Genomic DNA, 57,671 nt, shown 5'->3' on the forward strand with positions numbered 1-57,671 from the left:
ACTGGGAGTTCGTGGACGAGCTGAAGAAGATCTGACGCGAAAGGATGTGCGCCGGGCGCCTCTGCGAGCGCTCGGTGCGTGCGTCCTCGGCGTGCGGAGCGATCTTCTTCGCGACGGGCGAGGCGCCTGATCCTCAGCGCGCCTCGCGCGCCGCGCCGGCGCGGATCAGCGCGTCGATCTCGTCGTCCGAGAAGCCCGCGTCGCGCAGGACGGCGCGCGTGTGCTCTCCGGCGCGGGGCGCCGGCGCGAACGCGACGCCTGCCGGCGTGACGGGCGTCCTGAGCTGAGGGATCGGGCCGCGCGGCGAGGCGATCTCGAACAGGAGATCGCGCGACGCGAGGTGGGGATCGGCCGGAGCGCTCCGCGGATCGAGCACCGGCTCGAGGCAGCAGTCGCGCTCGGCGGCGAACGCCTCCCACTCGGCGCGCGTCCTTCCCCCGAAGACCGCGGCGACCTTGCGCTTGAGCCCGGCCTGGTGCGGGCCGGGGACGAGCGCGCTCAGGTCGGGCTCGATCCCGGCGCCGTCGCAGAACGCGACCCAGAACTTCGGCTCCAGCGCGGCGAGGGCCATCGCGTGCCCGTCCTTCGAAAGGTAGGTGTTGTACGGCGCGAGCCCGCCGGTGAGCGGCTCGTCGCCCGCTCCGCGCGCCCCCGCCGCTGCCCCTTCCCCGTCGCGCGCGGGGTCGCCGCCCGCGAGCGCCGCGGCGAGCGTGGGAAGCGCGAAGCCGAGCGCGCCGTCGGTCATGGCGATGTCCAGCACCGCGCCTCGCCCGGTCCGCTCGCGCTCGCGCAGCGCCGCGAGGATCGCGATCGCGCACCACATCCCGCCGCTCACGTCGGCGACCTGGAAGCCAGGCACCTGCGGTGGGCCCTCGGCGGGCCCCTGCGCGCCGAGGACTCCCGCGCGGGCGAGGTAGTTCAGATCGTGCCCCGCGCGCGTGGCGAGGCTGCCCGTCTGACCGTAGCCGGTCAGCGCGCAGACGATGAGCCGCGGGTTGTCCGCGCAGAGCGCCGCGTGGCCGATCCCGAGCCGATCGAGCACCCCCGGGCGGAACTGCTCGAGGAGCACATCGTACGTCGCGACGAGCCGGCGGAAGGCGTCGCGCCCCTCGGGCTTCTTCAGATCGAGCAGGGCGCTGCGCTTGCCGCGGTTCACGAGCTGGAACGCCGCGGATTCACCGGCGATCTGCGGGGGGAGCTGCCGGAGGCGATCGCCGCCGGCGACGTCCTCGATCTTGTCCACCGTCGCGCCGAGATCCGCGAGCACGAGGGTCGCGAAGGGGCCCGGCAAGAGCCTCGAGAGATCGAGGATGCGCGTATCGGTGAGCGGGCGCATGGCGGCCTCCCTGTCGTTCTCGTGGTGCGCGGGAGAGGGGTCGAGGAGGAGCACCGAAGGACGCCGGTTGCGTCCGAGCCCACGGCGTGAGGCGGGCACCTCGAGGTCGGGGAGGTGAATGCAGGGGCTGCGACTCACCAGCAGCCCGTCGCCGGCGCCGGGCGCGACGCCGGAAGGGGACGGCGGGGCCCCGCCGACGCCGGGATCAGCCCGCGTTGAGCTGGAACAGCTTCGGGAGCTTCATCGCGAGCATCTGGTTGCCCGCGACCTTCAGCTTGCCCGCGAAGAAGAGCGGCATCGAGTTGGCCTGCGGGTTCTCGTGCAGCTTCTGGAAATCCTCGGTGCTGAGCGAGATCGTGACGTCCGCGCTGCCCGGGCTGCCCGAAGCGATCTTGGGCCCGGTGTCGGACAGGTCGATCAGCCATTCGCCGCCACCCTCGCCCGTCACGTTGATCTGGTACTTCCCGCCGATCTGCTTGGCCGCGTCGGAATTCTTCGCCAGGGCAGCAGGTAGCTCCTCGTTGAACAGTCTCTGGATATCGACGGCCATGGATCGCCTCCGGATCTCGTAGGGGACGTGGTGACTCAACCTCTGGGTACCAGCGCGGTTTACCCGTGCCCGCGCGCGGGCGTCAAGCGAAGCCCGACGCTGGAGCGCGCGCGCATCGTACCGCCAGGGACGTCTATCGCTACCGCCTTGTCGCGCCGTCAGGACGGACCTGGTAAGCGTTTTCATGCACGCGCGCGCGGCGCTTGCGCGGCGGGTCGGGGCGCCTTGTCCAGCGCGGATCGGATCGGGACCATCAGCAGGCGATCGATGGCGACGCGCTCATCGGAGGGCGGCGGGCTCTCCGGGATGCCCTGCATCAGCCGGAGGTCGCGGAGCGCGCCGCGATCGAGCGGGCCGAGCGACTTCCCCAGCCCGTCGAGCGCGGGCGTCATCGCAGGGAGCAGGCAGACGAGGAAGATCTCGCTCGTGCCCTGACGCACCCACGTCCCCTGGTACACGGCGACCGCCTGCCCGAGCGCCTCCTGGAAGACGAACGCGCGCCACTCGAGCGGCGCGGTCAGATCGAAGACGCGCCCGCCGGCGCGGAGCTCCCCGCTGTCGAGGATGAGCGTCGCGCCGCGCGCGTCGGTCAGCAGAAAGCGATCGAGGCACCCCGGCGAGCGCAGCGTGAGCTCCTCGATGAGCGCGGCGAGTACCGGCGGGCCGAGCGAGATCGGCTCGCCGTCCGGGCCGATCGCCTCGAGCCCGACCTCGTCGGAGCCCACGACGGACGCGCGGTCGAGCAGCGCGGCGAAGGTGCGGCGCGCGGGGCCATCGAAGCTGGCCCCGACGCAGGACATCCCGGCGCTGGAGCTGAGCAGGGCGACGATGCGATCGCGGCGCGGCGTCGCGAGGAGCGTCACGCCGAACCGCTCGCGGGTCGTGAGCAGCATGTGCTCCCCGACGCCGCCCTTGCCCCGGAGCTGCAGCTGATCGCCGTCGAGGCTCAGCCCGCGTCGGCTCGCCTGCGCGGCCGGCAGGAGGGGCCGCCGCCCCCGCGCGAGCAGCGCCACCGCCGCCGCGACGAGGGCGACCGGCAAGAGCGCGCGGAGCATCACGCTGCGCGCGGTCGCGACCACCACGAGCGCGGCCACGAGGAGCGGGATCGACCAGAGCCGTCGAGCGCCCGTCCCCCGCGCCGGCGCCGGGTCGGGAGCGGTCGCGTCGAACCATCGCGTCTCCGGGGAAGGCATCACGACGTCGTCGCTCGCCGGCTCGCCCGGGCGCTGCACGGCCGGCCAGCCTGTCGCAGGCGGAGGCTCGTGCGCGCGTGCCTCGATCGGTGGGAGCGTGGCGACGGACCCAAGAGGGTCCTTCTGGCCCTTCGCCTCGCGTCCCATCGCACCTCCACCCCAGCCGAAAGTTCGGCGTAGAATAGCATTGAGCGGGGCCGGAGCGAGAGGAGACTTTGGGGCGACGCGCTGCGTAGGCAGCGCGCTGACCGGGAACGTCCGGGCGCGCCGGGCTTTGGATGTCGTCGCGCCACGCTCAGCGGCGCGTCGCGATGTGTCGCGCCGCGCTCAGCGGCGCGTCGCGATGTGTCGCGCCACGCTCAGCGGCGCGTCGCGATGTGTCGCGCCACGCTCAGCGGCGCGTCGCGATGTGTCGCGCCGCGCTCAGCGGCGCGACAATGCGCCAGACCGCGCGCCGTGGCCGACGGCGGGCGGCGGCGAGCGACGCGTCATTCCGCGGGAGTCGCGGTGGGGACGCAGCGCTCCGCCGAGGCTCGGCGACGGAGCCCGCGTCGCGGCGACCGGCCTGGAACTCAGGGCACAAAAGGAGATTCCCGTGAAAGGGGAGGCTCGTCCTGATGCCCGCGACGGCGTGCCCGGCGACGGCGCGCCGTATGCGCGCGATGACATCGCGCGCGTACGGACGCCGGTCGTCCACTCGGTGATGGGGTGGGCCACCTGGAGCCTCGTGTTCATCCTCGAGGCCTGGCGCGGGATCGGGCCAGCGAGAGTCTTTCCCCAGGCCGAGCAAAAGGGTAGGTCTGCCCTGTGCAGCGCCGCGATATCACGCCCGAGCTCTCGTTTGCGGCCCTTCCCGCAGCCGAGCCGCGCGAGCTCACGAGCCCGCCGACCTCGCGCCGCCCGAGGGGCGCCGAGCCGGAGGTGGTCTCGGTCGCGGAGCTGGATCGCCGGCTGAAGCGGATCCTCGAGGGGTCGACGGCGGACGTTCGCGTCGAGGGCGAGATCTCGGGCCTGCGCGTCGTGGGCAGCGGTCACGCCTACTTCACGCTCAAGGACGAGAACGAAGAGGCGGCGATCGACTGCGTGATGTACCGGACCGCCGCGCCGCGCGCGCGCAAGCTGCTCGCCGACGGCGCCCGCGTCGTGCTCACGGGCCGCGCCACGGTCTACGTGCCGCGCGGCCGGCTCCAGTTCTGCGCGGATGACGCGCGCCTCGCCGGCCGCGGCGCGCTGCTCGAGGCGCTCTTCCGCCTCAAGGAGAAGCTCGCCGACGAGGGGCTCTTCGCGCCGGAGCGCAAGCGCAAGCTGCCGGTCGATCCTCAGATCATCGGCGTCGTCACGAGCGGCGACGGCGCGGCGATCCACGACATCGTGACCGTCGCGTTCCGCCGCGGCGCCGCCCGGCTGATCCTCGCGCGCACGCCGGTGCAGGGCGCCGGCGCGGGGCAGCGGATCGTGCGCGCGATCGCGCTGCTCGAGGAGTTTCCGGGCATCGAGGTGATCATCGTGGGGCGCGGGGGCGGCTCCGCCGACGACCTCAGCGCGTTCAACGAGGAGATCGTCGTCCGGAAGGTCGCGGCCGCGCGCGTGCCGATCGTGAGCGCGGTCGGGCACGAGATCGACGTCGCGCTGACCGACCTCGCCGCCGACGCGCGCGCCGCCACCCCCTCGCAGGCGGCGGAGATGCTCGTCGCGGACGCGGCCGCGCGCCGCGCGGCGCTGGAGCACCTCGAGGCCCGCATGCGCCGCGCGATGGCCCACCGGCTCCGGGCCGCGCGGGCCGACCTCGACCGGCAGCGCGCCCGGCTCGGCTCGCCCGCGCAGATCCTGGCGGAGCCGCAGCAGCGGATCGACGACGCCATGGCGAGGCTCCGGCGCCGGATGGAGCGCATCGTCGTCGAGGACCGCGCCGGGCTCCAGCGCCTCGAGCGGCGGCTCGCCGCGCGCCACCCGCGCGCGGTGCTCGCCGGCGCCCGCGGGGCGCTCAGGCCGCTGTCGGTGCGCCTCGCCGCGGCCACCCGCCGCCACGTCGCCCTCCTGCGGGAGGGCTTCGCGAGCGACGTCGCCCGGCTCGAGGCGATGTCGCCGCTCCGCGTGCTCGCGCGGGGCTACGCCATCGCGACGGACGCGTCGGGGCGCGCGGTCCGCGATCACCGCGAGGTCGCCCCGGGCGATCCGATCGCGGTGCGCGTGCACCACGGCGCGCTGCTCGCGCGGGTCGTGGCCACGGCAGGGCCGGACGAGCCGCTCGTCGAGCGCAGCGCGCCCGCGGCGCCCGCGCCAGCCGCCGCCGCGGCCGCGGCGCCCGCCCCGCCGGCGCGCCAGAGCGGCGGACCGCGCGCTCCGGCGACCGGCCGCGCGACGAGGCGCGGCAGGGCGCAGCCCGGCGCGCCCGCGTGCGAGCAGCTCGGGCTCGGCTTCGCGGCCGACGAGCGCGCCCCGACCTTCGGTCGCGCGGGCGCCTCCGGCCAGGTCTCGGCGGGGCAGGGCGGAGCAGAGGCCGGCCCGGAGGAAAGGCATCATGTCGAACCCTGAGCGGCGAATGTTCGGTCTGGTCGGGCACCCGGTGGGCCACTCGGTCTCGCCGGCCATGCACTCGGCCGCGTTTCGGGCCCACCACCTGCCCCACATCTACAGCGCGTTCGACGTGCCCACCGGCGCGGAGCTCGCGCGCTTCGTCAGCGACATCCGGAGCGGCCTCATCGCGGGCGCGAACGTCACCATCCCGCACAAGCGCGCGATCATGTCGATGGTCGACGACGTGGACTCGAGCGCGGCCGACGTCGGCGTCGCCAACGTCCTCTGCGCGACCGAACCGCGGCGCGTGGCGGCGCACAACACCGACGTGATCGCGCTCCGCGACGAGCTCTCGCTGCTCCTGCGATCCGACCCGCCCCAGGGGGACGATCCGGAAGGGCGGCACGGCGCCATCGCGAGCCCGCGGCAGCGCGCGCTGATCATCGGGGCGGGCGGCGCGGCGTTCGCGGCGATCGCCGCCTGCAAGCTGCTCGGCTACCACCTCATCAGCGTGACCACCCGGTCGTGGACCAGCACCGAGGCGATGCTGGAGTCGCCCGCGGGGCAGCGCGCGTCCGAGCTCGGCGCGCTCACGGCCCCCTGGCCGATCTCGACCGAGCGGCCGATCAGCAGCAAGTCCTCGGTGGCGCTGCGGCTCAACTGGAGCGAGTTCGCCGTCGCCGCCGACCTGATCATCCAGGCCACGAGCGCCGGGATGCTCGGCGGGCCGCCGGGCGAGGAGGTCACCAGCATCATCCCGTGGGACTCGCTCTCGCCGAGCGTGTGCCTCTACGACGTCGTCTACAACCCGCCGGTGACGCCGTTCCTCCGCACGGCGCGCGAGCGCGGGCTCCGCGCGTCCGATGGGCTCGGGATGCTGGTCGGCCAGGCGGCGCAGTCCTTCACGCTCTGGACCGGCCTCCCGGCGCCGGTCGAGGTGATGCGCGCCGCCGCCGAGGACTCGCTCAGGAAGGCCACCGGCGGTCGATGAGCTCTGACGGATCCCGGAGGCACGCTCCGCCTCACGACGCGCTCTCGTCCACGCCCGCGACGTCGCGCGCCCAGGGCGCCGCGCTGGAGCACGCCTCGCCCTGGCCTCACGTCGAGGTGCGCGGCCAGCTCTCGATCGCGCGAAAGGAGTGGCTGCACACGAACGGCGCGGGGGCCTACGCGAGCTCGACGATCGCCTGCATGCACACCCGTCGCTACCACGGGCTGCTCGTCGCGGCGCTCGACCCGCCGCGGCGCCGGCACGTGATGCTCTCGCACGTCGACGCCAGCGTCCGCCCGATCCGGCAGCAGGGCGCGCCGGCCGAGCGCCGGGCGTCGTGGCCGCGGTGGGACCTCGCCAAGCACCAGTTCCCGGGCATCGACCCCGAGATCAGCTCGTTCTACCTCGAGCGCTTCGATCAGGATCCTCTCCCGCGCTGGGCGTACGCCCTGCCGGGCGGCGAGCTCGAGGTGACGCTCGGCCTCGTGCGCGGCGAGAACGCGGCCGTCCTGCGCTATGCCTGGAGCGGGGCGGAGCCGGTGATGCTGACGCTGCGCCCGCTCCTCGCCGCCCGCCATATGCACCAGCTGCTCCGCGAGAACGGCGGCATCTCCCAGAAGGTCGAGCTCCGCGCCGGCGCGCCGCGCGGCGAGCCCGGCTCGGGGCGAGACCGCCCGTCGCTCGGCGAGGTCCGGGTGCAGCCGAACCGCGCGCTGCCGCGGATCTGCTTCCGGTACCAGGGCACGTTCGTCGGCTCGCAGGACTGGTGGCGCCGCTTCGAGTACCTCGGCGAGCAGGAGCGAGGCCTCGACTTCCTCGAGGATCTCTGGACGCCGGGCCACTTCGAGACGGTGATCGGCGCCGAGCCCGTCCACCTGCTCGTGGCGGTGGGCGCGCTGCCCGAGGACGAGCCGGAGGACCTGCTCGCGGCGGCGAGCGCGGCGATCCGCGCCGAGGACCCCGGGCCCCGGCGGCCGCTCCTGGAGCGGCGGCTCACCATCGCGGCAGAGACGTTCCGCGCCGACGCGGCGCCGCGGCCCGGCGTCGTCGCGGGCTACCCCTGGTTCGAGGTGTGGGGCCGCGACGCGCTCATCGCCCTGCCCGGCCTCTACCTCGTGCCGCGCAAGACCGAGGGGGCGATCCGCGTCCTCCGCGCGCTGATCGACGCCATGCAGGACGGCCTCGTGCCGAACCGGCTCCCCGACGCCGGCGAGCCCGCGGAGTTCCACACCGCGGACGCGACGCTCTGGCTGTTCGAGGCGGCCCGCCTGCTCGCCGACGCGATCGGCGACACGCACCCGTTCGTCTCGGGCGAGCTGCTCGGCGCGCTGCGCGACGCCTTCGAGGCCGCCCTGCGCGGGACCCGCAACGCGATCCACATCACGGCCGACGGCCTCTTCGCCGCGGGCCGCGGCGGCGAGGGCGCGATGGACGGGCTCACGTGGATGGATGCGCGCGTCGCGGGCCGCGCGGTCACGCCGCGCGCGGGCTGCCCGGTCGAGCTCACGGCGCTGTGGGCGAAGGGCTCGGAGACGCTCGCGCGCCTCGCGCGGGCCGCCGGCGACGAGCGCCTCGCGGAGCGGGCGGAGGCGGCCGCGCGCGCGGCGCGCCGGGGCTTCGCCGGCCGCTTCTGGTGCGAGGCGACAAGCTACCCCTACGACGTCATCTCGGAGCACGCGGACGGCGAGGGCGCGTTCCGCGACGCCTCGATCCGCCCCAACGCGGTGATCGCCGTGGCGGTGGATCCCGCCTGCTTCACGCCGGAGCAGGCCGCGTTGCTGCTCGAGCGGGCCCGTCTGGAGCTCTTGACCCCCGCCGGCGTGCGCTCGCTCTCGCCGGCCGACCCGGCCTACGCGCCCCGGTACCAGGGGGTCCCGGAGGCGCGCGACAACGCCTACCACCAGGGCACGGTCTGGCCATTTTTGCTCGGGTTCTACGCGCGCGCGGCCCGGCACTCCTCCGCGCTCGGCGAGCACGTCATCCCGCTGCTCCAAAGGCTGGTCATCTCCGCGGCCGCCAACGAGATCGCGATCGGCCAGGTGCCCGAGGTCGCGTCCGGGGAGCCGCCGCACCTCCCCGGCGGCTGCTTCGCTCAGGCCTTCAGCGTGGCGGAGCTCCTGCGCGCGCTCGCCTGGGATCTGCCCGGTCAGGACCCGGGCGCGCCGCGCTGAACGCCTGGCCCGCGCCGCGCGCCCTCAGCCCTCGCGCTCGAGCGTCGACGCCTCGCGGATCGCCTTGCCGCCCTGCGCGGTGAAGCGCAGCAGCTTGCCCGGATCCTCGGCCTCCATCGCGAAGGCCTCGATCTCCTCGAACAGCGCCTCGATCTTTCGCGGACCGCACGTCGGCAGGAAGCCACGGAGCACGCGCGGGTCGTAGAAGCGGAAGTACTGCTGCTTGCCCGTGCCGCTCTCGACCAGGAGGAACCGGCGGAGGTGCTTCCGCACGTCGCCGAACGCGCGGTGGCTCGTCAGGAAGACGCCCCAGCTGTCGCCCCAGCCGCTGTCGACAAGCGCGTCGAGCAGGGTGGACCCGTGCGGGAGGCGCACGAGCGTGGGGCCGACGTCCGCGAGGATCTCGCCCTGGAAGCCGGTATAGAGCGAGGCGGTCTGCTCGCCCGCGTTGCCGAGGAGCAGCCGGATGCGCGGGTCCCGGGCGGCGTCGACCACCGCGAAGAGCGGCGAGCGCTCCTGCCGGAGCCGCGCCCGCGCCGACGCGGTGAACGGCGCGCCCGTCGCGACGAGCTCGGTCCTCCGCGCCCGGCGCGAGGGCGGGGCGGGCCGGGTCGGCGCGCAGCGGCGGTTCGGCTCGCGGCGCACCACCTCGAACAGGGTCGCCCCCGCGCGGATCTCGTCGCCGTGCCGGAGCGACACCTCGCGCGCGCGCTCGCGGTTGACCTGCGTCCCGTTGCGGCTCCCCAGGTCGCGGAGCAGGTAGCTGCCGTCGATCTGCTCGACCGAGAAATGCAGGGCGGAGAGCTCACCGTCGCTCGTGATCGAGAGATCCGATTCGGGCGCGCGGCCGACGAGCAGCGGACGGTTGCCGGGGATGTGCGCGCTCTGTCCGGCCATGGGGCCCGAGACGACCTGGAGAACGAATCCTGCTTCCTGGTCTTCGCTCATGGTCGTCTCCATCGCACAAGGCGCCGATCCGGCCGGCGAGTAAGCCTAGAACACCGATCGGCGGGAAATCCACACGAAGCCGGGAACCACGTGGGAGACGATCGGGAGACTATCAATCTTTTCCTGCCTTCCAGGTGACCGGCCCCGACGCGCAGACCGCGCGGATCCCACGTCAACCTGCGTGTTGCCGCCCGAGACAGCGATGGCAGGTGATGTGGTTTCGAACGGTCCGGTCACATCGCCCGGCCAGGTCGGTCGAGCGCGGCGCTCGCGTCAGCCATGGCGGCTGCGCAGCGGATCGAGGCGGAGCCAGCGCGCCACGAACGCCCGGTCCTCGGGGGCGAGCACGCCGGTGACCCGCGCGGCCACGAGGTAGAGCCCCGCGTAGAGCGGGGCCCCGAGCGCGAGGCAGAGCGCGGGGCGCGTGTCGACCGCGCCCGTGAGCAGGAGCGCGGTGAGCGGCGCAGCGGCGACGATCGCGGTGGCCGCGACGCGCCCGTAGTGGCCCCACGGGAAGACGCCGCGCAGGCCGACGCCGGAGAAGCGCGCGATGTAAGCCACCGTCGAGCTGATCACGAGCACCTGGGTCAAGACGGCCGAGAGCGGCGCGCCGACCATGCCGATCGTGGGCAGGAGGACCAGGTTCGCCACGGCGTTGAACACCATCGACAGCACCTGGATCCGCAGGATCATCGACGTCTTCCCGAACGCCATCAGCATGATCGCGTACGCCGTCACGCGCAGCGGCAGGAGCGCGGAGTAGATGCGAAACGGGACGGCGGCGCCGGCGTAGGCGTCGCCGTAGACGGTGCGCATGAGCGGCTCGGCGAAGAGGAGGAGGAACGCCGCGACCGGGAGCATGATCAGCGTCGTCTTGCGGATGCCCGAGTGCCACAGGTCGATCGCCGCCCTCGCGCCCTCCCCCGGCGTCCGCCCGCTCTCGACGCGGGCGACGAGGTCGGGGAGCATCGTCGAGGCGACGGAGTAGGCGAGGATACTGACGAGCGGGAGCTCCTGCGCGCCGACGGCGAACTCGGCGTACAGCCCCGCGCTGAAGAAGATGCCGATGACGACCTTGTCGAGCTTCTGGTTGAAGAGGCCGGCGAAGCGCGTCACCGAGAGCGGGAGCGCGTAGGCGAGCTGCGCCTTGACGCCGCCCGGGAACGGAGCCGCGGCGACGTCCTGGAACAGCCGCGCGTAGAGCCGGTACGAGAGCCAGAGCCGGAGGGCCTGGGTCGCGCACTGGGCGGCCACGATCCAGGTGATCGAGCACCCGAGCGCGGCGGGGCCGATCGCCCCCGCGGCGTTCGACAGCGTGACGACCAGCGCGACGCCCGCGGACTTGCGGTGGTTGTTCGTCGCGATGAAGAGCGGGCCGAAGACGCTCGCCGGGTACGCGATCATGCTCATGAGGCCGATGAGCAGGAGGAGCTGCATGACGCCCTCGCGGCCGTCGAGGAAGACGCTGGGGACGAGGGCGAAGGCCGAGAAGGCGAGCGCGGAGAGAGCCCCGAGGCCGAGCAGGAGGAGCATGCTCTGCCGCACAAGCCCGCGGAGCTCGGCGCGGGTCAGCTTGGGCGCAAAATAGAGGAACGACTCCGGAAGATAGAGCTGCGCGAGATCGCGCCCCGTCATGAACAGCATCGTCGCGAACGCGAGCACGCCGTACTCGGCCTTGCCGAGCAGGCGCACCACGACGACGCCCTGCACGAGGACGATGAGGGTGTTCACGAACTGCCCTCCGACGATCATCCCGATCCGATCGGCGAGCGACGTCCCCTGCGCCTCGGCGGGCGCCGGCGCCTCCCGGGCGGCCTGCGGCGAGCGCGAGGGCGCGCCTGGCGCGACCTGGGTTGGCTGCTCGTCCCGCATGGCGGCTCGGTAGCACATCCTTGCCTGCGCGGCGGCCGCCGTGGCATGCGAGTCGCGATGCCTGATCATCTTTCGCAGGACCTGGAGGACAGCGGCTTCCAGCAGGATCTCGAGGCGATCAACCGGTACTACACCGAGCGCTTTTTGCCGGCGAACCCGTGGGCGAGCCTGCTCAATGCGTACCCGTACCTCGTCGCGCGCCAGCGGCAGCGCCGCATGCGCGAGGCGCTCGTCGCGTGCGGTGTGCGCACGCACGAGGCGCTGCGCGAGATGTCGGTGCTCGACGTGGGCTGCGGGTCGGGCTCCAATCTGGCGTGGTTGGTCGAGCTCGGCGCGAACTCCTCGCGCCTCACCGGCATCGATCTCGTCGCGCAGCGCACCGACATCGCGCGCTCGCGCTTCGCCGGCATCCGCTTCATGGCGGGCGATTTCCTGAAGGCCGATGTCGGCGGGCCGTTCGACATGGTGATGATGCTCGCCGTGCTGTCGTCGGTCACCAACGCTGAGCTCAAGCGGCGCCTCGTGGACAAGGCGCTCGCCCAGCTCAAGCCGGGCGGCGTCTTCTTCCTCTACGACGTGATCTCGCGGCGCCACGTCCCCGGCACCGCCGAGTACCAGCGCCTCACGTTCGCGGAGATCGAGGGGTACGTCGCCCCGCGCAAGGTGCGCTACTTCCGCAAGGATCTCCTGAGCCGCGGCGTCGCGGAGCGGCTCCTGCCGCGCGTGGGCGTGACCGTGACCGAGCTCGTCCAGGCGACCCGGCTGTTCAACATCGACGGGACCTTCGCCTACATGCGCGGTTGATCCCTGGCTCGATGGATGAGGCAAAATGCCCCGCCAGAACGCCCCACCGGGGTGGCGAGCGAGCGGATCCTGAGCCGGTTCGTGCTCGTGCGCGCGGCGCTCGTAGCGGTTCTGCGTGGCGGGCGCCACGTCGAGGCGGGCGCCACGTCGAGGCGGGCGCCACGGCGGGGCGGTGAGCCGGGGCGGGGCGCTTCGACAGAGGCGCCACCGCGGTGGGACCGTGTGTTATCACGCGCGCGGTCCCGATATGCCGCAGCGCCGCTTCCTCCTGATCAGCTACTTCTACCCGCCGCACGGCGGCGCGGGCGTGCAGCGCGCCCTGCATCTCAGCCGGATCGCGCCCTCCCTCGGCTGGGAGCCGGTGGTGCTCGCGTCCGGCCAGCGCGGCAGGACCGCGGTCGACCGCTCCCTCCTCTCCAAGGTCCCGCGTGGGGTCCGCGTCGAGCGCACGCGCGCCGCGGTCGGCTTCGGGACGCTCTTCGGCGCCCTGCCGGTCGACGCGTACCTCGGCTGGCTCCCCTTCGCCCTGCGGCGGCTCTCCACGATCCTCCGCGAGGAGCGGTTCGATCTCGTGTTCAGCACGTCGGCTCCCTTCACGGCCCACCTCCTCGGGGACCACGCGCGGCGCGCGCTCGGCGTCCCTTGGGTGGCCGATTTCAGGGACCCGTGGACCGACAACAATTTCCTGCCGCTCTACCGCGGCGAGGGCCCGATCGCCCGGATGCGCCAGCGCGTGGATCGGCGCATCGAGGAGCGCATCTTCGCGGGCGCCGACGCGGTGCTGGTCACGGCGGACCCGTTCCGCTCGCTGCTCGTCGAGCGGCGCGGCCTCCCTGAGCGCAAGGTGCGCCTCGTGCGGAATGGCTTCGACGCGGAGGACTTCGCCGAGCCCTATGCGCCCCGGCCGGACGGGGGCGATCGCTTCCGGCTCCTGTTCGCGGGCAACATGTACGGTGACTACAACCTCGCGTCGGTGTTCCGCGCGGCGGAGCGGCTCCTGTCGCGGCGCGCCTTGCCGGGCTTCGAACTCTCCATCGTGAGCCCCGCGGGCGCGTGGGCAGAGCGGGAGGCCACGAAGTACCCGCACCTCCGGCCGCACCTCCGGGTCGAGAAGCCGGTGCCGCACGACCAGATCGTGGCCCGCTACCGGGACGCCGACGCGCTCGTGCTGTGCGCGCTGGATCCGCTCTCGACGCCCGGCAAGCTCTACGAGTACATCGCCGCCGGCCCGCCGGTGCTCGCCTTCGTGGTGCCCGGGACCGACGCGGCGCTCGTGCTGTCGCGGACGGGGGCAGGGGAGGCGGTCCCCACGGACGACGTCGAGCTAGGGGCGCTGGCGCTCGAGCGCGTCTACGATCGCTTCCGCCGGGGGGAGCTGCCCGCCCGGCGCGAGGGCGAGATCGCGAAGCTCACACGGCAGGCGCAGGTCGCCGAGATCGTCGCGCTGTTCGAGCGCCTCGCCAGCGATCGGGGCGGGGCGCGGGCGCGCTGAGCGCAGCACGCGGGCGCGCTGAGCGCTACGCGTGCTGGCCCGAGGCCGCCGCGGCGGTGGCGATGGCGGCGCGGTAAAGCGCCTCGAACTGATCGACGCACCGCTGCCAGTCCGCATGCTCCACCGCCCACGCGCGCCCGCGCTCCGCGAGGCGCGGCCGGAGCTCGGGCTCGTCGAGCAGCCGGTCGAGCGCCGCGACGAGCGCCGCGTGCTCGGAGGCTGGGACAAGGAGCGCGCGATCGCGACTGAGCACGCCCTCGTAGGCCGGCAGGGCGCTCGCGACGATCGGCACGCCGAGCGCCGCGAGCTCGCAGAACGTGGACGGCACGCCGTCGACCTCCAGCAGCGAGACCGCAGCGTCGGCCATCACGTAGAGGCCAGGGAGCTCGCTGTACAGGCACGGCTCCGCGAACCTCACGCTGGCCTCGACGTCGAGCTCGCGCACAATCGACGTCAGCTCCCGCACGTACGGGAGCTCCTCGCGTCGGCCGTGCAGCTTGATCACGAGGACGCCCTCCCTTGCCCACCGGCTCGCGGCGAAGGCGCGGAGGATGCGATCGACGTGGTAGTGCGGCTTCGTCTGCCGCGGGCTCAGGAGGACGCGCTTGCCGGGCTCGATCCCGAGCTCGCGCCGGAAGCGCGCCGCCCCGTCGAGCGACCGTTGCCGCTCGAACGTCGCGAGGTCCACGCCCCAGAGCACGATCTCGCAAGGGACGCCGCGGGCGCGCTCGCCCATGCGCGCCCGCGCCCTCACCAGCAGCGGCACGCTGTCGGCGCTGACGGCCGAGGCGTGGGACAGCACGTGGTCGACCCTGCGGACCGTCCGCCGCGACTTGTGGATCACCTCGGGGTTGATGTCGGAGCCCCACGCCGTGGCGACGATCGGCGGGCCCCCGCGCATCCTCGACCAGAGGTCGTGCCACGGGCGCAGGAAGTTCAGGTGCACCACGTCGACGCCGAGCTCGCGCACGCGCCGTCGCGCCCAGAGGCACCGGAGCGCCTGGGGGATCAGGGAGGAGACGAGCCTCAGCTCCTCGCAGCGCTGCCCGTACTCGCGCCGTATCACGTCCGCGATCCCGGGCGCGTCGCAGAGGATGACCCGGTGGCCCCGGGCGGCGAGCGCGGCGCCGAGGCGGGCCTGCTGCGGGGCCCTCGGATCACCGTGGAGGAGCACGGTCAGACGCACGGGGCGCGTGTACAGGACGACCCCGCCCGCGTAAAGCGTCGCGCCGGTGTCACGCCACAACGCGCTGGGTGTCAGGCGCGGATCACGGCGTGCTCGCCGGCGCCCGCTGCGCGTCTTGCGCAGGCACCGCGCGCCGGTGTCCCGGAGTGGGGCGAAATTCCCCACCGGGGTGAAAAGGTTCCCTCGATTCCAGGGGGCGAGCTGACCGGAATGCTGAACAGCCCGGTGACGCCCTGGCATGGGACGTGCCGAGAACGCCGCAGCCACGTGCAAACCGCGTGGTACGAAGCTGCCATAGCCCGTGAGCGCGGCGCGCACAGCGCAGCTGCACACCGCAGGAGATGACTCCATGTCCCAACCCGTCCTCCCACCATCGGCCGCGATCGCCTGGCACAACCTGTCTGCCAGCGATGCGCTCTCCAAGAGCGAGAGCGCCGAGGCGGGCCTCGCAGACGGCGAGGCCGCCCGGCGGCTCGAGGCGGTCGGGCCGAACGTGATCCAGCGCGCCAAGGGCGACGGCGCGCTCAAGCTGCTCTTCCGTCAGATCAACGACCCGCTCATCTACGTGCTGCTCGCGTCGGCGGCCCTGGCGATGGCCATGGGCGAGGCGATCGACGGCGCGGTCGTGCTGGCGGTCGTGGTGCTCAACACCGCGATCGGCTTCGTGCAGGAGTTCCGCGCGGGCAAGGCGATCGAGGCGCTCGTCGACATGGTGCCCCAGACGGCCACGGTCGTGCGCGGCGGCCAGCGGAGCGCGATCCCGGCGGCGAACGTGGTCCCCGGCGATGTGGTGGTGATCGAGGCCGGCGACAAGGTCCCCGCCGACGCGCGGCTGCTCTCGGTGAAGAACCTCCGCGTGGACGAGTCGGCGCTCACCGGCGAGTCGGTGCCCTCCGACAAGCACGTCGCGGTGGTCCCCGAGGACGCCGGCGTCGGCGACCGCAAGAACCTCACCTTCGGCGGCACGCTCGTGACGAGCGGCACGGCCACGGCGGTGGTCATCGCCACCGGCGCCGCGACCGAGCTCGGCCGCATCTCGTCGATGCTCCACGAGGCGACCGAGATCGAGACGCCGCTCACGCGCTCGATGGCCAAGGTGGGCCGCGTGCTGACGATCGCCATCGTGGCGGTCGCGCTCATCATCGTCGGGGTCGCGCTGCTCCGGGGCTACCCGCCGGTCGACGCGATGCTCGCGGGCATCTCGCTCGCGGTCGCGGCGATCCCGGAGGGGCTGCCCGCGATCATCACCATCTCGCTCGCCATCGGCGTGCAGCGGATGGCGCGGCGCCGGGCGGTGATCCGGAAGCTGCCCGCGGTCGAGACGCTGGGCAGCACGGGCGTCATCTGCTCCGACAAGACCGGGACGCTGACCCGGAACGAGATGACGGTCCGCGCCCTGTGGACGCCTCCGACCGGAGCCGCCGGGGGCGAGGCCGAGGAGACGCTCGAGGTGACCGGCGTCGGTTACGCGCCCGTCGGCGAGCTCCACCGCGGCGGCGCGCCGGCCGGCGAGGTGCCCGAGGCGGTGCGCGCGCTGCTCCGGGCGGGGATGCTCTGCAACGACGCGCGCATGAAGCGCGAGGGCGACGCCGGGGGCATCGAGGGCGACCCGACCGAGGGGGCGCTCGTCGTCGCGGCGCAGAAGCTCGGCGTCGACGCCGACGGGACGCGGCGGGAGTACCCCCGCATCGACGCCGTCCCGTTCTCTTCCGAGCTGCAGCTCATGGCGACGCTCAACGAGGCGCCCGGCGGAGGCCGGGTGATCTTCATGAAGGGGGCGCCCGAGGCGGTGCTCGGCCGCGTCGCGATCGGCGAGGCGGAGCGCGCGCACGTCATGGCGCAGGTCGAGCGGATGGCGGCGCAGGGCATGCGGGTGCTCGCCGTCGCGTCGCGGCCCGCGGACGGCGGCGCGGCGTCGCTCGACGAGGCGCACCTCGCGGAGGGGTTCGCGCTCCTCGGCCTCGAGGGGATGATCGACCCGCCGCGGCCGGAGGCGATCGACGCGATCAAGGCGTGCCACGAGGCCGGGATCACCGTGAAGATGATCACGGGCGATCACGTGGCGACCGCGAGGGCGATCGGCGAGCAGCTCGGGATCGTGGGCGAAGGCGGGCGGGCGATCAACGGCACCGAGCTCGCGCGGTTCTCGGACGACGAGCTGCGCGCGGCGGTGGCGTCGACGAACGTGTTCGCGCGCGTGGCGCCGGAGCACAAGCTCCGCCTGGTGAGGGCGCTGCAGGCCCAGGGGAAGGTCGTCGCCATGACGGGCGACGGCGTGAACGACGCGCCGGCGCTGAAGCAGGCGAACATCGGCGTGGCGATGGGGATCACGGGGACGGCGGTCTCGAAGGAGTCCGCCGACGTCGTGCTGACGGACGACAACTTCGCGAGCATCCAGGCGGCGGTCGAGGAGGGGCGCCGCGTCTACGACAACCTGGTCAAGGCGCTCGCGTTCGTGCTGCCGACGAACCTGGGCGAGGCGCTGATCCTGCTCGTGGCGGTGATGACCTTCCCGGTCATCGGCGGCGCGCCGCTCATGCCGATCACGGCCGTCCAGATCCTGTGGGTCAACCTGGTGGCCACGGTGGCGCTCTCCCTGCCGCTCGCGTTCGAGGCGATGGAGAAGGACGTCATGAGCCGTCCGCCGCGGGATCCCAGCGAGCCGATCCTGAGCCGGTTCGTCCTCGTGCGCACGGCGATCGTCGCGGTGCTCATGACGGTGGGCGCGATCGGGCTCTTCTTCTACGAATACTTCACGGAGGTGCGCGACGGCGTCGTCTCGGAGGTCGCTTACCGCGAGGCCCAGACCGCGGCCGTCACGACGGTCGTGCTGTTCCAGATCTTCTACGTGATCAACTGCCGGTCGCTGCGCGACTCGCTCCTGAAGATCGGGCTCTTCTCGAACCCGTGGATCTACGTCGGGATCGGCGCGCTCCTCGCGCTGCAGCTCTGCTTCGTCTACGCGCCGTTCATGCACACGCTGTTCGGCTCGGCGCCGCTCCCGCTCGACACGTGGGTCAGGTCGACGCTGGTGGCGATGACGATCCTGCCGGTGATGAGCGCCGAGCGGTGGTGGCGCCTCCGCCGGGCGCGGCGCGCGGCGGAGCGCGAGCGCGAGCGCCGGACCCCGACGTCCGACGTGCGCGGCGTGGCGGCCGCGGTGGCGAACCGCGGCGCCTAGCGGCGGGCGGGAGCGGCGGGAGCGCCGGCTGCACGAGGTGCGGCCGGCGCCGCTGCGCCGCGCGCGCTGCGCGGCGAAGATCCTCGCGCCATCGTGGCTGCGCGCGGGGAGGACCTGGGCGCCGCCCGCTCAGTCGACGGGGAACGCGGTCCAGCCCTCGAAGTCCGGACAGGTCTCGCCGCAGGCGCCGACGAAGCTCGCGGTGGCATCGAAGAACGGGTCGCCCTCCGGGGGCCGCGCGGCGCCCTGCAGCCCCGGCGATCCCGGCTCGAGCGACAGGTCGAGATCGAGCCACCAGCGCGACCGGATGCCGAGGGCGGACGAGCGCTCCTGCCGGTTCCACCGCGCGGGATCCACGGACATGATCCACGCCTCCTCATCGTAATCGCCGGCGCCGGGATCTGGGTTCAGGTCGTCGAAATTGGCCTCGTTGGCGAGGATGGAATGGGTCATGTCGAGCGCGCGCGGCGCGATGTTCGCGGCGGTCGCCCGATCGCGGACCTGGACGCCCGCCTTCTCGAAATCGGCCACGAGCACGTTGTGCAGCTGTCCGCGCGTCCCTCCGCCGAGCTCGATGCCGGCGCCGTCGGAGCCGGCGTCGAGGTTGCCGAGGAGGGTGACGTTGTACAGCGTGGGGCTCGACACGAGCTCCGGGTCGTCGCCCGGATCGTCCCCCTCGATCCCGCTCCCGTGAAAGTCGAAGCTCGTCCTGAGCCCGGCGAGGAACTGTCCTTTGCCGCGCCAACCGTATTCCCAGTCAAAGCTGTCGTCGTCGCCGCCGACCACGAGGATGTGCTTCATCTCCACGGTGCCGCCGACCACGTACACACCGTCGTCCGTGACGTGAATCACCTCGATGTGATGGATCGACGTGCGGCGTCCGACCCCGATGAGCTCGAGCCCGGCCATGTCCTCGCCCTCGCGGACGTCCTCGCCGGCGAACTCGATCCGCAGGAAGCTCAGCTGGCCGCTGTCGTCGTCGTCGTCCTCTCCTCCGCAGAGCAGACCGAGGGAGCGGGGCGACGAGCCGACCATCTTCGTGCCGTCCGGCGCGTTGATGCGGGCCTTGCCGCAGAGCACGAGGCCGCCCCAGTCGCCGGGGCGCCGCGGCGAGCGCGCGCTCGTGAGCACGATCGGCGCCTCGCGGGTGCCGTTCGCCAGGATCCGCGCGCCGGGCTTGATGGCGAGGAGGCTGCCCTCGTCGGCCAGGACGGTCGTTCCCGGCTCGATGGTGAGGGTCGCGCCGGCCTCCACCACGACGGGCGCGCGCAGCCGGGGAGGGCGGCTGGACGTCCAGGTGGTGTCCGACGTGATGCGGCCCGCGACGTCGAGCACGCCCTGGCCGCCGCTGCCGCCCTGGCCGCCGCTGCCGCCCTGGCCGCCGCTGCCGTCCTGGCCGCCGCTGCCGCCCTGGCCCCCGCTGCCGTCCTGGCCGCCGCTGCCGCCCTGGCCCCCGCTGCCGCTGGAGGGCCTTGGTTCTCCGGGCCTGATGCCGAAGACCACGTCGCATCCCGCTGCGCCGAGGAGCGCCGCGGCCATCACGAGCAGGCGCGCAGGGCCGGCCGTGCGCATCAGAATCGTCCTCCGAGCGAGAAGCCGAGCGGCCCCAGGCCGACCTGGATCGCCGGGCGCGTGCCGGCGCCCGCGTCGGGCGACGGGGCGGTGAACCAGAGGACCCCGCCCGCCGCCAGCCCGGCCGCGCCCACGAGGAAGACGACGGTGCCGGCGCGCGCCAGATCCATGGCGTCGTCGCGGATCTTGATCCCGTCGTCGTCGCAGAGGTCGCCGTCGCAGTGCGCTCCCGCGTCCTGGAAGCGCGCCCGTGCCCCGAACCCCAGGCCGACCGACGCCCCGATGCCGACCACGCCGGCGCCGGCCGCGACGAGCGCGGCGAGCCGCTGCGCGGGCATGCCGGCCGCGTCCGGAGGCGCGGGGCGCGCAGGCGGCGCTGTCTGCGCGGCCGGGGCATCCCGGGGAGCGGCCGCGGGCGGCGCGCCCTGCGGCGGCGGGGCCGCGTCGAGGGGCGGCACGGTGAGGGTCACGGTGCCGCCGGCCGGGTCGATCGCCGCCGTCGTCGACCACGGGAGCCTGCCCGGCGCGCTCGCCTCGACCGTGTAGGCGCCCGGATCGACCGGCATCGGCGTCCCCCAGAGCACCTGGGCGAGCTCCTGGCCGTTGCGCCGCACGGACAACCCCGGTGCGGCGCTGTCCGCGGGGACCTCGACGAGCAGCCGTGTCAGCCGCGCCTCGAGCGCGGCGGCGCCCTCGCGGGCCTTCTGCTCGCGGTCGGCCTGACCGTGGCGGCGGGCCGCGTCGGCCGCCTCGCGGTAGGTGGCCCATGCGCTCGCGGTCTTGCCCAGCCGCTCGTAGCAGGCGGCGAGGTACAGGAGCGTGCCCACGCCGGCGTCGAGCCGCTGGCTCTCCGCGAGCCGCGGGCACGCCTGCTCGTAGTTGCCCTGCCTCATCAGCGCGATCGCCTGCTCGAAGAGGACCTCCGCCGCCGCGGCATCGCCGCCCGCCTGCGCGTGCGTCGGCCGAGGGATGGCCGCAAGCGCCCCCGCGATCGCGGCGGCGCCCAGCCTCGCCGCGCGGCGCCGGCTCATTTGCGCCCACCGTAGTTGGGGACGCCGTCGCCCGCCGGCGCGCCGGTTGCCGAAGGGGAAGCGGAGGCGGAGGCGGAGGCGGAGGCGGAGGCGGAGGCGGAAGCGGCGGGTCGCGGCGCCGCGGCGCGCGCATCGCGAGGGGAGGCTCCAGCGCGGGTGGGGGCGCTGCGGGGCGGCGATGCGGTCGCAGCGACCGGTGCAGCCGTGAGGTCGGCCGGCTCGGGGGCGGTCGAACCCGCGAGCGCGGCGGCCGACGATCCCGTTGCAGGGGCGTGCGGCGGCGGGAGCGGGTCGAGCGCGGGCTGCGCCCGGACCGCCTCGGGCGCAGCCGGCGGCGGGAGCGGCTCAGGCGAAGCCTGCGCCGGAGGCGGCGGCGGCGCGGCGACGGCCGTGTCCTCGGTCTCGGCGGCCGGCTCCTGGCGCGTCCAGAGCAGCGCCGCCACGCCCAGCCCCGCGATCACCGAGGCGGCACCGGCCCACTGGGGCCAGCGCGGATGCGCTCGCCCTTCCGGCGGCCGCCGGCTGTCCGACCACGGCGCGGCCGTCTGCGTCATGGTCGGCGCGGACGCGATCGTGGAACCGGGGTCGGCCGCCGGATCGCTGGCGCCGCGCAACGCGACGGACGGCCCCGGGTCCGCCGTTCGCGCGCCCGCCGCGGTGAAGAGCCGCTGGGTGGAGTCGGCGGGCGGGGTGCCCGCGGCGCAGACGAGCGGGAGGGCCGGCAGGGTGGAGGCCGCCGGCAAGGTGGGAGCGGCCGGCTGAGTCGCCGAGGCCACGAGCGGCGTGCCCGCGGCGGCGCCAAGGCCGACCGCCGGCGCCTGCCCGTGCGGCAGGGCCGGGCGCGCCCCGCGCTCGCTCGCGGCGAGCGTCGCCTCGGCGCGCTCGACGAGCGGCCGGCACCGCGCCGGAGCGAACGGCGCGAGCGCGGCCGCGAGCTGCGCGACGTCCTGCCATCGATCCCTGGGGCTTCGCTCCAGGCACCTCATCACCGCTCGACTCAGCGCCTCGGGCACCTCCGCGCGCAGAGACGACAGCGACGCGGGGCGCTCCTGCATCACGCAGAGGATCAGCTCCCCGAACGTCTCGGCCTCGAACGGCAGCTTGCCGGAGAGCGCCTGGTACAGCGCGACGCCGAGCGACCAGAGATCGCTGCGCGTGTCCACGGCGCGGGACGAGCGCATCTGCTCGGGCGACATGTAGAGCGGCGAGCCCACCAGGGCGTCCTGGCTCGTCAGGCTGTCTGCGCTCATCGCTTCCGCCGGCCCGATGTGCTTGGCGATGCCGAAGTCGAGCACCTTGACGAGGGGGCTGCCGTCGGCGCGCCGCACGACGAAGAGATTCCCCGGCTTGATGTCCCGGTGCACGATCCCGCGCGCGTGCGCCTCGGCCAGCGCCTCGCAGATCTGCACGCCGATCTCGCACGCCTCCTCGACCGGCAGGCGCCCCTCCGAGCGGAGCCGGTCCGAGAGATCGGCGCCCTCCAGGAGATCCATCACGAGATAGGGCAGGCCCCCGTCGAGCGTGTCGACGTCGAGCACGCGGGCCACGTGCTCGCTCCGCAGGCTGCTCGCCGCGCGCGCCTCTCGCAGGAAGCGCTCCACGCTCGCGGCGCGCTTCGCCGCGTCGGGGAGCACGACCTTGATCGCGACACGCTGGTTGAGGACGAGGTGATGCGCCTCGAGCACGGCGCCCATGCCGCCCGCGCCGATCACCCGGACAACACGGTACTTTCCCTTGAGGATGTCGCCTGTCTGAAGCGGAAGATCATCTGGCATGCTCATGGCGCTGCCTGGTCGGCGACGGGCTCGGCACGGGCAGGCTATCGGCGCGGTGGCGAGGGCGCAAGGCACGCGAGACGCGCGAGACGCGCAAGACACGCGAGACACGCGAGACGCGCGAGACGCGCGAGACGCGCGAGACGCGCGAGACGCGCGAGACGCGCGAGACGCGCGAGACGCGCGAGACGCGCGAGACGCGCGAGACGCGCGAGACGCGCGAGACGCGCAAGACGCGCGAGACACGCGAAGACACCCCGGCGCGCCCCCGGCGCCCTCAAAACGCTGGTGCCGCGCCGCATACCGCGGCATGCTCCTCGGTCGAGATGATCTACCTCGTCGCCGCGACGCGCCCGAATTTCATGAAGCTCGCACCCATCTGCCGCGCCCTCAAGGCGCGCGGCTTACCGATGCGGCTGCTCCACACAGGCCAGCACTTCGACACGACGATGAGCGACGTGTTCTTCCGGGACCTCGGCCTGCCGACGCCGGATCACACGCTCAAGGCGGGCGGCGGCTCCCACGCCCAGCAGACGGCCGCGGTCCTCGTCGGCGCCGAGGCCGACCTGATGGATCACCGTCCCAAGGTGGTTGTCGTGGTCGGCGACGTCACGAGCACCCTGGCCGCCGCGCTCGCGGCGTCGAAGCTCGGCATCCCCGTCGTCCACGTGGAGTCCGGCCTTCGCTCGCGCGACTGGACCATGCCCGAGGAGATCAACCGCGTCCTCACCGACCAGCTCTCCGATCTCCTGCTCACGCCCTCTCACGATGCCCGCCCCAACCTGCTCGCCGAGGGCATCGCCCCGGAGCGGATCCGGTTCGTCGGCAACGTGATGATCGACTCGGTCCACTACGCCCTCAAGCGGCAGACCGACGCGCTCTCGCGCTTCGGCCTCGAGCCCAAGAGGTACGCGATCGCGACGCTCCACCGCCCCGCCAACGTCGACAGCGCCGAGCGGCTCGCCGAGACGCTCGACGCGCTCGCCGCGATCGCGCGGCGCCTGCCGACCGTGTTCCCCGTCCACCCGCGCACGGTCGCGCGCGCCGAGTCGTTCGGGCTGTCGTCGCGCCTCCGGGAGACCCAGGGGCTCCGGATCATGGAGCCGCTCGGGTACGACGATTTCGTGACCGTGATGGGCAATGCCCTGCTCGTCGCCACCGACTCCGGCGGCATCCAGGAAGAGACGACCGCGCTCGGGATCCCGTGCCTCACGATGCGTCAAGGCACCGAGCGGCCGATCACCGTGACGCAGGGCACAAACACCGTCGTCGGGCTCGACGCTGCCCTCATCGCGCGCGAGGTCGACGCCATCCTCGACGGCCGCGGCAAGCGAGGCACCGTGCCCGAAGGGTGGGACGGCAAGACCGGCGAGCGCATCGCCGACGCGCTGGAGGCCTTCCTCGCGGGGGACCCGCCCCCCAAGACCGCCGGCCCGCGCGCCTGAGCCGACCTCCCGTCTGAGCCACGTCCCCATCCGCCGCGCTCGCGGCCGCTCCGAACAGCTCGCAGCCACGTCCCCATCCGCCGCGCTCGCGGCCGCTCCGAACAGCTCGCCCGCTTCCGGACGCAGGGCGCGCCACGCGCGCTCATCGCTGAGCCGCGGTGCCGCTCACGTGGCCAACGTGGCCAACGTCGGGTGCGCGGCGCCTGCGAGACCGCGCACCCCACAACACCCGACCCAACAGCGCTTGCTGCGGCCTATCGCCCAGGATTCCGGCTGTTCAGCGAACCATCGTCCGGTTATAGGTGTATCGTGGCAAGGGACCTCCGCGCTGGAGTCGATAGGGCACCTCGGGGGCGGGGTCGACGAGGTTTCTCCCTCGTCGAGGTGATGCTCGCGGGCGGGCTCGTGGCGCTCCTGGCCGCGCTGGCGACGCAGGGGGTGTCCAAGTATCTGGTGCTCGCCAAGTCGGCCGAGGCCAAGCAGACGATCGGCGGCATCGCCAGGGCCGTCGTCGCCTCGGCGGATCGCCTCCAGGCGCGCTCGGATGGCGCGGCGGCCCAGCCGCTGTGCAGCGATGCTGTCACGGTGCCCAACGCGTTCTATCGTGTCCAGGGGATCAAGTATCAGCCCGATCCCAGCCCGGGCGTGGATTACAACACAGGGAGCCCGACGGTGGGCTGGAAGTGCCTTGGGTTCGAGATCAGTCAACCTCAGTCGTACCAGTATCGATATCGACTCGGCGGCTCTCCCATGCCTGTGTCGGCCTCTCCGTGGCCGGCGGACGTGCCGCCGGAGCGCCGGTGGGCCGCCTACGCGCGAGGCGATCTCGACGCCGACGGCATCCATGCGTGGTTCGCGCTGGACGGCTACATGAAGGACGGGCAGGTGGTGTTCGCGAGCGCGATCGGCACCATCGACCCGGACGAGTAGGCGGCGCTGCTGTGGATACCGCGGCGCTGCACAGGCTGTTCGGCTCCCTCTCGGCGCGCCGCGGCGGTGAGGACGCCGCGATCGAGCTCCCGGGCGCGGACCTCGCGGCGGCGCACCTGCTCGGCGCCGATCTCCAGGGCGCGAACCTCGCGGGCTCGCGCCTCGACGGGGCCAAGCTCGCCGGCGCGAACCTCGCGGGGGCGCGGCTCGACGCCGCGTCGCTCGTCAACGCCGACCTCACCGGCGCCGACCTGCGCTGGGCCGATCTCTCGGGGGCGCTGGTCGGCGGGGCGCTGCTCACGGCCGCGGATCTGCGCGGGGCCAAGCTCCCGCGCTCGTTCTCGTCGGCGAGCTCGCTTGCGGGCGCGCGCGTCGATTCCGCGGCGTGCGTGCGCTCCGGCCTCGACGAGGAGGCCGTCCTGGCGCTCGCGAGCGCGGGCGCGTCGTTCGACGACATCGCGTCGTTCGCCTCGCCGCTCCGCGAGGCGCTCGCGAGCGCGGACGCCGGCCCCGCGAGCGCGGAGCGGGGCCGCTCCACCGCGCCGGGGAAAGCGCCGGACTCGCGGCGGCTGGAGGCGGCGCCGTCATCGCAACGGATGTCCGCGGCGCCGTCGTCGCAACGGATGTCCGCGGCGCCGTCGTCGCAACGGATGTCCGCGGCGCCGTCGTCGCAACGGTTGTCCGCGGCGCCGTCGTCGCAACGGATGTCCGCGGCGCCGTCGTCGCAACGGATGTCCGCGGCGCCGTCGTCGCAACGGTTGTCCGCGGCGCCGTCGTCGCAACGGTTGTCCGCGCCTCCCGATTCGCAGCGGCTGGCCGCGGCGCCTGACGCCGCTCGCCCCGGCGCGGCCGCCGGGACCGCGCGCCGCGCCGGCGAGACGGCCGAGCCGTCGCCGGTCCGCCGCGCCGCCGTGGCCGCGGGCCCACGCCCGGCGCCGGACGCGCCCCTGCTCGTGCGCTCGCTCGAGCTCCGCCTCGCGCTCGCCGGCGGTGCGCTGCTCCTCGTCCTGGCGACCGCCGTCGCCCTGGCGAAGGTCCCGTCGCCCGGGCTCCTCTGGGCGGCGCACGCCGGCGGCGCGCTGGGCGCGGCGCTCCTGACCTTCGCGCTGCCGCCCTTCGGCACCGAGCGCGGCGCCGCGCGCTCCCTCGGCGCCCGCCTCGTGCTGGCCGTGCTCGCCGCGACGCTCGTCCACGGCCTGGAGCCGTCGCGCCTCGCCGTCTTCCGGCTGCGCGCCACGCTCTCCTCGGCAGACGCCGCGCACCGGTCTGCCGCCGTGCGCCTGCTCGCGCGGAGCGGCCACCGCAGCTTCGACGGGCGGGATCTGTCAGGGCTCGACCTCTCCCGCGCCGATCTCACCCAGGCGAGCTTCCGGAACGCGCGCCTCGTCGGGGCGGACCTCTCGGGCGCTGCCCTGATGGAGTCGACCTTCGAGGGCGCCGATCTGAGCGCCGCGAACCTCCGGGGCGCCGACCTCTCCGGGACGGACGCCGAGCAAGCGCGCGGCTGGGAGCTCGCCGAGTGCGATCCGGCGACGGAGCTGCCCGGGGAGGGCACGTGCCTGCTCGGCCATCCGGCCCGCGCGCCCGAGCCGGCGGGGGACGCCACCGCCCGCTCCACGCACGAGGGCGCGCCGCCGGCAGGGGCGCTGTAGCGAGCGGCGCGTCGGCGACCACGGCGCGGAAAGGGCGCGTACACCGGAAACGGTCTGCGAGAGGCAGCCGGCAGCCCTCGCGGAACCGGAAACGGTCTGCGGGAGGCAGCCGGCAGCCCTCGCGGAACCGGAAACGGTCTGCGGGAGGCAGCCGGCAGCCCTCGCGGAACCGGAAACGGTCTGCGAGAGGCAGCCGGCAGCCCTCGCGGAACCGGAAACGGTCTGCGGGAGGCAGCCGGCAGCCCTCGCGGAACCGGAGACGGTCTGCGGGAGGCAGCCGGCAGCCCTTGTGGAACCGGAAACGGTCTGCGGGAGGCAGCCGGCAGCCCTGGTGGAACCGGAAACGGTCTGCGGGAGGCAGCCGGCAGCCCTCGCGGAACCGGAAACGGTCTGCGGGAGGCAGCCGGCAGCCCTCACGGAACCGGAAACGGCGACGTCGGCGCTGCGTTGAAGTCGCCGAGCAGGATCCCTGTCGGCGCGCTGGCCCTTCCGCGCCGCCGGCCGTCAGCCCGGACGTCGCGCTGCCGCGCGGGCGGCGCGGGCCGCCGCCGCGTCGTCGACCGCGAGCGCGTCCTCGGCCACGGCGGCGAGCTCGGCGAACGAGGCCCCGGCGAGCGCGTCCTCCACCGCGTCGAACGCGGAGGCGCACATGCTGAGCCGGGTGATCCCGAGGCCGACAAGGAGCGGTGCGGCGCCGGGATCGCCGGCGGCCTCGCCGCACACCGAGACGGGACGCCCCGAGGCGTGCCCCGCCTCCACCACCGCGCGCACGAGCCGCAGCACCGCCGGGTGCGCCGGATCCGCGAGCGCATGCAGCCGCGGATGACCGCGCTCGGCCGCCAGCGTGTGCTGCGTCAGATCGTTGGTCCCGATGCTGAAGAAGTCGGCCTGCCGCGCGAGGCGCTCGGCCATCAGCGCCGCCGACGGAACCTCGACCATGATGCCCGTGGCCACGGGCCAGAGGTGCGGCCTGCCCGCGGCCGAGAGCGCCTCGTGCGTGCGCCCCAGCGCGGCGCGCACCGCGGCCACCTCCGCGGCGGTCGAGACCATCGGGACCAGGACGCGGACGTCGTGGCCGCGCCCGGCGACGAGGATCGCGCGGAGCTGCGCCTCGAGCAGCGCCGGCCGCGCGAGGGAGAGGCGGACGCCGCGGACGCCCAGGCTGGGGTTCGTCTCGGCGTCGAGCCCGAGGTAAGGCAGCGCCTTGTCGCCGCCCGCGTCGAGCGTGCGGACCACGATCGGCGCGCCGGCGAACACCGCGAAGATCTCCGCGAGCAGGTCCGCCTGCTCGTCCTCGTCGGGCTCGTCCACGCGCCCCAGGAACGGCATCTCGGTGCGCAGCAGCCCGATGCCGAGGGCCCCGGCCTCGCGCGCGGCGCGCGCGTCCGAGGGCCCGGCCACGTTCGCCCACAGCTCGACCTCCCGACCGCAGGCGAGGCGCACGCGGCCGTCGCGGGCGCCCGGAGGCCGCCGCGACGCGCGGAGGGCCGCCTGCCGCCGCTCGATCTCGACCGTTGTCTCGGGATCGGGGTCGAGCCACACCTCGCCGGTCGTGCCGTCCAGGCCGGCGCGCGCGCCGCCGGCCTCGGGCACCAGCGCCGCCGCCCCCGCGACCGCGGGGATGCCGGCGCCGCGCAGCAGGATGGCGGCGTGCGACGTGGGACCGCCGCGCCGGTCGATGACCCCGAGCACGCGCGCCGGGTCGAGCCGCGCGGCCTCCGACGGCGTGAGGTCGTCGGCCACGACGACGGCCGGCGGCCCGTCGGGCACCGTGGCCGCGGCGCCGCCGAGCAGGGCGCGCACCACCGCGTCGCCCACGTCGTGCACGTCCGCCTCGCGCGCCCGCAGGTAGGGGTCGTCGAGCTGCCGGTAGATCGCGGCCGCGGCCTCGATGGCCAGGCGGAAGGCCCAGGCGGCGTTGCGGCGCTCCCGCTCGATGCGCGAGAGGGCCGCGCCCACGAGGGCCGGGTCGCAGAGCAGCGCCTGGTGCGCATCGAGGATGTCGCTGCCGCGGAGCGCGCTGCCGAGGTCCTGCGCGGCGATCTCGAGCGCCCGCCGCAGCCGCTCGGCCTCGGCCGCGGTGTCGTCGACCGTGGTCTCGGGGACCTCCGGGGTCGATCGCACGAGCCGCACGAGGGGCCCGAGCGCGACGCCCGGCGCGACGGGGATGGCGAGGCCGGAGCCCGCGGACGCCGCCGCCGCGCCCGCCGGCGCCTCGCGCCGCACGAGCGCCGCGAGCGCCTCGACCGCCTCGGCCGCCTGCCGCCCGGTCGCGCGTATGCGCAGCACGTCGCCGCGGCGCACCCCGAGCGAGGCGAGCGCGATCAGGCTCGAGGTCGCCACCGGGCCGCGGCCGGCGGTCACGTTCTCCAGGGTGATCGCCGCGTCGAGCGTCGCCGCGCGCGCGATGAGCTGCGCGGCCGGGCGGGCGTGCAGGCCGCTCGGATCGGCGATCGCGAGGTCGGCCGTCACGGCCGGAGCGACGGCGGCGGTCGCGGCCGCAGCTGCCGCCGTCGCGGCCGCGGCGCCCTCGGCCTCGCCGAGCTGCGCGGCCTTCGGCTCGAGCGCCTGCCGCGCGTCGGCGGCGACCTGTTCGAGCGTGCCGCCCGCCGCCGCCCGCACGGCGGCGGCGACCGCGCCTTCCACGATCGGCCCGCCGGTGAGGCGCGTGCGCGCGCCGAGCTCCGGGTCGACGAGCTCGAGCGCCGTCTCGGCGCTCAGGATCGCGCTGCCGAGGTCCATCAGCACGACGGCGCCGGCCGGCCCGCAGACGCGCTCGATCGCCGCGGCGATGGCGGTCGCGTCGGTGCCGAGCTCGGCGCCGCCGTCGCCCGCGCCCGCCGCGCACGCGATGGAGACCGACTCGCCGGTCATCTGGCGCGCCAGCGTCTCGGTGGCCTCGGCGAGCGCGCGGCTGTGCGAGACCAGGACGAGCCCGACGCGGCCCGCCGCCCCGCTCATGCGCCTGCCGTCGCGGCCAGGCTCCGCAGCAAGAGCCAGCACGACGTGGCGCCGGGGTCCTGGTGCCCAGCGCTCCGCTCGCCGAGGTAGCTCGCCCGGCCCTTGCGGGCGACGAGCGGCACGGTCGCCTCGGCCCCGGCCCGGGCCGCCTCGGCGGCGCGGCCGAGCGCGTCCCCGAGCGGCCCGCCCGCCGCGCCCGGCGCGCTCAGCGCGGCCTTGAGCGCGTCGACCGCAGGGACGAGCGCGTCGACCATCGTCTTGTCGCCGGGCGACGCCTTGCCCCGGCGCTTCACGCCGTCGAGGCCCGCCTCGAGGCAGCCCGCCAGGGCCGCGAGGTCGAGCGCCGCGGCGCCGGCCGCCCTCTGGCCCGCGTCGCGGAACAGCGTGCCGTAGAGCGGCCCGCTCGCCCCGCCGACGGTCGACAGCAAGGTCATCCCGACATCCCTGAGGAGCGCGCCGACGTCGCCGCGATCGAGGCCGCCGAGCCGGGCGCGCACCGCCGCGAAGCCGCGCGCCATGTTGATCCCGTGGTCGCTGTCGCCGATCGCCGCGTCGAGCTCGGTCAGGAACATCTTCTCGCGCTCCAGGACCTCGGCCGCGCGCTCGATCCACGCCGCGATGTGCTCGCCGCTCAGGGTCTGCATGGCTCAGGCCCCCCAGCGGAGCGCCGGCGTGTGCACCGGCGCGTCCCACCAGCGGATCATCTCCTCATCGAGCCGGAGGACGGTCGCCGACACGCCGGCCATCTCCAGCGACGTGATGTACGACCCGACGAGGCTGCGCGCGACCGTGAGGCCGCGCTCGCGCGCGATCGCGTGGGCCTTGCGGTAAACGACGTAGAGCTCGATGAGCGGCGTCCCGCCCATGCCGTTGACGAACAGGAGCACGTCGTCGCCCGGCTTGAACGGCAGGTCGTCGAGGATCGGCTGCATCAGGATCTCGGCCACGCGGTCCGCCGGCTCCAGCGGGGCCCGCCGCCGGCCGGGCTCGCCGTGGATGCCGATGCCGACCTCCATCTCACGCGGGCCGAGCTCGAACGAGGGCTTGCCGGCGTGCGGCACCGTGCACGCGGAGAGCGCGACCCCCATGCTGCGGCCGTTCGCGTTCACCCGCCGGCACAGCGCCGCCACCTCGCCGAGCGGGCGGCCCGCCTCGGCGGCGCCGCCGCAGATCTTCTCGGCGAGGACGGTGGTCCCGACGCCGCGCCGTCCGGCCGTGTAGAGGCTGTCCTCGACCGCCACGTCGTCGTTCACGATCACGCCCTCGACCGGGAGCCCGGCCTCGCGCGCGAGCTCGGCGGCCATCTCGAAATTCATGACGTCGCCGGTGTAGTTCTTGATGATGTGGAGCACGCCGGCGCCGGCGTCGACGGCCCGCGTCGCCTCGAAGATCGGGTCGGGCGTCGGGCTCGTGAACACGGGGCCCGGGCAGGCGGCGTCGAGCATGCCGCGCCCGACGAACCCGGCGTGCAGCGGCTCGTGACCGCTGCCCCCGCCCGAGAGGAGGGCGACCTTGCCCTTGCCCTTCGCCTCCGCGCGCGTGACGAAGAGCGGCGCGGCGTTCACCCGGAGGAGCTCGGGGTGGGCCAGCGCCATGCCCTCGAGCGCCTCGCCGACCAGATCGTCCGGCGCATTGATGAGCTTCTTCATCCTGCCTCCGCTCCGTCTACATCCGCTTCCCGTCCGCTTCGTCTTCCGGGCGCAGGATATCCCCAGGCCCTCGCCCGCCGCGAGAGGAGATCTTTCCGCGGCGCTGTCCTACGCTGCGGGCGCCATGGACCGACTCGCCCCCACGCTCCGCCCACCTGGCCGGCCGGCGGGCTTCCAGCGCTGGAGAGATCTGCTCTTCCTCCACTGGGAGACGCCGGTCGACGCGCTCCGGGCCGTCGTGCCGCCGGCGCTCGAGCTCGACACGTTCGAGGGCAGGGCCTACGTCGGCGTCGTCGCCTTCACCATGCGCGACGTCACCCCCTGGTGGTCGCCGAGCGTGCCGGGGATCTCGAACTTCCACGAGCTCAACGTGCGCACCTACGTGCACCGGGAGGGGCGCGACCCGGGCGTGTGGTTCTTCAGCCTGGACGCGGCCAGGGCCCTCGCGGTCCTCGTGGCCCGCGCCGGCTGGCACCTGCCCTATCACCGCGCCTCGATGGCGCTCGAATCGAGGGACGGCGAGGTCCATTACCGCAGCGAGCGGCGCTGGCCCGGCCCGGTGCCCGCGCGCTTCGAGGCGCGCTATCGCGTCGGCGCGGCGATCGACGGGGGCGCGGCGGCGCCGGGGACGCTCGAGCACTTCCTTGTCGAGCGTTACCTGCTGTTCGCCGCGGGCCGGGGCGCGCTCAAGATCGGGCAGGTGCATCACGCGCCCTATCCGCTCCGCCGGGCCGAGGTGAGCCACGTCGAGGAGAGCGTCGTGGCCGCGGCCGGCTTGCCCGCCCCCCAGGGGGCCCCGCACGTGCTCTACAGCCCGGGCGTGGACGTCGACGTGTATGCGCTGAAGCCCGTCGCGCCGCCGGCGTGACGCGGTCGCCGCGCGCGGCGGCGCGGCGCGGGGCCCGCGCGCCCGCGCGTCAGCGGCTCTCCAGCCAGTGGATGACCTGGGACTCGAGGCCCGGCGCGGCCCCGAACCCGAGGCTCAGCGTCTGCGGGAAGCCCACGTGCCCGCCGAACCGGAGCCACTGGACGTCGAGCAGCGGCGAGCGCGGGGAGGCCTCGATCGCCGGTCGCACCGTGTCGAGCGGCACCATCGGGTCGGCCTCCGTCGCGACGATCAGCGACGGAACGGCGAGGTCGCGGAGGCGCGGGGCGACGCTCTCGATCGCATAATACGCCTCCGGGCTCCGGTAACCGAACCGCGGCGCCATGATGCGCCGATCCCATTCGCGGATCGTGCGGATCGCGAGCGCCTCCCCGACGGGCAGGGGCACGGCGCGGCGGGACGCGACGGCGCCGTACATCTCCTTCAGCGCCGACAGCACATGCCAGCGGTACATCCAGCGCTCCGGCCGGTCGATCGCCGCGACGGCCTGCTCGAGATCGAGCGGCGGACAGATGGCGGCCACGGCGCGCACGCGCGCGTCGAGCGCGCCGGACGCGGCATACCGGAGCGCGATGTGCCCGCCGAGCGAGTAGCCGAGGATGAGCACGCGCTCGTACCGATCGAGCTCGGGCGACGCGACGGCGGCGTGCAGATCCGAGAACAGGCCGGCGTGGTAGAGATCGGCCCCGTCGCCCCCTGCGCCGCGCAGGTTGATGCGCAGGCACGCGAGGCCGGCGCGCTCGGCCTGCGCAGCGGCCTCGACCACGTAATGGCTCTCCAGCGTGCCGCCGAGGCCGTGCACGACGACGAGGATCGATGTCGCGCCTTCCCGGTGGCGGACCCTGCCGAGCAACCGGACGGGCCCGGCAGGCGAATCGTCGACGTGCACCGAGACGGGGGAAGACGGGGGGAGCGGCGGGGCCCGGAGCCGATGCTTGAGCCACGGGGCGATCGTCCAGAAATGGCCGTGGAGGAGGATGCGCCGCATCGACGCGCTCCTACCACGGCCACCGGGCTCGTTCTATTTCGCGCCGCCGCTCACGGGCAGGTGAAGGCCTCGCCGCTGCAGTCGATCGGGCACTCGGAGCAGTAGATGCAGGCTCTGTACGCGTCGAACAGCGCGGCGCTGGCCGGGTCTGCGGCGATGCAGGCGTCCTTGCAGGCGTCCGTGTCGCACGTGAGATAGCAGTCCACGAATTCGAGGCATTCCCTCGTGTCGAAGCAGGCCGCGACCTCGTCGGCGCAGTTGCCCTCGACGGCGCACCGGACGCACCCCGAGCTCCCATCCCCGCACTCGCCCGAGCCGTCGCACACCGGCGGCGGGACGGCCCGCTGGATGTTGAGCGTGAACGCGCCCGAGCGGGTGGCGTCCGACCCGTCCACCACGATCACGACCGTCTGGCCCGCGGTGAGCGTCACGGTGACCTCGGACTGCTCGATCACCGTGTCGTCGTTGCACGCGAGCTGCGTCCCCTGGCACGTGGCGTCGCGCACGTGGAGCACCGTGTCGAACGCGGACCCGTACGTATCGAAGGTGTAGTCGCCGGAGACGGGCGCCGTGAACGCGTACCCCGCGTCGGGGGCGCTCGCGTCGCGGCACCACGTGGACGCGGTCGGCCGCACGCTGTTGGGCCGGCCGACCGTGCTGCCGGTGATCGTCTGCGGCACCGAGGGGGCGAGCGTGCCCGCCGGGCAGCTCGGCGCGCTCGCCCGCGTCACGTGCAGCTCGAACGTGCCCGCCTGGCCGTCCGCGCCGTCGACCACGATGTAGACGGTCTGGCCCATGGCCAGGTCGGCCGTGACGATCGCGTTCGGGTCGGCGTTGCAGGCGAGCTCGGAGCAGCCCGTGGCGTCGAGCAGGGCGAGGACGACCTGGTACCCGGAGTTGCTGCTGTCGAAGGAGTAGACGCCCGCGGTCGCCGCGGTGAACGAGTAGATGCGCTCGCTCGAGCTCGCGGACACGCACGAGGGGGCGTACGAGTTCGGCAGGCCGGCCGTCGTGGCGTTCACGAACTGCGGCACGGCGTCGCCGAGGTCATGGCCCGGGCCCACCGTGCACGCGCACATCCCGGTCTGGCAGACCTGCGTGGCGTTGCACGCGGTCCCGCAGGTGCCGCAGTTCTCGGTGTCGGTCTGGACGTCGACGCAGGCGTCGCCGCAGGTCGTGAGCCCGGAGCCGCAGCCGCCCTGGCACACGCCGGCCACGCACGTCTGGTCGTCGTTGCACTCGGTCCCGCAGGTGCCGCAGTGCGACTCGCTCCTGTCGACGTCGACGCAGGCCCCGTCGCAGTCGGTGAGCCCGTCGGAGCACCCGCCGGCCTGGCAGGCGCCGGCCTCGCAGGACTCCCCCTCCTCGCACGCGGCGCCGCACGCGCCGCAGTTCTCCGGGTCGGACGCGGTGTTGACGCACTCGCCGTCGCAGTCGGTGCGCCCCCCGGAGCATCCGTCCGCCTCGCAGGCGCCGTCCTGGCAGGTCTGCCCCTCCGCGCAGGCCTCGCTACAGCTGCCGCAGTGCGCCTCGTCGGTCGCGAGGTCGACGCAGGCGTCGCCGCACGTCGTCTGGCCGGCCTCGCACGCCGCGACGCACGCGCCCGCGCTGCAGGTCTGATCGCTCGCGCACACCGTGCCGCACGCGCCGCAGTGGTTCGAGCTTGTGCTCGTGTTGACGCAGATGCCGTCGCACGCCGTATCGGGAGCGACGCACTCGGCCGTGGAGGGGCCGCCGTCCGAGCACGACGCCACGGAGGCGAGCGCCGCCGCGACGAGCCAGAGCAGGGTGTACGTCGGCGCGAGCCTGAAGCGCGATTTGACCTTTTTCATGAGCCTTCCCTCGGCAGAGATGCCGGCGACGGGGGGTCGAACGAGGAGCTACCGGGGAGGATACGCTGATGGCCTTCCAGGCTGTCAATGCTTGCAGCCCGATACGGCGCGCGGATCTCGACGGCGCGCGCCGCGCCGCGCCGGTCTCGCTCGCCTCAGGCCTGCGTCGCGCCGTCGCGCCGTCGCGCCGTCAGGTCCATTGCGTGCGCGGCGCTGCCGGCGACGCGGCGCCGCCCAGGCGCGAGGCCGGCAGGAATTGCAGCAGCGTGAGCGCCTCGGCGATGTCGCCCTGGCTGATGAGACCCAGGTATCTTTCACCGTCGTACACCGCGACCACAGGGGCGCTCTTCTCGGACATGAGGAGCATGACCTCGTCGAGCGAGCGGTCCGCGCTCACGCGGGCGACGTCGCGCCGCATGACCCCGGCGACGTACGCGTTGCCCGCGCCCTCGGCGAGCGGCGCGTCTGCGCGGCGCCTCGCCGCAGCGGGGCATTTCGCACCAGGCATTCGAGGCGAGGTGTTTGCGCGGGAACAGGGGGCGGGAGAGCGCGCCCCAGCAAGGCGGGCCGCGCCCGCTCAGCCCGCGCCGCGGAGCTCCTCGTCTTCGCGCTCGGCCGGCTCCGGGGGCGGGATGCGGACCCGCACCGTGCGGATCTGCCGGGGGCTGGCGTCGACGATGTGGAGCTCTACCCCGTCCGGGGTCCTGAGGACGTCGCCGGGCGCGGGGATGCGCCGGGCGAGCCCCATGCAGAGGCCCGCGACCGTGGACCAGCGCACGTCGTCCGGCAGCTCGATCTCGAGCTGCCGGTTGAGCTCGTGGACCGGCATGTCGCCGGGCACGAGCGCCGACCCGTCCGGCCCGCGCCGGATCGTCTCGGCGGGGGGCGGGTGCGCCTCGTTCTCGGCGAAGATCTCGCCGACGAGCTCCTCGACGAGGTCCTCCATCGTGACGATGCCGCTCATGCCGCCTTGCTCGTCCACGACGACGGCGAGCTGGAGCCGGCGCCGCTTCATCTCGGCGAGGAGGTCGACAGCGGGCATCGACGCGACGACGAAATAGGCCGGGCGCAGGATGCTCTCGAGCGAGAACTCCCCGTTGCCCCAGAGGAGCGCGAGCAGCTCCGGCATCGTGACGTAGCCGATCACGTTGTCGTTCGACCCCTCGTAGACCGGCATCCGCGTGTGGCCGTGCTCCAGCACGACGCGCTGGACCTCCTCGGCGGTCGTCTCGCGCGGGAGCGCCACGACCCGGAAGCGGGGGAGCATCACCTGGAGCGCGGTGAGCCCGGCGAAATCGAGGGCGCGGGAGGCGATCTCGCCGGCGCGCTTGTCGACCGAGCCCGCCTCGGCGGCGTCGTCGACGATCTGCTGGATCTCCTCGGGCGAGATGCGCGCCTCGACGAAGTTCGTTCGATCGCCGAAGAGCCTCAGCACCAGGTTCGAGCTCGCCGTGAGCAGCCACACGAGCGGGCGGGCGAGCGACGACAGCCCGCGGAGCGGCGCGCCGACGAGCAGCGCGTACCGCTCGGCGCTGCGGAGCGCGAGCGACTTCGGGACGAGCTCGCCGAGGACGAGCGAGAGGAAGGAGACGAGCGCGACCACCGCGGCGAGCGCGAGCTCGTCGGCCGCGTCCCCGATCCACGGCACGGCGCGGAGCACCGGCGCGAGGTCCTTCGCCAGGGTCGACCCGCCGAAGGCGCTCGCGGTCGCGCCGACGATGGTGATGCCGATCTGCACGGTGGCGAGGAAGCGCTCCGGGTTGCCCCGCAGGCGCTTCACCGCGCGCGCACGGGCGCTCCCCGACTGCACGAGCTGGTCGAGCCGCGTCTTGCGGATCGTGACCACCGCGATCTCGGCCCCCGAAAAGAAGCCGTTCACGAGCACGAGGGCCAGGATGATGAGGATTTCGGAGAGAATATCGGCCCCCTCCGAGGGGCTCCGGGGACATAGCGCGTCGCCCGCCGGCGCGGCAGCGGCGCCGAGCGCGCAGCGGACGCGGCCCGGCGGACAGCCGGGGCTGCGCCGCGCCGCGATCCGAAAATTGCACTCAGGGTGAAAATTTCTGAGAGGAGCAGGCGTGCGCGCCGGCCTGTGCGCGGCGCGGCGGGGTCACGCCGCCTTGCTGGCCCGCCGGTCCCGCACCCCCTGTGCGAGGAGCTCGAGGACCGGCACCGTGTCGTTCCAGCCGAGGCAGGCGTCGGTGATGCTCTGGCCGTAGGTGGGGGGCTTGCCCGGCGCGAGGTCCTGCCGGCCGCCGACGAGGTGGCTCTCGATCATGACGCCGAGGAGGTCGCGCGAGCCGGCGCGCAGCTGGTCGGCGAGGCTCTCGGCCACGCTCCGCTGGCGGGCCGGGTCCTTCTGGCTGTTGCCGTGGCTGCAGTCGACCATCAGCCGGTGCGGCAGGCCCGCCTTGGTCAGGCGTTCGGCCGCCTCGCGGACGTGCTCGGGCGCGTAGTTGGGGCCGCGCTGCGAGCCGCGCAGGATCACGTGGCACGCCGGGTTGCCGCGCGTCGCCACGATCGCCGAGATGCCCTGCTTTGTGACGGACAGGAAATGGTGCGCCTCGCGCGCGGCCCGCACGGCGTCGACCGCGATCTGGACGTCGCCCTCCGTGCTGTTCTTGAAGCCCACGGGGCAGGAGAGGCCGGAGGCGAGCTCGCGGTGGACCTGGCTCTCCGTCGTGCGCGCGCCGATCGCGCCCCAGGAGATGAAATCGGCGATGAACTGCGGCGAGATCGTGTCAAGGAACTCGGTCGCGCTCGCGAGGCCGAGCTCGGCGATGTCGCGGAGCAGCCCTCGGGCGACGCGGAGCCCCTTGTTGATCGAGAAGCTCCCGTCGAGGTCGGGGTCGTTGATCAGCCCCTTCCAGCCGACCGTTGTGCGCGGCTTCTCGAAGTACACGCGCATGATCACGACAAGGTCGTCGCTCAGCCGGTCGCGCGCCTCGCGGAGCCGCGCCGCGTACTCCAGGGCGGCCTTGGGGTCATGGATGGAGCAAGGGCCCACCACCACGATGATCCGGTCGTCCTCGCCCGAGATCACGCGCTCGGCGGCCCTGCGCGTGAACGCCACCGTCTCGGAAGCGGCGGGGCTGACGGGGATCTCTTCAATCAGGATCGCGGGGGGGATCAGGGGCCTGAGCCCTGCAATACGAAGGTCGTCGGTCGAGTAGTACATCGTTGAGGTTCCAGCATAGCGCGACGCGATATGCCCCGACTACCCACACGTGGGACGGAAGCGCTTTCTCTTTGCCGGATCGGCTCCGGTCGTTCCGAGCGGTTCGGGTCGGTGCCGGCCGGTGCTGACCGGGACTGACCGGGACTGGCCGGCGCCGCACAATTCCGACCGGCTTGAAGATTTGTCTCGCGGGTGCTCGAGCGCTGCAGGGGCGTCCGGGGCGCGTGGTTGCGGGCCGGCGCGGGCGCTCGCGGGGGCGCGCCTCCGGCGGCGCCGGCGGTCTTCGCGGCTCATGCGCTCGCGGGCGTGTGCGTCTGCTCGGCGTCCGACGGCCGGGGGAGCGGGGCGCTGCGGCAGGGAGCCGACGGCGGCGCTGTGGTCGCGGCGGGCGCGCGGGCGGCTCGCTCGGCCGTCCCCCGTCGCGCGGCCTTCGCCGGCCGCGGGGCCTTCGCCGGCCGCGGGGCGGGCTCCCCGGCGTCGCCCCCCGCCGGCCGCGGCGGCCGCTTTCGCTTGTGCTCGGCGCGGGGCTCCTCGATCAACGCGCGCAGCGAGGCGATCGCGCGCGTGCGCCACTTGTACGCGGTCGACAGCGGGATCCCGTGCTGCTCGGCGACCGTCGCCATCGGCACGCCCTCGATGTCGTGCTCGATGAGGATCCGCTGCTCTTCCGTCTGTAGCGACCCGAGCCGCGACAGGATGAGCGAGCGCGTCTGCTCCGCGTCGATCTGCTCCTCGGCGTTCGGGCGCTCGTCGGCGACGCGCCGCGGGGCCCGGCCGGAGGAGAGCTCCTCGCGCCGGTGGTGTGCCCGGTCGCGGTAGTGGGCGGCCACGTGGACCGTGATCCTGTTGAGCCACCTCTCCGGCCGCGCGCGGAGCGGATCGTAGGTGGGGAAGCTCTGGTATCCGGCGAGGAAGACATCCTGGAGGATGTCGCGCCGATCGCGGCGTGGGACCCCGAGCCGCCTCAGCCAATTCCATACGGAGTCGTAGGTCTTCCCCCGAAAGAGACGGACAAAGGCGCGCTGTCTATCCAGCGGCATCGACGGAGCGAGCGTGCGGTTCAATTGTCCCATGCTCGCTTAATTAGGAGGACCCACTCCCCCATCTCAAAAAAAGCCATCCTCCTCTCAAAAATGATCTCCTGTGCGCACCCCGAAGCGCCATGGACGGGAGAGCACCGCTCGGCAGCTCGGGAAGCGCCGGGCGGCATGTGGCGTGGCGGACAGGAGGAAGCGAATCGGCATGGCGCCGAGGACGGCGGGACGAGCCGGAGATTTCTTTTCTTTGCGGCTTGGCGGCTTTGCGGCTCGATTCATTCTCGTCGGATCATCGCGCTAGGGCGCCGGCGACGCCAAGACGGCTGTCGCTCTGGCGCGGAGCGCGCGCAGCGCCGCGTTCCTCTCGGCGGCGAGGCGGCCCGCAGGGAAACGCCGCCGGTGCTCGATGAGGCGGCGGTTCGCCTCGGCGTAACGGCGCTCCGAGAACGCCGTGATCGCGCCGTCGATGAGGGCGCGCTCCGCGGCGATCTCCTCGTCGCTCGACGCAACGGCCCGCCGCGCGGCGGGCACGGCAGCGCCGCCGGCCGGACGGAGCGCGGGCTTCCTGCCGGCGAGCGCCGCGCTGCTCGCTGGCGAGAGCCCGACGACAGCGCCCGGGGCGCCCGCGCCTCCGCGATCCCGTGAAGCGTCCGCCGCGGCAGCTGCGCCGGGCGGAGGCGGCGCGGCGCTGGCGGACGGCGGCGGCGCCGGGCTGGCGGGCGGCGCGGAGGCCTGCGGCGCGAGCGGCGTGACAACGACGGACTGCGCCTGCAGCGCCGCGACGGCGGCCAGGGCGGGGGCGGTCGCGGCGCGCTCGCCGGCGGAGGCCGCGGACGAGGCGGCGCGCAGCGCGCCGAGCGCGATCGCGACGACCGCGGCCAGCGGGACCGCGACGGCCGCGGCGGCGTGGAGCGCGCCGGCCGCGCCGGTGCGCGAGGCCGAGCCGCCGGCGAGCCGCCGCGGCGAGAGCGCGCGGCGCGCAGCGCGGTAGATCCGCGCGAGCAGCGAGCGCGCGATCTCGCGACCCGCGCGCGCCTCCTGGACGAGCGCGCCGGCGCTGAAGGGGATGAGCGCGAGCCCGCGGCCGCGATGACGCGCCTGCCAGCGACGCCTCGCCGCCTCGAGGTCGACCCAGGCGAGCCGGTGCCGGCTCCACGCGGTGCTCAGGGGGATCGAGAGCTGCTGGGCGATCTCGGCCATGTCGATCTCCTCGATCTCGTGGGCGACGAACACGCAGCGGCGCTCCATCGGCAGCTCCTCGAGCAGCTGTTCGAGCACGCAGCGCCGGTCCCTCGCGATGACGCGCTGCTCGGAGTCGGGGGTGGCGTCGGGCAGCTGCGCGAGATCGTCGAACGGGCGGAGACGCTCGCGACGGCGGTGGGCCCGCCGGAAATGATTCGACGCCTGGTGGGTCGCGATCCCCATGAGCCACGACCGCACGCTGCCCCGGCTCGCGTCGAACCGCGGCAGCGCGCGGTAGGCGCCGGCGAGCACCTCCTGGGCGACATCCTCGATGTCCTGCGAGCGCACCCCGAGGCGGGCGAGGTAGCGGGCGATGAACGAGAAATGTTCCTCGGCGATGTTCACCATGATGGCGTGGGAAGGCTCGACGGACGTGCTCTTGCGTGACGGTGACCCCATCTCTTTCCCCCTCGATTCCCCCTCGAGCGCGGCGACGTCGCCGCCGCGAAGCTGGTCAATGCGGCGCCTCCGTGCCCCGAGCAAGGGGAGCGCGCCGGGCGGGCGCCTCGCGCCGCGGGCTCAGATGGACGTCCACCCGGAGACCGACGAGCCCGCCGGACGCTGGCGGGGCCCAGAAAACAGTGGACGGGTCCTCGATGCGGAACTCCGTGAGACGGAGCACGAGATCGCCATAGAGCTGCACGCTGATCCGATCGGAGAACGGCATCTCGATGCCGGCGCGCGGCCCCGTGGTGAGCCAGAGCGACGGCGTGTTGACGAGCTCGATGTTGGTGCCGGAGCTCGTCACGACCCCGATCGACACGAAGGCGCAGGCGAAGAGGCGACGGAGCTGGGAGCACGGGATCGCGTTCGCCGCCGCGATCCAGGTCGAGGCGAACCTTCCCTTGTCGATCTGGACCCTGCTGGGCCATTGAACGTGGCCTTCGAGGCCGAGCGAGAAGGACGGATAACGGAGCGCGACGTGGAGCGCCGTCCCGACGGTCGTCTCCGGCAGGCTCCCGAACACCGCGGCGCCGGCGAGGCCGACGCTGATCCTGGGCCACGCGGGCTGCGCGGGCGCGCTGACCGCCGCCTCGGCCGGAAGCGCGGGCTCGGGGAGCGGCGCGGGCGCGGGCGCGGGCGGCACGTTCAGGCTCGGATCGAGCGCGACCCGGAGCGAGAGCGCCATGTTCATGACAAGCTCCCTGCAGTCGTCGTTGTAGGCGACCAGGTGCCGCGACCACGTGATGGAGCCCTCGGCGTCGTGGAGATCCATGGCGGCGTGCACCTCCCTGCCCGGCCCGCGAAAGACAAGCGTCTTGGCCTGCAAAGCCGCCTCGGGATCCACCGGGTCGTAGCCGAGCTGCCTGGCCATCTCCTCGCGCAAGAGCCCCTCGTCCGGACAGCGCTCGGCCCCCGGCGCGCGCCGGTACTCGAGCTGCACCGCGGCGCGGGGCGGCGCGGCGCCGGCGCGCCAGGGCGCGAGCAGGGCCGCGGCCGCGACGAGCCACGCGGGCCCCCGGCCCCTCGGTCGCCCCGGCGTCGCCGCACCGGCCCCGGTGTTTCTTGGTAAAGCTGCTGACATGGTGCTCATCGCGGGTGGTGACCGCTCGTTCAGTCCAGTGTCGACGACGAATCGGCCGCGCCCCATCGAGGAGCGACCAGGGGGCCTCCGCTAGAAGGCGTCCACGGGGAGCACGAGCCCCAACCCGATCACCCCGGAGAGCGGTGGGACCCGCCATACCTCTCTGCCGTTCACCCAGAGCGACGGGCGGCTGTGGTTCGTGTGCAGCTCGGCGAACCCGCGCAACGACAGCTGCTCGGAGAAGCGCCAGTCCCCGGCGGCCCGCAGCCCGATCGAGCTGACCCACGGCTTTCGTGCCTGAATGACGACGCCGGGGTCGCTCGTGATCTGCAGCTCGCCGGCATCGAAGACGGCGCACACCGACAGGACCCCGCGATGGCCGCAGATGTCGAGCGCCGGCATCGCCAGGCTCGCGTGGACCAGGACGCCCTCCTCGAAGGTATCCGTCAGGGCGGTGAGCATGCGCGCCTCGACGGCGATCGACAGGCTGGGCCAGCGGAACGTCGTGGCGAACGAGGCCCCCCCGGCGAGCGCGGGCAGGAGGCCCACCGCGAGCAGCGGCGACGCGGAGATCTCGCCTCGCAACATGTCGTCTCCCTCCTGCGTCTCCCGTCGCGATTCAGACCGAGGCGTATCCGCATGCACCGGGGTCGTTGCCATGAAGACAGCGACCATTGCGGCGCAACCGGCGCGTAGCATCGGCGTCCCGGCTAGGGCGGGATCTGTGCCGCATCGTGCGGAGGGAACACCTCGACCCGAAGCACCCCGCTGCCTCCCATCCGGCCACACCACCCCGACATGTGCCCCCCCTCCTCAAACGTCTCAGGCGCCCGTGGGACAGTGCACCTCTGCCGCGTGGCGGAGGCGGGCTCGACGTCGCCGCTCCCACGTCGTGATCCTGTAGATACTGACTTTGGAGCGCACGTAAAGGCTTTTGTGCGCGCGTCCGAACGCTCGGTGACGCATTGCGTTTTGGTTTGTTCATTTCTCTCTATCGAGAGATTTTTTGTCAGGCAGATTGAACCCCGCACTGAGGATCTTCACGCCGTGCCATCGGGTCTGGTTGTGCCCGACCCTGGTTCAGGGGGAGCCTGGATCGCGCCCGGGGCGGCGTCGACGGCGTCCTTGGCGACAGCGTGCAGTCGTCACTCGTTCTTGCCCGGACGTGTCTGACAGCAGAACGTGCTCGGACCGGTGAGGATGATCTGGCCGGACACCTCCCCGCCTCGCGGCTCGCAGCGGCCGGGGTTGTTGACGTGCCAGACCGCCTTCATGCTCTTGGGCTGGACCCCGGGGACCGGCTTGAGGCAGCCCGGGTCCTTGCTCGACGCCACGCCGGCGGTGAGCATCTCGCTGCACGCCTCGTCCCGGAAGGAAAGGAGCATCAGAGAGCACGTGCCGCCCTCGGGGGGGCCGCACGTGCACGGCGTGCAGCGGCGCTCGTCTCTCAGGCCGTCGTACAGGACGACATTCTCCGGATAGTCCGGCGGGCAGGTCACCTCGCCCTCGCCGAGGTGCATGATGCACTGCGCGAAGCCCCGCTCCTCGTCGGCCGGAACGCACGTCTTCGGAGAGATGCAGGTATCTTCCGGGAGGGTGCCCGCGCAGGCTTTTCCGGAGCGATACCACTGCGAGAAGAGGCGCGGCACCGGCGGAGGCTCGATGCTGGGCTTGCACGGCCTCACCTGGGGCGAGCCCAGCAGGAGCGACTTGCGATCGCTCGCCAGAGCCTCGCTGGGGACCACGCAGGTGCCGCTCAGGATGTCCCGGGCGTCATGCAACCCGAGCGCCGATCCATCGCACCTCAGCGAGGCGGCCGTCCTGAGGCCGTCGGGCAGGGCACACGCCGGCTCGCTGCACCGACATGGGTCGCACGCGAAGGGGATATCAGGGCTCTTGTATCCCAAGTACACCGTGCTCGGGGCGCTGGCAGGGCACTGTGGCTCATCCACCGTCCTGCCCACCCAGAGCAACGCAGGGCCGTCGAAGCCCTCTGGCGCCGGGGTGACACACAGGCCGGCGCACGTGCCGCATTTCGCTATGCACGCGTCGGGGTCGAGCGCCGTTCTGCATTGTTCTGCGCACGTCTGGTGAGTCGTGCCGCCGAGCATCTCGCAGCCTACGAGGCACGCGGTGAACAGCAGCGCAAGCGCGAGATCGGTCCTCGTCATGAGACCTCCTTTGGGGCAGAGCTCGCAGCCCTCGGCTTGGAGCGCCGAACAAAACCGGACCGAGCCAGGCAGCCGAGAGCGGGTGCAGCGCTAGGCGCGACGAGGAGCCCTACTGAAATAGGGCGACGAGGAGCAGCGACGCGATGCGCCCGCTCTCGGCTGTCTGGCGACGGGAGGTTTTGAGAGGCGCTCTTACTACAGATCCGGAGATTCCAGACGAAATCGGGGCGGGTAATGCGAGGAATGACGTTGCGGGACGCATTACGGTTCCGGCTGGTGAATTCCAAGTGTTCGTGGAGGTGGGCAGCTTTTTGTCAGCTGCGCGGGGTGGCTGAGCGCAGCGACGCATTTTGTGAAATGAAGGTTCATCGCATCACGTAAGCCCTCAGCGGCCGCGCGCGACCTCGCACAACCACGCGCAACCACGTCGCTGGTGGCCGGCACGCGGTGCGCCGCGCCTTCCGGCTCCCAGGCGGAGAGCCGCGCACCTCCTCGTTGCCTTGCGTCCGAGCGCTGCCGGGCGGTCGCTGAAAGCGCTCGCGGAGCGCGCGCTTGCTGCGGTAGGCTCTGCATCCTGATGAGTGGGGATCCACCGGATACCGAGCCCGCGCTGCATCAGGCGGCGCCCCGTCCTCAGGTAGAAATCGGCGCGCGGGGGGCGGCGTGCGGCGCGCCGGTCCCGTCCGCGACCGTCCTGCTCTCGTCCGGTCGGCGCTACGAGATGGAGGCGGCCGTGGCGGGCGATCGGCTGATCGTCCGCGGCAGGGACGGCGAGATCGTCCTGCAGATGGAGATCACCGACGCCGGCCCGGTGCTGTCGTTCGCGGCGCCCGACGGCGAGCGCCCCGGCCCGCGGCGGGGCGTCCGGGGGGGCGAGTCGTCCGTGCCCCCGAGGCGCGCGGCCTCGCCGCCGCTGTCCGCGATCGTCCCCCTGTCGAGCGGGAAGGGCTACCCCTCGGAGGGCGAGGCCGCCGAGCCCGTCGCGGTGCCGCGGGCCATGCCGCTGCCCTCGATCAAGCCCCCGAACGAGACAGAGCTGATGGAGCTCGACGGCGGCAACGCGCGGTCGGGGCTCACCCTCCGGCGGTCGCCCGGCGAGCCCGGCGCGGCCAGCACGGCGCCGGCCGCGCCCGCGCCGTCGGGCCTCACGGCCCGCGAGCCGGCGTCGGAGCAGGACGTGCCCGGCAAGCGGAGCGCGCTGCCCTCGCTCAGCCTGCAGCAGTACGCGGCCCTCTGCGCCGAGTTGTCGGTCGGGGTGGCGTCGTCGTTCGATCGGGCGCTCCTGCGCCACGGCATCGCGGACCGGGACCTGTGGAATGCCGTCGATCGCAGCTGGCAGGACCGGCTCGAGCGCGAGCCGATCCTCACCCTGCGCTGGATGGAGCTCACGACGCGCTACCGCGAGCACCTGACGCGCCGGTAGAGCCCGTCGTGTCAGTAGAGCCCGTCGTGTCAAGCGACGCGTCGTGCGAATTCCTGCTACAGCAGCGCCCCGCCCTCGCCGGGCAAGCTCCTGGAATCTGGAAGACGAGGCGACGGAAAAAGACCCCCGAGCCTCTTCCCGTCTTCTCCGTCTTCCTGTGTACATTCTCAAGAAGTGGCGCCGGTCCCGGGCGAGCGCGCGTGCGCGCGTTCCGCCAGGGCAGGTCGTCGGCGTCTGGAGTCGCTGTGCAGGGTCTTCTCGAAGCCATCAGAAAAGCCTGTCTTCCGGGCCTCTGGTCCCAGGGCGTGAAGCTCGCCCGCGAGGGCGCTGCCTTCGGGCGCGAGGATCGCGGCGATTCCGTCGTGGTCCGCGTCAAGGCCGCCGGCCAGCCCGTCGCGCCCACGGTCACCCTCTACCCCGCGGACGCCGAGTGGACGTGCGACTGCGGCGGGAAGGTCGACCCCTGCGCCCACGCCGCCGCGGCGGTCATCGCGCTCTCGCAACCGGCCGCGCAGGGCCAGCCAGCCGCGCCCGGCCAGCCAGCCGCGCCCGGCCAGCCGGCCGCGCCCGGCCAGCCGGCCGCGCAGGGCGGCGCCGCGGCCGTGCCCCCTCCGGCGGCGCGGCTGCGGTACCGGCTCCGGCGCAAGGGCCTCGTGCTCGCCCTCGAGCGGATGATCGTCCACGCGAACGGCGCCGAGGAGCCGCTCCGGATCTCGCTCGCCAGCCTCGCCGGGCGCGCCGTCAGGGCGCCGGCGGGGGCCGAGCGGCCGGGGCCGAGGCTGCCCGAGCTCTATCCGACGCACGAGGACCTCGCGGCCGATCGGCTCGTGGGCACCAAGCAGCACGGCTACTTCCCCTCGGATCGCCAGCCCGAGCTCTTCGCCGCGCTGGCCGGCGTCGCCGACGTGGAGCTCGACGGCGCGCCCGTCCGCGTCTCCAGCGAGGCGATCGGCCCCCGCGCGACGGTGCGCGATCACGACGACGGCGTGGCGCTCGTCGTGGAGCGGGACCCGCGCATCGACGAGGTGATCGCGTCGGGCGTCGTCCGGTGCGGAGGCACGCTGCACCTGCTCCGGGAGATGGACCTCACCGGCCCGAAGCTCGATCGGCTGCCGCTCCGGCGCGTCTTCTCGCGGGGCGACCTCGGCAAGCTCGTGACCGAGGTCCTGCCGGAGCTGACCAAGCGCGTCCCGATCACCGTCCAGAGCCAGCGCCTGCCGCGCGCGGGCGGCGCCTCCCGCCCGCGGATCCTCCTCGAGCTCAGCCAGAAGGATCACACGCTGTCGGTCGTGCCCAGCCTCGTGTACGGCGACCCGCCCGAGGCGCGCATCGAGCACGGCCGGCTCGTGCACCTGTCCGGCCCCGTGCCCGTCCGCGACGAGGCCGCGGAGCGCGTGCTGCTCATCCGGCTGCGCGACGAGCTGCACCTCATCCCGGGCCGCCGGGTCGACTTCGACGGCGCCGAGGCGATCCGCTTCGCCTCGCGCCTCGAGGCGTGGGACGCCCGCGCCTTCGCCGAGGCGCGCGGCGAGCTCTTCGGGAAGGCCGAGCTCGTGCCGCGCTTCGTCGTCGACGACCGCGCCTTCGACGTCGAGTTCGAGCTCTCGGCGGGGCGCGAGGACGGCGCGGGCGAGGAGGGCGACGCCGCCGGCGCGCCGCCGAAGCGCGCGGACGCCGCGGCCGTGATCCGGGCGTGGCAGGACGGCCTGCCGCTCGTGCCGCTCCTCGGCGGCGGGTGGGCGCCGCTGCCCGCGGCGTGGCTCGAGAAGTACGGCGCGCGCGTCGCCGACCTGCTCGCGGCGCGGCGCGACGACAAGGAGGTGCCGCCGGCGGCGCTCCCGGCGCTGGCCGCCCTGTGCGACGAGATCGAGTACCCGCGCCCGTCCGGCTTCGACAAGCTGATGCCGCTGCTCGACGGCTTCGCGTCGCTCCCGGAGGCGCCGCTGCCGGCCGACCTGACCGCGACGCTGCGCCCGTACCAGCGCCGCGGCGTCGACTGGCTGTCGTTCCTGCGCGACGCCGGCCTCGGGGCGGTGCTCGCCGACGACATGGGGCTCGGCAAGACGCTGCAGACGCTCTGCGCGGTGCGCGGTCGGACGCTCGTCGTGTGCCCGCGCAGCGTCGTGCACAACTGGGCCGACGAGATCCGGCGGTTCCGCCCCGGCCTCCGGTTCGCGATCTACCACGGCGCGCGGCGCGCGCTCGATCCCGCGGCCGACGTCACGCTGACGACGTACGCCGTGCTCCGCAACGACGTCGAGCTGCTCGCGGCGCAGGCGTGGGACATCGTGGTGCTGGACGAGGCGCAGGCGATCAAGAACCCCGACAGCCAGGCGGCGCGGGCGGCGTTCGCGCTCCGCGCCGAGCTGCGCGTGGCGCTGAGCGGCACGCCGGTCGAGAACCGGCTCGAGGAGCTCTGGAGCCTGCTCCACTTCACGAACCGCGGGCTGCTCGGCGGTCGCGGCGCCTTCCAGGAGCGCTACGGCCGGCCGATCGCCGAGGGCGCGGCCGGCGCGGCGGCAGAGCTGCGGCAGAAGATCCGCCCCTTCGTGCTGCGGCGGATGAAGCGCGAGGTGGCGCCCGAGCTGCCGCCGCGCTCGGAGATGGTGCTCTACTGCGAGCTCGAGGAGGCCGAGCGCGAGCTCTACGAGGCGGTGCGCGCGGCGACGCGCAAGGACGTGGTGGAGCGGCTCGCGCAGGGGGCGAGCGTCATGGCGGCGCTGGAGGCGCTGCTCCGCCTGCGCCAGGCGGCCTGCCACCCGGCGCTGATCCCGGGGTCGAGCGCCGGCCCGGCCGACGCGGCCGCGGCGTCGGCGTTGCGGAGCGCGCCTTCCTCCAAGGTGATGCGGCTGCTCGCGGCGCTGGAGGAGTGCGTGGCGGGCGGCCACAAGGCGCTCGTCTTCTCGCAGTGGACCTCGCTGCTCGACCTCGTCGAGCCGCACCTCACCGAGGCGGGGATCCCGTGGAACCGCCTCGACGGCTCGACGCGCGACCGCGCCGGGGTGGTCAACGCCTTCCAGTCGCCGGGCGGCCCGCCGGTGATGCTCATCTCGCTCAAGGCGGGCGGCACCGGCCTGAACCTGACCGCGGCGGATCACGTCTTCCTGCTCGATCCCTGGTGGAACCCGGCGGTCGAGGATCAGGCGGCCGATCGGGCCCACCGCATCGGGCAGCACCGCCCGGTGCTGGTCCACCGGCTCGTCGCGAAGGACACGGTGGAGGAGGGGATCCTCGCGCTGCAGGAGCGGAAGCGCGCGATCGCGGGCGCCGCGCTGGGCGAGGCGGACAGGGCGGTCTCGCTGACGCGGGAGGACCTGCTCGCGCTGCTGGGGTAGCGCGAGCGGGGGGCGCCTCGCCGGGGCTCGTCACGCGCCCGTCACGTCGCCGGCTTGCGAGGGTTGAGCCTCCATGGGATGAGCGGCCATGATGCGAACGGTCATCCTTCCCCTCGCCGCGCTGCTCACGTCGCTCGCTGCGTGCACCGTCAACAGCCCGCGAGAGCCGGCGCCCGAGCCGCATCCACCGGCCTCGCCCGCGGTGCCCTCCGAACCGCCGACGACGCAGGCGCCGACCGCGCAAGGACCGACGACGCAGGCGCCGACGACGCAGGCGCCGACCACGCAAGGACCGACGACGCAGGCGCCGACCACGACAGCGCCGACCGCGGCCCCGGGGCCCGGCGGCGACGACCCGCTGCTCGGCACGTGGAGGTCCGCGGCGTGCGGCCCCCGCAAATACGAGCGCGTGCTCGCCTTCGCGAAGGGCGGCAGCTTCACCGCAGAGGATCGCGTCTCGCCCTGTCCACCGAAGGTGGCGTGCGTCTGGTCGGGCATCATCCAGCGCAAGGGAGCGTTCAAGCGCGCCGGCGACACCCTCTCCCTCTCGGTCGCCGAGGCGTCGCGGGGGCCGGGCGCCCAGGAGCTCCCGACCACGCTCACCGTCGACGCCGCGACGGGCGCTCCCGTCGAGGCCGGCGAGGGCGGCAAGCCCTGCCCCTACCAGCGCTGACCCTCCGCGCGCCCGGGCTCTCGCCGGTGCGGCCCCCCCGTGGCCGCTCGGCCGCCGGTTCGCGCCTGCGCGCCCGCATGCTATGCACCGCCGCTTCGATGAGCTCCGAGAGCGAAGCCGCCGGCGCAGGCGGGCCGTTCACCGCCGCCGATCTCGACGCCTGCCTGCGGGTGCTCGAGTCCCTCGTCGACGACCGCGCGCAGCTCGCCTCGATCAGCGCGGAGGACCGCCGCCGGCTCCTCCTCGCCGCCGGCCGCGTCTCGCGCCCCGAGCGCGCCGAGCAGCGCGAGCTCGCCAGGGCGTTCCGCAAGAGCGAGCGGCGCGCTCAGAGGTCCGCGGACACCGCGCTCCTCGACGCGGTCGGCATCCGCGCCGCCCGCCGTGAGCCCGTGTTCCGCACGCCGGACGCCCCGTCGCTGGCGATGCCCCCCGCGCCCGCCGCCCCCGCGCCGGCGCCGCCTCTCGCGCCGGCGCCGCCCCCCGCGGAAGAGCCCGCGCCGCCGGGTGAGCGCGGCGCGCCGGAGCTCGCGAAGCCGCGCAAGTGCTATGTCTGCAAGGTCGAGTTCCGCAAGCTGCACTTCTTCTACGATGCGATGTGCGGCCCCTGCGGCGACTTCAACTACCGCAAGCGCAGCCAGACGGCCCCGCTCGACGGCCGCGTCGCGCTGGTCACCGGCGCCCGCGTCAAGATCGGCTATCAGGCTGCGATCCTGCTGCTCCGCGCCGGCGCGCGGGTGATCGTCACGACCCGCTTCCCGCACGACGCCGCCCGCCGCTTCGCGTCCGAGCGCGACTTCGACGGCTGGGCCTCGCGGCTCTCGATCTACGGCCTCGATCTCCGCCACACGCCGAGCGTCGAGCGCTTCACGCGGCACCTCCTCCACACGCTCGACCGGCTCGATTTCATCATCAACAACGCCTGTCAGACCGTCCGGCGCCCGCCGGGCTTCTACGGTCACCTCATCGAGGGCGAGACCGCGCCCGTCCACGCCCTCCCGGAGGTCGCGCAGCCGCCGCTCCGGGCTTACGACGCGCTCCGCGAGCGCGGCGAGCTCCCCCTCGTCGCCGGCGGCGACCCCGCCGCCGGCCTCCGCGAGCCGGCGCTGCTCTCCCAGATCCCCGGCCCCGGCGACGAGCCCCTCGACGGCGTGCTCTTCCCGAGAGGCCGATACGACGCGGATCTCCAGCAGGTCGATCTCCGCACGATGAACAGCTGGCGGCTGACCCTCGCCGAGGTCCCGACCGTCGAGCTGCTCGAGGTCCAGCTCGTCAACGCGGTCGCCCCCTTCGTGCTGAATTCCCGGCTGAAGCCGCTCATGCTGCGACACCCGACGTTCGACAGGCACATCGTCAACGTCTCGGCGATGGAGGGGCAGTTCTACCGTCGTTACAAGACGGACAGGCACCCTCACACCAACATGGCGAAGGCCGCGCTCAACATGATGACGCGCACCTCCGCGCCCGACTACGCGAAGGACGGCATCTTCATGAACAGCGTCGATACCGGGTGGGTCACCGACGAGGACCCCGCGGCGCTCGCCGCCCGCAAGCTGGAGGAGCACGGCTTCCACCCGCCGCTCGACATCGTCGACGGCGCCGCCCGCATCTGCGACCCCATCTTCTCCGGGCTCCTGAGCGGCCAGCACCTCTACGGCCAGTTCCTCAAAGACTACATGCCGACCGACTGGTAAGCGCCGCCGCCGCCCGCGTCGAGGCGCCCAGCCGCCGCCCGCGCCGAGGCGCCGCCCAGCCCCCGCCCGCGCCGAGGCGCCGCCGCGCTCACGCTGGCCCGCCGGCTGGCGCAGCAGGTGGGGGCCGACGTCACCATCCTCCACGTGGTCAAGCCGAAGCGCAGGTCCGACGACGCGCTGGTCGCGAGCGCGGTCGCCCGGGAGATCCTGCGGCGCGAGCGCGAGTCGCCCACCGCGCTGGGCAACGGGGTCGCGGTGCCGCACGCGATCATCCCCGGCGCGTGCTCCGCGGCCGTGCTCGCGACGCTGGCCGAGCCGCTCGCGGTGCGCACGCCGGGCGGCGCCCCGCTCCGGCTGCTCGTCGTCCTCGTCTGCGGCGAGGGCGGCCGCGCGCACCTGGAGCTGCTCGCCCAGGTCGCCAGGCTCGCCGGCCACGACGCCGCCGGCGTGCTGTGCGCCGCGCGCGACGCCGAGCAGCTCATCGAGCAGCTCGCGCAGCTCGAGGCTGGCTGCGGGTGACGGAGGCGGTCCCCTCGGCGGCGCGCCCGCCGGCCGCCGTCACTTCACGCGGACGAGGCGCTGCACGACCGACGAGCCGCCGCGCGCGTCGCGCAGGACCGCGGTGAGCGTGGCGACGCCCGGCTCCGCCGGCGGGATCCACGTCACGGCGTGGTCGCCGAGGTCCCCCTTGGCCGCGTCGCTCACGAGCTTGATGCCCCGGTCGAGGTCGCCCAGATCGGTGAAGTAGTCGACCCAGACGATCTCCCTGAGCGTCTGCTGCTTCGCGTCGGGATCGGTCTCGGCCACGTTGTCGGGGATGATCGCGTCGAGCTCGTAGGCGCGGCACGCGGTGAACGGATCCTCCGCGCTGCACCCCGCCTCGCGCCGCTCCTCTCGGCCGATGAGGCAGCGATCGACGTTGGGGATCTCGGCGAAGTCCTCCGGCATGGGCTCGCCATCGAGGGTGAGCCCCAGGAGCTTCGGGTTCGCGTTCGCGCGGTTGTCCTTCTCCTCCTCGGCCTCCTCGAAGGCATAGACCTGCGTGTAGCCGGGCACGAAGCTGTCCGGGCCGAGCCGGCGCCCGTCGGCGTCGAAGCAGGCGACGGGGAAGGTCCCGGCGCGCCCGGTGCCCTGGTCCTCCACGACACCGAGCGTCCCGGTGCAGGCGACGAAGAAGACATAGGCGCTCCCGGACGGCGGGCCCCCCGTGGCGGGCGCTTCGCGGCCTTCGAGGATGTCGTCCGAGATCGTGATCGTGTACGTGTCGCCGATGCCGGGGGGTACGCCGTTGAGCGCGGGCAGCGGGAGCGTCGGGTCGCCCAGCTCCTGCCATGCCTGGAGCTTCGCCGCGAGCTCTGCGAACTGCGGATAGCAGCCGTAATAGTCGTCGCCGATCGGGTTCTCGCACCCGCCGAACCAGTAGACCGAGACCGGCCGCGACCCTTCCTCGGGGCCGCCGAGCCCGTCCTGGTAATGGATCCGGAAGGTGACCTGAGCTCCGGGGTAGGCGTACGAGGAGCTCTCCGGTTTTTCTCCGACCGGGACGACGTCGGCGACCACGGCGAAGACGCGGAGCCCGTTCACGACGCTCGGCGGGTCGAAGCCCGCGACGCACCCGGACGAGATCGCCGGCGCGGCGAGCGCGCCCAGCGCGAGCGTCCCGAGCACCGCGCGACGCCACCCGCGCCTGCGACCCGCGCCCGCGCGCTTCACCGCGCCGCCCGCGCCGCTCATCGCTCGCGTCGCTCGCATCTCAGAACTCTCCTCGCAGCCCGAAGCTCGGCAAGACGGGCAGCCCTGTGACGTACTGACGGGCGGTATAATTGTAGTTGTACTGAATCGCCTCGCTGTTCGCGTTGTTGTAGACGTTCTGCACGTCGAGGTAGGCCGAGAGCTGCCAGCTCTTGAACTTCCACGACTTGTCGAGGCGCAGATCCAGCTGGTGGAACGGCGGGAGCCGCTCGCTGCTCGGGCCGGAGAACGGGATCGGCGTATAGGTCCCGGTGGGCGCGTAGAAGAGCGCGTTGGTGCGGTACGGGTCGCAGCTCTGCGCGTTGACGTTGCACACGTTGGGGGTGACCAGGTTGCCGGAGACCAGGCGGAACCGCGCGCCGAACTCCCAGCCGTCGCCCAGGCGGTAGCTGCCGAGCACCGTCAGGATGTGGGTCTGATCGAACGAGACGGGTCGCTCCGCCTCGCCGACCCCGGGCACCCGCGTGCTGCGCGACAGCGTGTAAGCGGCCCAGCCGAAGAAGCGATCGTCGGGCTTGTACTTGAGCAGGAACTCGCCCCCGATGACCCTGCCAGACCCGACGTTCTGGTAGTCGAGCTGGATCGACCCGGGTCGATTCACGCCGACGATGAGCTCGTCGAGCTGCTTGTAGAACCCCTCGGCCGACGCCTCGATGTTCCGGGTGATGTCCTGCTCGACGCCGGCCGCGTAGTGCAGCGCGCGGGTCGACTTCAGGCCCGGGTTGCCGAGCGGCGGGATGACCTCCTGGAACTGCGGCGGCTGATGGAACACCCCGACGCCGCCCTTCACCGTCGTCCGCGGGAACCCCTGGACCACGTCGAAGCGCCCGTTCACGCGCGGGCTCACGGTGGCCCGCTCGTTCAGGTCCTGGTAGTCGAAGCGCAGCCCCGGGACGAGCTTCGCCCGGGGGCTCGGGGCGAGCTCGAGCTCGGCGTAGGCCGCGGGGTAGAAGAAGCCGCCGGCGCGCGAGACCTCCTGGAGGGCGCGCGTCGAGAACGGCTGGTTCGGCGGCTCGCCGGGGCGGTTCGGCCCGGGGGCGCGGAGGTTCACCGCGTAGAGGCCGGCGAAGACGTCGAGCCCCGCGTTGAAGACCGCGCCCCTGGACAGCCGCCGCACGTACTCGAGGCGGCCGGAGAGCGTCTTGAGATCGAGCTGGAAGTAGATCGGCCCGATCCCGAAATCGGCGTCGTCGCGCGCGATCGCGAGCACGGCGTCGAGCCGGTCCCGGTCGGTGAGCTCGTGATCGTAGCGGAGCTGCAGGCGCTGAAACGCGGTGTGCAGCCCGACGTTGCCCGAGAGGGCCGGCTCGTTGGGCGCCGGGTCGCTGAGGAGCACCTCGAGGGCGTCGTCCGAGCCGAAGAACGTGAGGCGGAGGCGCGACGAGGGCGTCGGCTCGGTCTCGAGGAGGACCTGGTAGTCGTAGTAGACGGGCGCCTGCGTCACCCCCGCGCCCGCGGCCTCGAGCACCGGGCCGAACGACTCGCCGATGTAGCTCCGCCGGCCCGCCACCATGAAGCGCGTGTTCTCGAGGAAGGGCACGGGCCCCTCGAGCAGGACGCGCGCGTCGATGAGGTCCATCTGCGCGAGGCCGTGGAGCTTGCCGTCCTCGTTGGGCGAGCGCAGGGCGACGTCGACGATGCCGCCCTGCACGCGGCCGTACTTGGCGCTGAAGTTGCCGGGGTAGAAGTCGATCTTCTCCAGCATCTCGGTCGGCACGACCGAGGAGAGGCCGCCGAAGTGATAGATGAGCGGCACCTGCGTGCCGTCGACGAAGGTCTGCGTGTCCTGCGGGCCGGAGCCGCGCACGATCAGCAGGCCGGCGAGGGTGGGCGGGCGCGCCACGCCGGGCAGGTTCTGGAGCGAGCGCAGCGCGTCGCCGTTCGTGCCGGGGATGCGGTTGATCTCGCGCTGCTCGAGCGTGCGCTTCGTGACCTCGCGCGGCGGCCTGTCGCCGCGGACCGTGACCTCGAGGCCCTCGCCGCGGGGCAGGAGCCGGTACTTCACCTCGATCTGCTCGCCCGCGGCGATCTCCTCCTCGACGGAGAGCGGCTCGAAGCCGGGAGCGGCGACGGTGACCTTGTAGCGCCCCGGCGGCAGATCGACGAAGACGAAGGCGCCGCCCTCGTCGGTCGTGAGCTCCGGCGCCGCGGCGTCGCCGGCGACGCGCGCGCCGGCGACGCGCGCGACCGAGACGGTGGCGCCGGCGAGCGGGACGTCGCCGCCGCTGGCGAGCACGGTGCCGCGGAGGTTCTCGGCGGGCCTCGCCGGCTCGCCGGCGGCGGGCGGCGGCGCGGCCGTCTTCAGGGTGAACGAGTAGCGGTACAGGATGCGCGCCGCGGCGGGGGTGCCGTCGGCGCGGCGCGCCGGCTCGAACTCGAGCTTCTGGGCCGCGGCCACCGCCGACTCGTCGAACCCGTGCTCCGCGCTCTCGACGACGACCGCCTGCTTCACGCGCCCGTTGCGATCGATGTCGAGCTGCAGGGTCACCGACCCTTCGAGCCCCTGCCGCTCGGCCTCCGGCGGGTACGCCGGGGGCGTGTAGTTGAGCGCCCGCGGCGGCGTCGCTCGGCCCGCCGGCGCGGCCGCGGGGGCAGGGGGCGTGACGATCGCGCCGCCTTCGCCCCGGGGCACGCTCGTCGGGCCCGCGGGCGCCTGTGGCTCCCCCTGACCCTGCTGGCCTTGCTCCTGCTGCTGCGCGCGCGCCGCGGCGGGCGAGAGCGCGGCGAGCACGAGCGAGAGGAGCGCCGCGGCGCCCGGCCCGCGGTGGCCTCGCGGGGGCGGGAGGGGGCCGACGTCGGTGAGGGCGGAGGCGGGCTCCTGCGTCATCACGAGGTCACACCGGGTCGCGCCGCTTGAGCACCACGCAGAGCGTGACGAGGAGGAGGAGGGTCATCCCGGAGAGCACCGCATAGGGCATCCAGGTCTGATCGTACGTGGTGAAGCCCCACGCGCCCGCGTAGTTGTCGGCGGCCATCTGCGCGATGGCGCACTTGAACTTGCCGCCCTCGATGAAGTCCGCGGCGCTCGTGTCGGTGCGGTGCAGATCGATGACCCAGGCCGGGGCCTCCGCGGTCGCGAGGCGCTCGGGCGCGATCGCGCCCTCGAAGCCCCAGCGCGCCGGGATGATGTACATGAGCGGCCGGAGGTGCGGCACGGTCGTCATCGGCACCATGAGCCCGCCGAGGACGACCTGGGGGATGAGCGCGATCGGCGTGAGCGCCATGGCCGCCTCGGACGAGGCGACCACCGTGGAGAGGAGAAGCCCCATCGCGACGGCGCTGAGCGAGGTGGCGGTCAGCGCGGCGAGCTGCATGGCGAACGCCTCCATCCCGCCGTGGAAGCCGAGGGTGAAGAACACGATCGCGAGCAGGACGGTGCACTGGACGAGGCAGAACCCGGCGAGCAGCAGGTACTTCGAGAGCACGTAGTTGACGAGCCCCAGGTTGACCATGCGCTCGCGGAGGTAGATGGCCCGCTCGCTGACGATCTCGCGCGCCGCGTTCGAGGTCCCGAACCAGACCGCGGCGACGACGAGGAAGAAGATCGCCGCGGTGTGGTCGGTCGTGACCTCCATGCCCTTGATGACGTCGGTGCTCTGATCCGCGCCGCCCGCGCGGCGGCCGAGCTCCTGGAGGGCGCCGAGGCACCACGCCGGGATCGCCTTCTCCTGCCCGCCGAAGACGATCGCGAGGAGGATGCCGATGATCGGGGCCTGGAGGAGCATGATCAGCGTGCCGCCGATGTCGCGCTTCTTCACCTTGAAGTAGCGCGACAGGAGCAGGCCGAGCTGCCCCTTGGTCGTGGCGCGGCCGGCCGGGATGCCGCGCTGCCCCTGCCCGGTGCCGATCTCCCGCCGGCCGGAGTACATCCGCCGGTACGTCGGGTTGGCGTCGCTGAAGAACTCCTTGCGCCACTCGATGGCCGCGAGCCGCCTGGCCTCGCCGCGCGACACGTTCGGGTCCCGCGCGCGGAGCTGGTCGAAGATGGGCCGCTCGCGGAAGGCGAGCATCTCGAACATGTCGCGCGGGTTGTCGACGTCGTTGGGCTGGCCGTGCCGCTCCTTCCAGCTGCCGAAGAAGCGGTACGCGTCGGGCTGGGTCGGCCCGAAGAACATCGGGATGCCGCCGTAGCCGAGGATGAGCGTGTGGCTGAACTTCTCGAACTCGTCCTTCGCCGGCTGGTGGATCGTCATGATGATCGTCTTGCCGGTGGCCTTCGTGAGGTCGTGCAGCAAGGTGATCAGCGCGGTCGTGTCGTCGGCGGCGAGGCCCGAGGTCGGCTCGTCGAGGAAGAGGATGACCGGGTCGGTGACGAGCTCGAGCGCGATGTTGACGCGCTTGCGCTGCCCGCCCGAGAGGATCTTGTTCTCGGGCTTGCCGATCTGGAGGTTCTTGACGCCCTCCAGCCCGAGATCCTTGATGGTCTGCTCGACGCGCGCGTCGATCTCGGCCTCGGTGTAGTCGGGCGGGAGGCGGAACTTCGCGCTGTAGCGGACCGCCTCGAAGACGGTGAGCTCCGGGTGGACGAGGTCGTCCTGCGGCACGTAGCCGATGGAGCCGCGGAGCGTGTCGTAGATGTTGTAGAGGTCCTCGCCGTTGATGCGGACGACGCCGCTCGTCGGCGGCAGGTAGCCGTTCAGGGTGAGCAGGAGCGTCGTCTTGCCGGCGCCCGACGGCCCCAT

General features: G+C 73.7%; 41 protein-coding genes (2 of these 41 only partly in view). 16 read left to right on the forward strand and 25 right to left on the reverse strand.

Features of this window, described 5'->3' with window-relative positions:
• Positions 1-35 carry the final stretch of a hypothetical protein gene (locus WMF17_RS12435; protein ID WP_437649568.1) on the forward strand. 1,552 nt of this gene lie to the left of the window's left edge, so only the last 35 of its 1,587 coding nucleotides appear in the window; its start codon lies beyond the left edge, outside the window; it ends in the stop codon at positions 33-35.
• 98 nt (positions 36-133) lie between these two features.
• On the opposite strand, the gene WMF17_RS12440 is transcribed toward WMF17_RS12435, so the two are convergent.
• From WMF17_RS12440 to WMF17_RS12450, 3 genes are all read right to left on the reverse strand, one after another.
• Complete coding sequence (locus tag WMF17_RS12440) at positions 134-1,336, reverse strand: CaiB/BaiF CoA transferase family protein (RefSeq protein ID WP_437649570.1); 1,203 nt, start codon at positions 1,334-1,336, stop codon at positions 134-136.
• Positions 1,337-1,541: 205 nt separating this feature from the next.
• On the reverse strand, positions 1,542-1,925 hold the full coding sequence (locus WMF17_RS12445) for an SCP2 sterol-binding domain-containing protein (protein ID WP_437602255.1): 384 nt from the start codon (positions 1,923-1,925) through the stop codon (positions 1,542-1,544).
• 143 nt (positions 1,926-2,068) lie between these two features.
• Entirely contained in the window at positions 2,069-3,226 is a 1,158-nt protein-coding gene (locus tag WMF17_RS12450; protein WP_437649572.1) for an IMP dehydrogenase, read from the reverse strand.
• A 660-nt stretch (positions 3,227-3,886) separates the two neighbouring features.
• Here WMF17_RS12450 and xseA point away from each other — a divergent pair.
• The 3 genes from xseA to WMF17_RS12465 are packed head-to-tail and all read left to right on the forward strand — an operon-like array spanning position 3,887 to position 8,758.
• Positions 3,887-5,614 (forward strand): exodeoxyribonuclease VII large subunit, encoded by a 1,728-nt coding sequence (gene xseA, locus WMF17_RS12455; protein WP_437602257.1) that lies wholly within the window; start codon positions 3,887-3,889, stop codon positions 5,612-5,614.
• The gene (locus tag WMF17_RS12460; protein ID WP_437602258.1) at positions 5,601-6,587 is read left to right on the forward strand and encodes a shikimate dehydrogenase family protein; all 987 of its coding nucleotides are present in this window, start codon (positions 5,601-5,603) and stop codon (positions 6,585-6,587) included. Before xseA ends, WMF17_RS12460 begins: the two co-directional genes overlap by 14 nt.
• On the forward strand, positions 6,584-8,758 hold the full coding sequence (locus tag WMF17_RS12465) for an amylo-alpha-1,6-glucosidase (RefSeq protein WP_437649574.1): 2,175 nt from the start codon (positions 6,584-6,586) through the stop codon (positions 8,756-8,758). Before WMF17_RS12460 ends, WMF17_RS12465 begins: the two co-directional genes overlap by 4 nt.
• 24 nt (positions 8,759-8,782) lie before the next feature.
• Here the strand turns inward: WMF17_RS12465 and WMF17_RS12470 are convergent, their stop codons facing one another.
• Together WMF17_RS12470 and WMF17_RS12475 are read right to left on the reverse strand one after the other, a co-directional pair.
• On the reverse strand, positions 8,783-9,706 hold the full coding sequence (locus tag WMF17_RS12470) for a DUF4123 domain-containing protein (protein WP_437602260.1): 924 nt from the start codon (positions 9,704-9,706) through the stop codon (positions 8,783-8,785).
• Between the two features lie 273 nt (positions 9,707-9,979).
• Entirely contained in the window at positions 9,980-11,578 is a 1,599-nt protein-coding gene (locus WMF17_RS12475) for an oligosaccharide flippase family protein (protein WP_437649576.1), read from the reverse strand.
• A gap of 57 nt (positions 11,579-11,635) precedes the next feature.
• On the opposite strand from WMF17_RS12475, the gene WMF17_RS12480 reads away from it, so the two are divergent.
• A complete protein-coding gene (locus tag WMF17_RS12480) occupies positions 11,636-12,382 on the forward strand; it encodes a class I SAM-dependent methyltransferase (protein WP_437602262.1) in 747 nt (248 codons plus the stop codon).
• Positions 12,383-12,629: 247 nt separating this feature from the next.
• Positions 12,630-13,874 carry a glycosyltransferase family 4 protein gene (locus tag WMF17_RS12485; protein ID WP_437649578.1) on the forward strand — a complete coding sequence of 415 codons (1,245 nt, stop codon included), beginning with the start codon at positions 12,630-12,632 and terminating at the stop codon, positions 13,872-13,874.
• 25 nt (positions 13,875-13,899) lie between these two features.
• On the opposite strand, the gene WMF17_RS12490 is transcribed toward WMF17_RS12485, so the two are convergent.
• Complete coding sequence (locus WMF17_RS12490) at positions 13,900-15,060, reverse strand: glycosyltransferase family 4 protein (RefSeq protein ID WP_437602264.1); 1,161 nt, start codon at positions 15,058-15,060, stop codon at positions 13,900-13,902.
• Between the two features lie 349 nt (positions 15,061-15,409).
• Between WMF17_RS12490 and WMF17_RS12495 the strand changes: the two genes are divergently transcribed.
• Positions 15,410-18,241, forward strand: a complete 2,832-nt coding sequence (locus WMF17_RS12495; protein ID WP_437649580.1) for a cation-translocating P-type ATPase — start codon at positions 15,410-15,412, stop codon at positions 18,239-18,241.
• Between the two features lie 129 nt (positions 18,242-18,370).
• On the opposite strand, the gene WMF17_RS12500 is transcribed toward WMF17_RS12495, so the two are convergent.
• From WMF17_RS12500 to WMF17_RS12510, 3 genes are read right to left on the reverse strand one after another with little or no spacing between them, the layout of a single operon-like run.
• The gene (locus tag WMF17_RS12500; protein WP_437649582.1) at positions 18,371-19,813 is read right to left on the reverse strand and encodes a hypothetical protein; all 1,443 of its coding nucleotides are present in this window, start codon (positions 19,811-19,813) and stop codon (positions 18,371-18,373) included.
• Positions 19,813-20,844, reverse strand: coding sequence for a hypothetical protein (locus tag WMF17_RS12505; protein WP_437649584.1), 1,032 nt, complete (start codon positions 20,842-20,844; stop codon positions 19,813-19,815). The genes WMF17_RS12500 and WMF17_RS12505 overlap by 1 nt, the downstream gene beginning before the upstream one ends.
• A complete protein-coding gene (locus tag WMF17_RS12510) occupies positions 20,841-22,625 on the reverse strand; it encodes a protein kinase domain-containing protein (protein WP_437649586.1) in 1,785 nt (594 codons plus the stop codon). The genes WMF17_RS12505 and WMF17_RS12510 overlap by 4 nt, the downstream gene beginning before the upstream one ends.
• 320 nt (positions 22,626-22,945) lie before the next feature.
• Here WMF17_RS12510 and wecB point away from each other — a divergent pair, with 320 nt between their 5' ends.
• The 3 genes from wecB to WMF17_RS12525 all read left to right on the forward strand — a co-directional run bounded on the left by wecB (position 22,946) and on the right by WMF17_RS12525 (position 26,646).
• Positions 22,946-24,064, forward strand: coding sequence for a non-hydrolyzing UDP-N-acetylglucosamine 2-epimerase (gene wecB, locus WMF17_RS12515; RefSeq protein ID WP_437649587.1), 1,119 nt, complete (start codon positions 22,946-22,948; stop codon positions 24,062-24,064).
• A 387-nt stretch (positions 24,065-24,451) separates the two neighbouring features.
• Positions 24,452-24,994 carry a Type II secretory pathway pseudopilin gene (locus tag WMF17_RS12520; protein ID WP_437604246.1) on the forward strand — a complete coding sequence of 181 codons (543 nt, stop codon included), beginning with the start codon at positions 24,452-24,454 and terminating at the stop codon, positions 24,992-24,994.
• An 11-nt stretch (positions 24,995-25,005) separates the two neighbouring features.
• The gene (locus WMF17_RS12525; protein WP_437649588.1) at positions 25,006-26,646 is read left to right on the forward strand and encodes a pentapeptide repeat-containing protein; all 1,641 of its coding nucleotides are present in this window, start codon (positions 25,006-25,008) and stop codon (positions 26,644-26,646) included.
• A gap of 504 nt (positions 26,647-27,150) precedes the next feature.
• On the opposite strand, the gene ptsP is transcribed toward WMF17_RS12525, so the two are convergent.
• From ptsP to dhaK, 3 genes are read right to left on the reverse strand one after another with little or no spacing between them, the layout of a single operon-like run.
• A complete protein-coding gene (ptsP, locus tag WMF17_RS12530; RefSeq protein ID WP_437649589.1) occupies positions 27,151-29,607 on the reverse strand; it encodes a phosphoenolpyruvate--protein phosphotransferase in 2,457 nt (818 codons plus the stop codon).
• Complete coding sequence (dhaL, locus tag WMF17_RS12535) at positions 29,604-30,251, reverse strand: dihydroxyacetone kinase subunit DhaL (protein WP_437649591.1); 648 nt, start codon at positions 30,249-30,251, stop codon at positions 29,604-29,606. The genes ptsP and dhaL overlap by 4 nt, the downstream gene beginning before the upstream one ends.
• A 3-nt stretch (positions 30,252-30,254) precedes the next feature.
• Positions 30,255-31,256, reverse strand: coding sequence for a dihydroxyacetone kinase subunit DhaK (gene dhaK / locus WMF17_RS12540; RefSeq protein WP_437649592.1), 1,002 nt, complete (start codon positions 31,254-31,256; stop codon positions 30,255-30,257).
• Positions 31,257-31,380: 124 nt separating this feature from the next.
• Between dhaK and WMF17_RS12545 the strand changes: the two genes are divergently transcribed.
• Entirely contained in the window at positions 31,381-32,124 is a 744-nt protein-coding gene (locus WMF17_RS12545; RefSeq protein ID WP_437602274.1) for a YqjF family protein, read from the forward strand.
• Between the two features lie 49 nt (positions 32,125-32,173).
• On the opposite strand, the gene WMF17_RS12550 is transcribed toward WMF17_RS12545, so the two are convergent.
• From WMF17_RS12550 to WMF17_RS12595, 10 genes are all read right to left on the reverse strand, one after another.
• Positions 32,174-33,130, reverse strand: a complete 957-nt coding sequence (locus WMF17_RS12550; protein WP_437649594.1) for an alpha/beta fold hydrolase — start codon at positions 33,128-33,130, stop codon at positions 32,174-32,176.
• 50 nt (positions 33,131-33,180) lie between these two features.
• Positions 33,181-34,962, reverse strand: a complete 1,782-nt coding sequence (locus tag WMF17_RS12555) for an MXAN_6577-like cysteine-rich protein (protein ID WP_437649596.1) — start codon at positions 34,960-34,962, stop codon at positions 33,181-33,183.
• A gap of 190 nt (positions 34,963-35,152) precedes the next feature.
• Positions 35,153-35,470, reverse strand: coding sequence for a CBS domain-containing protein (locus WMF17_RS12560; protein WP_437602277.1), 318 nt, complete (start codon positions 35,468-35,470; stop codon positions 35,153-35,155).
• Positions 35,471-35,539: 69 nt separating this feature from the next.
• Positions 35,540-36,847, reverse strand: a complete 1,308-nt coding sequence (locus WMF17_RS12565) for a hemolysin family protein (protein WP_437602278.1) — start codon at positions 36,845-36,847, stop codon at positions 35,540-35,542.
• Between the two features lie 225 nt (positions 36,848-37,072).
• Positions 37,073-38,140 (reverse strand): 3-deoxy-7-phosphoheptulonate synthase, encoded by a 1,068-nt coding sequence (locus tag WMF17_RS12570; protein ID WP_437649598.1) that lies wholly within the window; start codon positions 38,138-38,140, stop codon positions 37,073-37,075.
• 290 nt (positions 38,141-38,430) lie between these two features.
• Positions 38,431-39,213, reverse strand: a complete 783-nt coding sequence (locus WMF17_RS12575; RefSeq protein WP_437649600.1) for an RNA polymerase sigma factor — start codon at positions 39,211-39,213, stop codon at positions 38,431-38,433.
• A 261-nt stretch (positions 39,214-39,474) separates the two neighbouring features.
• Positions 39,475-40,818 carry an RNA polymerase sigma factor gene (locus tag WMF17_RS12580; RefSeq protein WP_437649601.1) on the reverse strand — a complete coding sequence of 448 codons (1,344 nt, stop codon included), beginning with the start codon at positions 40,816-40,818 and terminating at the stop codon, positions 39,475-39,477.
• Positions 40,819-40,873: 55 nt separating this feature from the next.
• Positions 40,874-41,944, reverse strand: a complete 1,071-nt coding sequence (locus tag WMF17_RS12585) for a hypothetical protein (protein WP_437649603.1) — start codon at positions 41,942-41,944, stop codon at positions 40,874-40,876.
• Between the two features lie 90 nt (positions 41,945-42,034).
• Positions 42,035-42,532, reverse strand: coding sequence for a hypothetical protein (locus WMF17_RS12590; RefSeq protein ID WP_437602284.1), 498 nt, complete (start codon positions 42,530-42,532; stop codon positions 42,035-42,037).
• Positions 42,533-43,089: 557 nt separating this feature from the next.
• Entirely contained in the window at positions 43,090-44,115 is a 1,026-nt protein-coding gene (locus WMF17_RS12595; RefSeq protein ID WP_437602285.1) for a hypothetical protein, read from the reverse strand.
• Positions 44,116-44,692: 577 nt separating this feature from the next.
• Here WMF17_RS12595 and WMF17_RS12600 point away from each other — a divergent pair.
• The 5 genes from WMF17_RS12600 to WMF17_RS12620 all read left to right on the forward strand — a co-directional run bounded on the left by WMF17_RS12600 (position 44,693) and on the right by WMF17_RS12620 (position 51,756).
• Complete coding sequence (locus tag WMF17_RS12600) at positions 44,693-45,538, forward strand: hypothetical protein (protein ID WP_437649605.1); 846 nt, start codon at positions 44,693-44,695, stop codon at positions 45,536-45,538.
• Positions 45,539-45,783: 245 nt separating this feature from the next.
• The gene (locus tag WMF17_RS12605) at positions 45,784-48,873 is read left to right on the forward strand and encodes a DEAD/DEAH box helicase (RefSeq protein ID WP_437649607.1); all 3,090 of its coding nucleotides are present in this window, start codon (positions 45,784-45,786) and stop codon (positions 48,871-48,873) included.
• A gap of 88 nt (positions 48,874-48,961) precedes the next feature.
• Complete coding sequence (locus WMF17_RS12610; protein ID WP_437649609.1) at positions 48,962-49,546, forward strand: hypothetical protein; 585 nt, start codon at positions 48,962-48,964, stop codon at positions 49,544-49,546.
• Between the two features lie 77 nt (positions 49,547-49,623).
• The gene (locus WMF17_RS12615; RefSeq protein ID WP_437649611.1) at positions 49,624-51,237 is read left to right on the forward strand and encodes an SDR family NAD(P)-dependent oxidoreductase; all 1,614 of its coding nucleotides are present in this window, start codon (positions 49,624-49,626) and stop codon (positions 51,235-51,237) included.
• Positions 51,238-51,354: 117 nt separating this feature from the next.
• Complete coding sequence (locus WMF17_RS12620) at positions 51,355-51,756, forward strand: PTS sugar transporter subunit IIA (protein ID WP_437649613.1); 402 nt, start codon at positions 51,355-51,357, stop codon at positions 51,754-51,756.
• 39 nt (positions 51,757-51,795) lie between these two features.
• On the opposite strand, the gene WMF17_RS12625 is transcribed toward WMF17_RS12620, so the two are convergent.
• The 3 genes in view from WMF17_RS12625 to WMF17_RS12635 are tightly spaced (at most 7 nt apart) and all read right to left on the reverse strand, a layout consistent with a single transcriptional unit that may run on beyond the window.
• Positions 51,796-52,989, reverse strand: a complete 1,194-nt coding sequence (locus WMF17_RS12625; RefSeq protein WP_437602291.1) for a hypothetical protein — start codon at positions 52,987-52,989, stop codon at positions 51,796-51,798.
• A 1-nt stretch (position 52,990) separates the two neighbouring features.
• The gene (locus WMF17_RS12630) at positions 52,991-55,816 is read right to left on the reverse strand and encodes a TonB-dependent receptor domain-containing protein (RefSeq protein ID WP_437649615.1); all 2,826 of its coding nucleotides are present in this window, start codon (positions 55,814-55,816) and stop codon (positions 52,991-52,993) included.
• A 7-nt stretch (positions 55,817-55,823) separates the two neighbouring features.
• On the reverse strand, positions 55,824-57,671 hold the 3' portion of the coding sequence (locus WMF17_RS12635) for an FHA domain-containing protein (protein WP_437602292.1). 1,218 nt of this gene lie beyond the right edge of the window; only the last 1,848 of its 3,066 coding nucleotides appear in the window; the start codon falls outside the window, past its right edge; it ends in the stop codon at positions 55,824-55,826.

The sequence above is a fragment of the Sorangium sp. So ce362 genome, from assembly GCF_051519845.1.
Classification (GTDB): Bacteria; Myxococcota_A; Polyangia; order Polyangiales; family Polyangiaceae; genus Sorangium.

Bases quoted from the DNA above. Each gene is read 5' to 3' on its own strand.
- WMF17_RS12440 (WP_437649570.1), bottom strand. From the start codon at position 1,336: ATGCGCCCGCTCACCGATACGCGCATCCTCGATCTCTCGAGGCTCTTG.
- WMF17_RS12450 (WP_437649572.1), bottom strand. From the start codon at position 3,226: ATGGGACGCGAGGCGAAGGGCCAGAAGGACCCTCTTGGGTCCGTCGCC.
- WMF17_RS12460 (WP_437602258.1), top strand. From the start codon at position 5,601: ATGTCGAACCCTGAGCGGCGAATGTTCGGTCTGGTCGGGCACCCGGTG.
- WMF17_RS12465 (WP_437649574.1), top strand. From the start codon at position 6,584: ATGAGCTCTGACGGATCCCGGAGGCACGCTCCGCCTCACGACGCGCTC.
- WMF17_RS12470 (WP_437602260.1), bottom strand. From the start codon at position 9,706: ATGAGCGAAGACCAGGAAGCAGGATTCGTTCTCCAGGTCGTCTCGGGC.
- WMF17_RS12475 (WP_437649576.1), bottom strand. From the start codon at position 11,578: ATGCGGGACGAGCAGCCAACCCAGGTCGCGCCAGGCGCGCCCTCGCGC.
- WMF17_RS12480 (WP_437602262.1), top strand. From the start codon at position 11,636: ATGCCTGATCATCTTTCGCAGGACCTGGAGGACAGCGGCTTCCAGCAG.
- WMF17_RS12485 (WP_437649578.1), top strand. From the start codon at position 12,630: ATGCCGCAGCGCCGCTTCCTCCTGATCAGCTACTTCTACCCGCCGCAC.
- WMF17_RS12495 (WP_437649580.1), top strand. From the start codon at position 15,410: ATGTCCCAACCCGTCCTCCCACCATCGGCCGCGATCGCCTGGCACAAC.
- WMF17_RS12500 (WP_437649582.1), bottom strand. From the start codon at position 19,813: ATGCGCACGGCCGGCCCTGCGCGCCTGCTCGTGATGGCCGCGGCGCTC.
- WMF17_RS12505 (WP_437649584.1), bottom strand. From the start codon at position 20,844: ATGAGCCGGCGCCGCGCGGCGAGGCTGGGCGCCGCCGCGATCGCGGGG.
- WMF17_RS12510 (WP_437649586.1), bottom strand. From the start codon at position 22,625: ATGAGCATGCCAGATGATCTTCCGCTTCAGACAGGCGACATCCTCAAG.
- wecB (WP_437649587.1), top strand. From the start codon at position 22,946: ATGATCTACCTCGTCGCCGCGACGCGCCCGAATTTCATGAAGCTCGCA.
- WMF17_RS12520 (WP_437604246.1), top strand. From the start codon at position 24,452: ATGCTCGCGGGCGGGCTCGTGGCGCTCCTGGCCGCGCTGGCGACGCAG.
- ptsP (WP_437649589.1), bottom strand. From the start codon at position 29,607: ATGAGCGGGGCGGCGGGCCGCGTCGGGCTCGTCCTGGTCTCGCACAGC.
- dhaL (WP_437649591.1), bottom strand. From the start codon at position 30,251: ATGCAGACCCTGAGCGGCGAGCACATCGCGGCGTGGATCGAGCGCGCG.
- dhaK (WP_437649592.1), bottom strand. From the start codon at position 31,256: ATGAAGAAGCTCATCAATGCGCCGGACGATCTGGTCGGCGAGGCGCTC.
- WMF17_RS12545 (WP_437602274.1), top strand. From the start codon at position 31,381: ATGGACCGACTCGCCCCCACGCTCCGCCCACCTGGCCGGCCGGCGGGC.
- WMF17_RS12550 (WP_437649594.1), bottom strand. From the start codon at position 33,130: ATGCGGCGCATCCTCCTCCACGGCCATTTCTGGACGATCGCCCCGTGG.
- WMF17_RS12555 (WP_437649596.1), bottom strand. From the start codon at position 34,962: ATGAAAAAGGTCAAATCGCGCTTCAGGCTCGCGCCGACGTACACCCTG.
- WMF17_RS12560 (WP_437602277.1), bottom strand. From the start codon at position 35,470: ATGCCTGGTGCGAAATGCCCCGCTGCGGCGAGGCGCCGCGCAGACGCG.
- WMF17_RS12570 (WP_437649598.1), bottom strand. From the start codon at position 38,140: ATGTACTACTCGACCGACGACCTTCGTATTGCAGGGCTCAGGCCCCTG.
- WMF17_RS12575 (WP_437649600.1), bottom strand. From the start codon at position 39,213: ATGGGACAATTGAACCGCACGCTCGCTCCGTCGATGCCGCTGGATAGA.
- WMF17_RS12580 (WP_437649601.1), bottom strand. From the start codon at position 40,818: ATGGGGTCACCGTCACGCAAGAGCACGTCCGTCGAGCCTTCCCACGCC.
- WMF17_RS12585 (WP_437649603.1), bottom strand. From the start codon at position 41,944: ATGTCAGCAGCTTTACCAAGAAACACCGGGGCCGGTGCGGCGACGCCG.
- WMF17_RS12590 (WP_437602284.1), bottom strand. From the start codon at position 42,532: ATGTTGCGAGGCGAGATCTCCGCGTCGCCGCTGCTCGCGGTGGGCCTC.
- WMF17_RS12595 (WP_437602285.1), bottom strand. From the start codon at position 44,115: ATGACGAGGACCGATCTCGCGCTTGCGCTGCTGTTCACCGCGTGCCTC.
- WMF17_RS12600 (WP_437649605.1), top strand. From the start codon at position 44,693: ATGAGTGGGGATCCACCGGATACCGAGCCCGCGCTGCATCAGGCGGCG.
- WMF17_RS12610 (WP_437649609.1), top strand. From the start codon at position 48,962: ATGATGCGAACGGTCATCCTTCCCCTCGCCGCGCTGCTCACGTCGCTC.
- WMF17_RS12615 (WP_437649611.1), top strand. From the start codon at position 49,624: ATGCTATGCACCGCCGCTTCGATGAGCTCCGAGAGCGAAGCCGCCGGC.
- WMF17_RS12625 (WP_437602291.1), bottom strand. From the start codon at position 52,989: ATGCGAGCGACGCGAGCGATGAGCGGCGCGGGCGGCGCGGTGAAGCGC.
- WMF17_RS12630 (WP_437649615.1), bottom strand. From the start codon at position 55,816: ATGACGCAGGAGCCCGCCTCCGCCCTCACCGACGTCGGCCCCCTCCCG.